This window comes from Wenzhouxiangella sp. YN1 (assembly GCF_056324145.1).
Window position 1 is genome coordinate 1 of record NZ_JBJNIO010000125.1, and the last position, 57,671, is coordinate 57,671.

The 57,671-nt window shown below is 63.1% G+C and carries 40 protein-coding genes (1 of these 40 running past the window's edge); 20 read left to right on the forward strand and 20 right to left on the reverse strand.

From position 1 onward, the window contains the following. Positions 1–187: 187 nt before the first annotated feature. From ACEWQZ_RS04845 to ACEWQZ_RS04865, 5 genes are all read right to left on the reverse strand, one after another. A complete protein-coding gene (locus ACEWQZ_RS04845) occupies positions 188–811 on the reverse strand; it encodes a uracil-DNA glycosylase (protein WP_343279960.1) in 624 nt (207 codons plus the stop codon). A gap of 85 nt (positions 812–896) precedes the next feature. Continuing rightward, positions 897–1,217, reverse strand: coding sequence for a hypothetical protein (locus ACEWQZ_RS04850; RefSeq protein ID WP_164834383.1), 321 nt, complete (start codon positions 1,215–1,217; stop codon positions 897–899). An 86-nt stretch (positions 1,218–1,303) separates the two neighbouring features. Beyond that, complete coding sequence (locus tag ACEWQZ_RS04855; RefSeq protein WP_476481941.1) at positions 1,304–2,119, reverse strand: DUF7946 domain-containing protein; 816 nt, start codon at positions 2,117–2,119, stop codon at positions 1,304–1,306. 129 nt (positions 2,120–2,248) lie between these two features. Beyond that, a complete protein-coding gene (locus ACEWQZ_RS04860; protein WP_476481942.1) occupies positions 2,249–3,349 on the reverse strand; it encodes a hypothetical protein in 1,101 nt (366 codons plus the stop codon). A 501-nt stretch (positions 3,350–3,850) separates the two neighbouring features. After that, the gene (locus tag ACEWQZ_RS04865; protein WP_476481943.1) at positions 3,851–4,282 is read right to left on the reverse strand and encodes a hypothetical protein; all 432 of its coding nucleotides are present in this window, start codon (positions 4,280–4,282) and stop codon (positions 3,851–3,853) included. Between the two features lie 273 nt (positions 4,283–4,555). Here ACEWQZ_RS04865 and ACEWQZ_RS04870 point away from each other — a divergent pair, with 273 nt between their 5' ends. Continuing rightward, positions 4,556–5,515 carry an integron integrase gene (locus ACEWQZ_RS04870; protein ID WP_476481944.1) on the forward strand — a complete coding sequence of 320 codons (960 nt, stop codon included), beginning with the start codon at positions 4,556–4,558 and terminating at the stop codon, positions 5,513–5,515. Between the two features lie 297 nt (positions 5,516–5,812). Here the strand turns inward: ACEWQZ_RS04870 and ACEWQZ_RS04875 are convergent, their stop codons facing one another. The 3 genes from ACEWQZ_RS04875 to hemL all read right to left on the reverse strand — a co-directional run bounded on the left by ACEWQZ_RS04875 (position 5,813) and on the right by hemL (position 10,214). Continuing rightward, on the reverse strand, positions 5,813–7,249 hold the full coding sequence (locus ACEWQZ_RS04875; protein ID WP_476481945.1) for an NAD(P)(+) transhydrogenase (Re/Si-specific) subunit beta: 1,437 nt from the start codon (positions 7,247–7,249) through the stop codon (positions 5,813–5,815). Between the two features lie 12 nt (positions 7,250–7,261). Further along, the gene (locus ACEWQZ_RS04880) at positions 7,262–8,836 is read right to left on the reverse strand and encodes a Re/Si-specific NAD(P)(+) transhydrogenase subunit alpha (RefSeq protein ID WP_476481946.1); all 1,575 of its coding nucleotides are present in this window, start codon (positions 8,834–8,836) and stop codon (positions 7,262–7,264) included. Positions 8,837–8,927: 91 nt separating this feature from the next. Beyond that, positions 8,928–10,214: a glutamate-1-semialdehyde 2,1-aminomutase gene (gene hemL, locus ACEWQZ_RS04885; RefSeq protein WP_476481947.1), complete on the reverse strand. Its 1,287-nt coding sequence runs from the start codon at positions 10,212–10,214 to the stop codon at positions 8,928–8,930. A 306-nt stretch (positions 10,215–10,520) separates the two neighbouring features. Between hemL and ACEWQZ_RS04890 the strand changes: the two genes are divergently transcribed. Continuing rightward, positions 10,521–10,673 carry a rubredoxin gene (locus ACEWQZ_RS04890; RefSeq protein WP_476482101.1) on the forward strand — a complete coding sequence of 51 codons (153 nt, stop codon included), beginning with the start codon at positions 10,521–10,523 and terminating at the stop codon, positions 10,671–10,673. 3 nt (positions 10,674–10,676) lie between these two features. Here the strand turns inward: ACEWQZ_RS04890 and ACEWQZ_RS04895 are convergent, their stop codons facing one another. The 5 genes from ACEWQZ_RS04895 to ACEWQZ_RS04915 form a co-directional block, all read right to left on the reverse strand. Continuing rightward, complete coding sequence (locus ACEWQZ_RS04895) at positions 10,677–11,387, reverse strand: metallophosphoesterase (protein WP_476481948.1); 711 nt, start codon at positions 11,385–11,387, stop codon at positions 10,677–10,679. Positions 11,388–11,486: 99 nt separating this feature from the next. Beyond that, a complete protein-coding gene (locus ACEWQZ_RS04900) occupies positions 11,487–11,702 on the reverse strand; it encodes a DUF6116 family protein (protein WP_476481949.1) in 216 nt (71 codons plus the stop codon). A 50-nt stretch (positions 11,703–11,752) separates the two neighbouring features. After that, entirely contained in the window at positions 11,753–12,208 is a 456-nt protein-coding gene (locus ACEWQZ_RS04905; RefSeq protein WP_476481950.1) for a DUF192 domain-containing protein, read from the reverse strand. 97 nt (positions 12,209–12,305) lie between these two features. Then, positions 12,306–14,300 (reverse strand): ATP-dependent helicase, encoded by a 1,995-nt coding sequence (locus tag ACEWQZ_RS04910; protein WP_476481951.1) that lies wholly within the window; start codon positions 14,298–14,300, stop codon positions 12,306–12,308. A gap of 1,007 nt (positions 14,301–15,307) precedes the next feature. Further along, positions 15,308–15,799 carry a macro domain-containing protein gene (locus tag ACEWQZ_RS04915; RefSeq protein WP_476481952.1) on the reverse strand — a complete coding sequence of 164 codons (492 nt, stop codon included), beginning with the start codon at positions 15,797–15,799 and terminating at the stop codon, positions 15,308–15,310. 151 nt (positions 15,800–15,950) lie between these two features. On the opposite strand from ACEWQZ_RS04915, the gene mutM reads away from it, so the two are divergent. The 4 genes from mutM to ACEWQZ_RS04935 all read left to right on the forward strand — a co-directional run bounded on the left by mutM (position 15,951) and on the right by ACEWQZ_RS04935 (position 19,863). After that, complete coding sequence (gene mutM, locus ACEWQZ_RS04920) at positions 15,951–16,763, forward strand: bifunctional DNA-formamidopyrimidine glycosylase/DNA-(apurinic or apyrimidinic site) lyase (RefSeq protein ID WP_476481953.1); 813 nt, start codon at positions 15,951–15,953, stop codon at positions 16,761–16,763. A gap of 59 nt (positions 16,764–16,822) precedes the next feature. Next, positions 16,823–18,901 carry a protein-disulfide reductase DsbD family protein gene (locus tag ACEWQZ_RS04925; protein WP_476481954.1) on the forward strand — a complete coding sequence of 693 codons (2,079 nt, stop codon included), beginning with the start codon at positions 16,823–16,825 and terminating at the stop codon, positions 18,899–18,901. A gap of 63 nt (positions 18,902–18,964) precedes the next feature. Continuing rightward, positions 18,965–19,573 carry a thioredoxin family protein gene (locus ACEWQZ_RS04930; protein ID WP_476481955.1) on the forward strand — a complete coding sequence of 203 codons (609 nt, stop codon included), beginning with the start codon at positions 18,965–18,967 and terminating at the stop codon, positions 19,571–19,573. 86 nt (positions 19,574–19,659) lie between these two features. Next, a complete protein-coding gene (locus tag ACEWQZ_RS04935) occupies positions 19,660–19,863 on the forward strand; it encodes a DUF3185 family protein (protein WP_476481956.1) in 204 nt (67 codons plus the stop codon). A 30-nt stretch (positions 19,864–19,893) separates the two neighbouring features. Here the strand turns inward: ACEWQZ_RS04935 and ACEWQZ_RS04940 are convergent, their stop codons facing one another. Together ACEWQZ_RS04940 and ACEWQZ_RS04945 are read right to left on the reverse strand one after the other, a co-directional pair. Beyond that, a complete protein-coding gene (locus ACEWQZ_RS04940; RefSeq protein WP_476481957.1) occupies positions 19,894–21,420 on the reverse strand; it encodes an amidase in 1,527 nt (508 codons plus the stop codon). Positions 21,421–21,655: 235 nt separating this feature from the next. Continuing rightward, positions 21,656–23,695, reverse strand: a complete 2,040-nt coding sequence (locus ACEWQZ_RS04945) for a prolyl oligopeptidase family serine peptidase (RefSeq protein WP_476481958.1) — start codon at positions 23,693–23,695, stop codon at positions 21,656–21,658. 220 nt (positions 23,696–23,915) lie between these two features. Between ACEWQZ_RS04945 and ACEWQZ_RS04950 the strand changes: the two genes are divergently transcribed. Further along, positions 23,916–25,277 (forward strand): sodium-dependent transporter, encoded by a 1,362-nt coding sequence (locus ACEWQZ_RS04950; RefSeq protein WP_476481959.1) that lies wholly within the window; start codon positions 23,916–23,918, stop codon positions 25,275–25,277. A 125-nt stretch (positions 25,278–25,402) separates the two neighbouring features. Here the strand turns inward: ACEWQZ_RS04950 and ACEWQZ_RS04955 are convergent, their stop codons facing one another. Then, positions 25,403–26,155 (reverse strand): glutamine amidotransferase, encoded by a 753-nt coding sequence (locus ACEWQZ_RS04955; RefSeq protein ID WP_476481960.1) that lies wholly within the window; start codon positions 26,153–26,155, stop codon positions 25,403–25,405. 131 nt (positions 26,156–26,286) lie between these two features. On the opposite strand from ACEWQZ_RS04955, the gene glyQ reads away from it, so the two are divergent. Genes glyQ through ACEWQZ_RS04970 form a run of 3 tightly spaced genes read left to right on the forward strand, consistent with a single transcriptional unit; the run spans position 26,287 to position 29,743 of the window. Continuing rightward, positions 26,287–27,189, forward strand: coding sequence for a glycine--tRNA ligase subunit alpha (glyQ, locus tag ACEWQZ_RS04960; RefSeq protein WP_476481961.1), 903 nt, complete (start codon positions 26,287–26,289; stop codon positions 27,187–27,189). Further along, positions 27,186–29,267, forward strand: a complete 2,082-nt coding sequence (gene glyS / locus ACEWQZ_RS04965; protein WP_476481962.1) for a glycine--tRNA ligase subunit beta — start codon at positions 27,186–27,188, stop codon at positions 29,265–29,267. Before glyQ ends, glyS begins: the two co-directional genes overlap by 4 nt. Continuing rightward, positions 29,267–29,743 (forward strand): hypothetical protein, encoded by a 477-nt coding sequence (locus ACEWQZ_RS04970; protein ID WP_476481963.1) that lies wholly within the window; start codon positions 29,267–29,269, stop codon positions 29,741–29,743. Before glyS ends, ACEWQZ_RS04970 begins: the two co-directional genes overlap by 1 nt. A gap of 171 nt (positions 29,744–29,914) precedes the next feature. Here ACEWQZ_RS04970 and gyrB read toward each other — a convergent pair whose 3' ends face one another. The 4 genes from gyrB to dnaA all read right to left on the reverse strand — a co-directional run bounded on the left by gyrB (position 29,915) and on the right by dnaA (position 36,150). Further along, positions 29,915–32,299, reverse strand: coding sequence for a DNA topoisomerase (ATP-hydrolyzing) subunit B (gyrB, locus tag ACEWQZ_RS04975; RefSeq protein ID WP_476481964.1), 2,385 nt, complete (start codon positions 32,297–32,299; stop codon positions 29,915–29,917). A 77-nt stretch (positions 32,300–32,376) separates the two neighbouring features. Next, positions 32,377–33,429, reverse strand: a complete 1,053-nt coding sequence (gene recF / locus ACEWQZ_RS04980; protein ID WP_476481965.1) for a DNA replication/repair protein RecF — start codon at positions 33,427–33,429, stop codon at positions 32,377–32,379. A gap of 32 nt (positions 33,430–33,461) precedes the next feature. Beyond that, on the reverse strand, positions 33,462–34,559 hold the full coding sequence (dnaN, locus tag ACEWQZ_RS04985) for a DNA polymerase III subunit beta (RefSeq protein ID WP_476481966.1): 1,098 nt from the start codon (positions 34,557–34,559) through the stop codon (positions 33,462–33,464). 265 nt (positions 34,560–34,824) lie between these two features. After that, on the reverse strand, positions 34,825–36,150 hold the full coding sequence (gene dnaA, locus ACEWQZ_RS04990; RefSeq protein WP_476481967.1) for a chromosomal replication initiator protein DnaA: 1,326 nt from the start codon (positions 36,148–36,150) through the stop codon (positions 34,825–34,827). 250 nt (positions 36,151–36,400) lie between these two features. Here dnaA and rpmH point away from each other — a divergent pair, with 250 nt between their 5' ends. The 10 genes from rpmH to ACEWQZ_RS05040 form a co-directional block, all read left to right on the forward strand. Next, positions 36,401–36,547, forward strand: coding sequence for a 50S ribosomal protein L34 (gene rpmH, locus ACEWQZ_RS04995; protein WP_476481968.1), 147 nt, complete (start codon positions 36,401–36,403; stop codon positions 36,545–36,547). 11 nt (positions 36,548–36,558) lie between these two features. Beyond that, a complete protein-coding gene (gene rnpA, locus ACEWQZ_RS05000) occupies positions 36,559–36,906 on the forward strand; it encodes a ribonuclease P protein component (RefSeq protein ID WP_476481969.1) in 348 nt (115 codons plus the stop codon). After that, complete coding sequence (gene yidC, locus ACEWQZ_RS05005; protein ID WP_476481970.1) at positions 36,903–38,660, forward strand: membrane protein insertase YidC; 1,758 nt, start codon at positions 36,903–36,905, stop codon at positions 38,658–38,660. The genes rnpA and yidC overlap by 4 nt, the downstream gene beginning before the upstream one ends. Positions 38,661–38,921: 261 nt before the next feature. Then, positions 38,922–48,800 (forward strand): DUF7507 domain-containing protein, encoded by a 9,879-nt coding sequence (locus ACEWQZ_RS05010; protein WP_476481971.1) that lies wholly within the window; start codon positions 38,922–38,924, stop codon positions 48,798–48,800. Between the two features lie 207 nt (positions 48,801–49,007). Further along, positions 49,008–50,561, forward strand: coding sequence for a leucyl aminopeptidase family protein (locus ACEWQZ_RS05015; protein WP_476481972.1), 1,554 nt, complete (start codon positions 49,008–49,010; stop codon positions 50,559–50,561). Between the two features lie 138 nt (positions 50,562–50,699). Further along, positions 50,700–54,008: a M16 family metallopeptidase gene (locus ACEWQZ_RS05020; protein WP_476481973.1), complete on the forward strand. Its 3,309-nt coding sequence runs from the start codon at positions 50,700–50,702 to the stop codon at positions 54,006–54,008. 172 nt (positions 54,009–54,180) lie between these two features. Beyond that, positions 54,181–55,509 carry a tRNA uridine-5-carboxymethylaminomethyl(34) synthesis GTPase MnmE gene (mnmE, locus tag ACEWQZ_RS05025; RefSeq protein ID WP_476481974.1) on the forward strand — a complete coding sequence of 443 codons (1,329 nt, stop codon included), beginning with the start codon at positions 54,181–54,183 and terminating at the stop codon, positions 55,507–55,509. Between the two features lie 75 nt (positions 55,510–55,584). Beyond that, positions 55,585–56,013, forward strand: coding sequence for a CBS domain-containing protein (locus ACEWQZ_RS05030; RefSeq protein ID WP_476481975.1), 429 nt, complete (start codon positions 55,585–55,587; stop codon positions 56,011–56,013). Between the two features lie 26 nt (positions 56,014–56,039). Then, positions 56,040–56,942 carry a fructosamine kinase family protein gene (locus tag ACEWQZ_RS05035; protein ID WP_476481976.1) on the forward strand — a complete coding sequence of 301 codons (903 nt, stop codon included), beginning with the start codon at positions 56,040–56,042 and terminating at the stop codon, positions 56,940–56,942. A 35-nt stretch (positions 56,943–56,977) separates the two neighbouring features. Continuing rightward, a protein-coding gene (locus ACEWQZ_RS05040) for a glutathione S-transferase family protein (RefSeq protein ID WP_476481977.1) crosses the window boundary here: on the forward strand, positions 56,978–57,671 show its 5' portion. Its footprint extends 293 nt past the window's final position; the window shows 694 of its 987 coding nt (coding positions 1–694); its start codon is at positions 56,978–56,980; its stop codon lies beyond the right edge, outside the window.

Genomic DNA, 57,671 nt, shown 5'->3' on the forward strand with positions numbered 1-57,671 from the left:
CCAAGCTGCGAAACGAAAAGCCCGAGGCTACACGCGACTGAGTACCGCCCGGACGGTGATCTTCCTGCTGGCGGGGAAGCTCGACTTCGGACGCATCAATCCGCATGTGTATGCTTAACCCACTTGGAATTCAACAGACCCCTAGAATTAAGCCGTGCCGCGAAGCGGCATCGGCTTGAATGATTTGTTAGCGCCCAGCGCGTGGGACGACAGCGTCACGCACTTGACGAAAAGCTGAGAGAAGCCTTTCACGATTGCCGGGAGCATTGTTGACAAAGAGCGGGCTAGGATGCGGTGACGTGAATACACGATATCTGACTTCATTGATATGAGGCTGAGCTCGCTCGGCTTTGCGGCCGACCAAGACCACGGTTCTTACCCTCGGCAGAAGTTCGAGTAAGCGCGGCAGCGGTTTCAGACCGGCCTCAAGATCGGCTGGTGTGGCAGCGCGAATCTTGCTGCCAGTTCCAATATACCAAGGGACCACGTTCCAAAGAGCCATGGACTTTCTATGAAGTCCAGCCTCGTGGCACAACTCGAAAATATTCTTCGCTGTTTCATCTGGATTGTTACGTGATACGAAGCCAGATCTGACGGCTTTTGCTCCAGGGGCTTCCAACAGAAAAAGAACCTCAGCCTCAATACCTCCGTCCCAAGGGTCGAAGTAGGGAATCACGGCGCCGGGTCCGGCCTCTAGACGCAGCCGCTCAACGTAGTCGGTCAAGGGCGCGATATGAGGATCACGAAGCAGCTGCATGCGCTCGGATATGGCACGAGCGTCACCAAGCAGCTTTGGAGTGTCAGTGAGCATGGTTTGTCATGGGCGCTAACACTGAGCGCACCGGTGACTTTGACGTAGCGAAGCGGAGACAAAGGCATCCGAGTGCCGCGCCTGGTTATGTTTGATATTCGATTTCTACGGCCGACTCGTCTCCACAATGAATGAAGAGTTCCCCTTTCGCTGAATTTGAAGATGAAAACTGGAACCAACCACGGCCAGATTTTTCACGACCATCATCATTTCCAGACCAAGAAAACTCGACTCGCCCTCCATCATCTGGAATGCGGTAGTCGATTTGGCCCTCAACTGCTCCGAATACAAAAAAGCCGAGGCCATCTTCATCGAACTGGAAGTATCCGGGCTCAATAAGGTCAACAAAGTCTTGATCCCACATTTCCATCCACTTAATTCGCCAGCGTCCAACGACTTTGCTCAAACTACCTCCTTAAAACATAACGCCGCGCTCTGCGGCAATTTTGGAGCGCAGCGTAAAAATTGTCCGGCAGCAGCGCTTTGTTAGATTTATAGATGGCTGATATTCGTGACTAAGTAGCGCTTTATCACACCTCGTGCAGTTTCAATCTTCTTCGCGTCGAATAGTATTTTCCCTTCCCCTTCTTCTTCCTGCGCATGATGTAGAGACCAGGTCAGAAGCTGCTTTTGTACCGCACTTACTTCATCTGTTACTTTGAATGATACAGTTCGTTCAAGATCATCATCGTAGAAACGGCCATAGCCGGACAGTATGTTATAGCGAGTCACGTTTCCTTTTATATTCTCTGTTACAACGTCATCTGAGCGTAGGGAAACACTTTTCAACGACTCGGAGTCGAACCGAACAATATCACCAACCCGCTGCCGCTTCAGGGATCTGATGACAGATTCGTCTTTGGCGATGGGCCGGTGAGCTTGCTCAAGAGGAATTTCAAGAGCCTCTTCCATTTCACCTATGAACGGCTCAATGCGATCCTCCTCAACCAGGTTTTTCACGAAAGGGGTTTCCGGATCGAAAACCTTGTCAATTGTTTTCGACCAAGTCCACTTGATCATGTCATAAAATGCGGCGGCCGCAATACTTGCACCGATGGCTTCTTGGTTGGTTATGACTAACGTGACAAATTGCTCAAAGCTGCCTTTGCGCGAAGGATTTATATATAGCTCTGCTCCCTCAATTCGGTTTCCTTTGCGCCGAATCTCGCCCTTATTGAGCAGCGCGTGCGCAGTTATCGAAATAGCTTTAGCAAACCCTTGAAAAGAAACTGCGGCGTCGTACATATCCAGATGCCCCTGTCGGGCATCACCATCGTGGTATTTTATGGAAAAAGTTATTTTTGTCACCGTACCTTCCTACTTCCGTAAATCTAACGGTGAAGCTCAGGTGCGTTTGAGGCGGCGCCCGTTTTTGCGGTAGCAAAAATGGGCGACGGGTCAAACGTCACCTGCAGCGATTTGTTAGCTGTCATGCCGCTACCAGTCCATGTTCGCGGCAGAATCAAACTGATACATCAAATGCTCCACAAATTCGCTCATTTTGTCGCACGACGTCATGGCCTTTGCGTAGGTGCCATCATGGACGTATGAAAGAATCACGGGCAGCCCACTTTCAACATACTCTCGAGCTGGTGCCCTTGGTCCGGACCACAGGTGCTCCACAAAGCTATCGATGTCAGCGATCGCTTTTTCATCAACAAATGCAGGGGCGCCCGTGAATGAGTACTTATGCTTCTGTTTTCCCGTCAATAGAAGTGGCACGGCACCTGCGCCCGAATGAAATTCAAAGGCTTCGCCCCTCTTTCCGAACGCACCGTGAGCCATAAAATTGCGGATTTGCTGGCGAAGCTCCAGCAATACATCGTAGTGTTTCTTAGAATCTGCGGCACCAAGGTCCAGTGCGGCTTTGAACTTCGACTTCCAGTCAGAATCCGCCAATTCAGCAACGTCAGCGCCTGTTTGTGCACGCCCTTGTAGAATGGCGAGATGGATGAACACGTGCTCAGTCCAACTGAAGAAGGCATCAACTGCTGCTTGTGCGTTCCATTGTGCCTCTTGCGATAAATGGGCGGCGGGAAATCGAACAACGGTGCTCGTACCGTGCTTATGCTCAGTTTTCTTCACTTCCTTCTCGTCCTTTCGCCGCTGATACTCGTCATTCAGCTCAAGGAAGCGGTCTCGAAAGAACTCATATCGGCTAAACAAGCCTGGGCTGCGGTTGAGCACATTCAATTGCGTCCCTGACGCAGCCTGCTCCGCACGCCACTCGAAATAGAGTTCGGCAGCGATTACGGCTCGGTGAATAAATGCGACGATCTCCCGTGCGTCGTCTTCTTGTTGCTCGGTCGGTGTTCCACTACGCGTTGCGGTGGGATCAGATGCCGGAGCGAATACACCAAGCCCCATCTTGCGATGTTCAATGCCGTAAAGTCTGCCGTTTAACCGAACTGGCACGTTCCACGCGGTTTTCTCCCATTGTCCCAAGTGTGGGAACTCCAGAAGATCAACCAGTAAGAAGTAAACCAAATAATAGGACGGCAACTCACGGCCCGCGTTCGTCCGTGACGAGAGCATCAAGCATCGGGACTCATCAGGGCTTCTCGGGTCCCCGGCAGGTGCCAATGGGCCAAGAGCCTTCCGAGCAGCGTCGCGGGCTGCAATGACTTTTGGCGGTAGAGGGCGATTTGAAACGGTGACCATGACAGCTAACGCCGCGCACACCGGCGCGAGCTTGCGAGCGTCCGACAGCCGAAGGCTGTGTAGTGCTGCGCTTGGTTATGAGCGCTCACTTCCTGCCACGAAAATTATGGTGCTGAAACTCAGGCACGATCGGATTTTCGCTACTTCCGAGTTTTTGGCCGCAAAATGGGCAGAAAGCCACGGTGATTCTCACAGTCTCGATTGTCTGTCCCTCGTATTCAAGATAATGGTCCATTTCAAGATCTTTCTCTGTCGCAACCCTGTTCAGGTTGAGATAGACATCGGACCCCTCTTCTTCAAACCATGTCTCAGCGAGTGAGCAAGAAGAACAATTATGAATCAATTTCTGAACCTCGTTTTGCCGTCATAACGTTTGGGTTAACCGGCCCCGCCACCAAACTCGCCCGGCTTTGCCGGCCCGGAGCTTTCCGGGGTCCGGTTGAACCCTTTGTTATGCCGTGGGAACCTGACCATTTGGAACACAAGCCCGGAGATGCCTCCAAGCAAAATAGTTACGCCTGCTGCAGCCAATGCGACGCCCTCGGACGGCAACAGATAGAAAAGTATCAGCGCTCCGGGCAAGGCTACGAATAAGCCCATTAGTACAAAGGCCGGCCGATTTGTTGGTGCGGCATTCAAGGTTCCTAAACGCGCTATCGGCCCCAGAATCCCAATATAACCAAGTGAGGACAATGCCACCAACATTAGAGAATTTGGCATATGGGCATAGCCGAACAGCCATCCAGCTGCGGCGTGCCCAACAACCACCAGCACCCAAACGCTTAACCATGCTACGAATTCTCTTCTCATCGAACTCTCATAAGCAAGGCATAACTAATAAGTCTTGAGCAATATGTTGGTGTAGTGAATACATGAACAATTTGCTGAATAGTTTGTGGGCGCGGCGTGTGAAGTGGCGGTAACGTACTGAATCTGCCGTTTTGTGCGGAAATATTTTCTGGCGCTATCTTGCATTCTTGCTGGATAGCCTGCGGATTTCCCACATGTTTCGGGGTTCAATTCCGATTTCGCCTGTCCGTCGCCCTGTTTGATACTGGCGCAAATTGTGCCGGGATGCAAAGCATGGGCGAGAAGTTGCTGGATCGGATGAGCCGGTTGATTCTGGCAAAGCACTATAGCCATCGAACCGAGAAGGCCTATGTTCAGTGGGCGCGGCGGTTCATTCTGTTTCATGATCGACGGCATCCGCGCGAGATGGGCAAGGCGGAGGTCGAGGCGTTTCTCACGTATCTGGCCGTTGATCGGCACGTGGCGGCTGCGACCCAGAATCAGGCCCTGAACGGGATTCTATTTTTGTACAGGGAGGTTCTGGAAATGGAGCTGCCCTGGCTCGAGGATGTGGTGCGCGCGAAGCGCTCCACGCGTGTGCCGGTGGTGTTGAGCACCGACGAGGTGCGGGCGGTTCTGGCCAACCTGAGGCCGCCGCACGATCTGGTGGTTTCGGTGCTGTACGGGTCCGGGCTCAGGGTTGGCGAGGCGGTTCGGCTGCGCATCAAGGACGTGGATTTCAGTCGACGCTCGATTACCGTGCGCGACAGCAAGGGCAACAAGGACCGGATCACCGTTCTGGCCGACCGGACGATTCCCGCGTTGCAGGTTCAGGTGGATCGGGCGCTGACCGTAGCAGCCGATGATGCAGCCCGCCGCCGAGGCGGCGTTGTGCTGCCCCATGCGCTGGCGCGCAAATACCCCAACGCCCGGTTCGAGCCGGGCTGGCAGTGGGTGTTTCCGGCGCGGCGGATTTCTGCGGATCCGCGGACGGGCCAGGTTCGTCGCTACCACTTGTTCAACAGTTCGGTGCAGCGTGCGGTCAAGCAGGCGGCGCGTCGGGCCGGCATTCACAAGCCGGTGACCTGCCACGCCTTTCGACACAGTTTCGCGACACACTTGCTTGAGTTCGGGGCAGATATTCGCACGGTGCAGCAGTTGCTGGGGCATTCGGATGTGCGCACCACGATGATCTACACGCACGTGATCAATCGCGGCGCAATGGGGGCGCGGAGCCCGATGGACGGAATGTGAGCTTCGGGCACGCTACCGCCATGGCCCGTGCCGAAGTCGCGTCCCCGGTCGCAGTCTAGCCTGCCGGGTGTGGGGGTTCAAATTCGGGGTGGCTGAGTGGCTGAGGTCCCGGATAATCGCTTCGCGATTTCCGGGAATACGGGAGGCCGGGCTGTGTTTCGGGAATACGGGAGGCCCGGTTGTGTTCCGGGAATACGGGAGGCCCGGCTGTGTTCCGGGAAGAGGGGGGCTTGGGCTATCTTCCGGGAAGATTGGTTTCCAGGCGATTTTTCAGGATTGGGGTGAAACTGGGCCCAGTCAGCCCAGCTCCTTGAGCAAGGCTTCCATCGAGGCCTTGGCGTCGCCGTAGAACATGCGCGTGTTGTCCTTGAAGAACAGCGGGTTTTCGATGCCCGAGTAGCCGGTACCCTGGCCGCGCTTGCAAACGAACACCTGGCGCGATTTCCACACTTCGAGCACGGGCATGCCGGCGATGGGGCTGCCGGGGTCGTCCTGGGCGGCCGGGTTGACGATGTCGTTGGCGCCGATGATGATGACCACGTCGGTGTCCGGAAAGTCCTCGTTGATCTCTTCCATTTCCAGCACGATGTCGTAGGGCACTCTGGCTTCGGCCAGCAGCACGTTCATGTGCCCGGGCAGGCGCCCGGCGACCGGGTGGATGGCAAAGCGCACGCTCTTGCCGCCATCGCGCAGCTTTCTCGTCAGTTCGGACACGGCGGTTTGCGCCTGGGCGACGGCCATGCCGTAGCCGGGCACGATGATGACGCTGTCGGCGTCGTTGACCGCCGAGGCAACCGCATCGGCATCGGCGGCGATCATCTCGCCGTCGACGGCTGCGGCGCTGCTGGACTCACCGCCCCAGCCGCCGAGGATGACCGAGACGAAGCTGCGGTTCATGCCCTTGCACATGATGTAGGACAGGATCGCGCCCGATGAGCCGACCAGCGCCCCGGTGACAATGAGCAGGTCGTTGCCCAGGGTGAAGCCGATGGCGGCGGCGGCCCAGCCCGAATACGAGTTGAGCATGGAAACAACCACGGGCATGTCCGCGCCGCCAATGGCCATGATCAGGTGCGTGCCGATGGCACCGGCGATGAGCGCCACCAGCAGCATCGTCCACAGACCGGCACCCCCCAGGTAGAGCCAGCCCAGCGCCAGGCAGGCGATGATGGCGGCGAGGTTTAGCAGGTGGCGGCCCGGCAGGGTCAGCGCGGCGGAGCTGAGCTTTCCGGCCAGCTTGCCGTAGGCGACGATCGAACCGGTAAAGGTGATCGCGCCGATGAAGATGCCCAGAAACAGCTCGACCTTGAGGATCTTCAGCTCGACGATCGACTTGCCGGCGATGGTGGCGGCAAACCCGGCCAGCTCGGCCGCGGTGCCGGCGTCTTTTGCTGCCAGCGCCAGGCCCATTTCGAGGTGGGCGTTGATGCCGATGAACACGGCCGCCAGCCCGACCAGGCTGTGAAAGCCGGCAACCAGCTCGGGCATCTGCGTCATCTGCACGCGCTTGGCGATGATCCAGCCAATGACTCCGCCGATGATCACCATCAGGGCAATGGCGATGTACTGGCCGACGCCGGGCGTGCCCATGGTGGCGAGCACCGCCAGCACCATGCCGATGATGCCGTACCAGATGGCACGCTTGGCTTTCTCCTGGTTGGACAACCCGCCCAGCGCAAGGATGAAGAGGACGGCCGCGACAACGTAGGCGGCGGTGATCAGTCCGATGCTCATTGACTACTCCCTTCAGCTGCGCTTGAACATGGCGAGCATGCGGCGGGTCACCAGAAACCCGCCGAAGATGTTGACCGAGGCGATCAGGATCGAGATCGCGGCCAGAATGAAGACGACGACGCTCCCGGAGGCAATCTGCAGCAGGGCGCCGACGATGATGATCGACGAGATGGCGTTGGTGATGGCCATCAGCGGCGTGTGCAGCGAGTGGGCCACGCCCCAGATCACGTGGTAGCCGACGAACACCGCCAGCACGAAAACGATGAAGTGCTGCATGAAGCTCGCCGGGGCCACCGCGCCGATACCCAGCAGCGCAAGGCCGCCGACCGCGAGCATGGCGCCGGTGCGGTTGAGCGAGGCCTTGAGCGCCTTTTCCTCGCGCGCGGCCTTTTCTTCGGCCGTCTCTGCGGGCTCTTTCTTCTTCGGCTTGGCCGCAGCGATGGCTTTGGTCTTCGGCGGAGGCGGCGGCCAGGTGATTTCGCCTTGGTGGCAGACCAGGGCGCCGCGGATGACGTCGTCTTCCATGTCGATGACCGGCTGGCCGTCTTTATCGGGCGTGAGGTCGTCGAGCATGTGGCGCACGTTGGTGGCATACAAGCTCGACGACTGCGTGGCCATGCGGCTGGGGAAGTCGGTGTAGCCGATGATGGTCACGTTGTTGTCGGTGACGATTCGCTCGTCGGCTTTTGTCAGCGTGCAGTTGCCGCCGCGCTCGGCGGCCAGGTCGACGATCACCGAGCCGGGCTTCATCGCCTGGACCATGTCTTCGGTCCACAGCTCGGGCGCCGGGCGGTTGGGAATGAGCGCGGTGGTGATGACGATATCGACATCCGGCGCCAGCTCGCGGAATTTCTCGAGCTGCTTCTCACGGAATTCCGGGCTGGAAGGCGCGGCGTAGCCACCGGTCTCGGCGCCGTCGGATTGTTCTTCTTCGAAGTCCAGATAGACGAACTCGGCGCCCATCGATTCGATCTGCTCGGCCACCTCGGGGCGCACGTCAAACGCCAGGGTGATCGCGCCCAGCGACACCGAAGTGCCGATCGCCGCCAGCCCGGCCACGCCGGCGCCGACAACCAGTACCTTCGCCGGCGGTACCTTGCCGGCGGCGGTCATCTGGCCCATGAAGAAGCGACCGAACTGGTTGCCGGCCTCGACCACGGCGCGGTAGCCGGCGATGTTGGCCATCGACGAGAGCGCATCCATCTTCTGCGCCCGGCTGATGCGCGGCACCATGTCCATGGCCAGCACGGACATGCTCTTTGCCTTCATCTTCTCGAGCAGGTCTTCGTGCTGGGCGGGCCACACGAAGCTGATCAGGACTTTACCTTCGGGCGCGCTGTCGATTTCTTCCATCGAGGGCTCGCGCACCTTCACGATCACGTCGGCCTGCTGCCAGAGCGCATCGGCCGAGTCAACGACCTCGACGCCGGCGGCCTGATAGGCTTCGTCGGTAAACGAAGCGGCCAGGCCGGCGCCCGTCTCGACCAGACAGTCGTAGCCCAGCTTCTTGAGCCGGCCCGCGCTCTCGGGCGTGAGCGCCACCCGCGCCTCGCCCGCTGCGGTTTCTTTCGGTGCACCTACCTTCATTCCATGCGCTCCTGGGTGTTCTGTTGCTTTATTCGGCGCTCACGGGCCGCGCGGACGCTGTCAGGCGGTCAGTGTAACCGGCCCGGGATGCTCAGTCGGCCATCTTCTTGAGCACTTCGCCTGCGGCCGCCACGGTTTCGGTGATGTCGGCTTCCGTATGCGCGCTCGACACGAAGCCGGCCTCGAAAGCCGAGGGCGCCAGGTAGACACCAGCCTCGAGCATCGCGGTAAAGAACGTCTTGAACCGCTCGATGTCGCAGGCGGCAGCCTGCTCGAAATTGGTGACTTCTTTGACGTCGGTAAAGAAGTAGCCGAACATGCCGCCCACCGCCACGGTGGCCATGGGAATGCCGGCCTGGCTTGCGGCTTCTTCGAAGCCTTCGGCCAGCTGCTTGGTTCGCGCTTCCAGACGCTCGTAGAAGCCGTCTTCGGTGAGCAGCTCGAGGTTGGCGATGCCGGCGGCCATGGCGACGGGGTTGCCCGAAAGCGTGCCGGCCTGGTAGACCGGACCTTCCGGGGCAATGAGCTTCATGATTTCATGTTTGCCGCCGAAGGCGCCCACGGGCATGCCCGCGCCGATGACCTTGCCGAAGGTGGTCAGATCAGGGGTGACGCCATAGCGGCCCTGGGCCCCGGTTGGGCCAACGCGAAAGCCGGTCATGACCTCGTCGAAGATCAGGATGGCACCCTTCTCGTCGCAGATCTGGCGCAGGCCTTCCAGAAAGCCGGGCAGCGGCGGGATGCAGTTCATGTTGCCGGCCACCGGCTCGACGAACACACAGCTGATCTCGTCGGGATACTGATCGAACAGGGCGCGCACGCTATCGAGGTCGTTGTAGCGGGCGTTGAGCGTCAGCTCGGCCAGGCCCGCCGGCACGCCCGGCGAGGTCGGTACGCCCAGGGTCTGGGCGCCGGAACCGGCCTTGACCAGAAAGCTGTCGCCGTGGCCATGATAATTGCCCTCGAACTTGATGAAACGATCGCGCCCGGTGGCCGCGCGCGCCAGCCTGAGCGCTGACATGGTGGCCTCGGTGCCGGAGTTGACCATGCGCACCCGCTCAAGCGACGGAACCATCTCGCACAGCATTTCGGCCATGGTGACCTCGCCCGGCGCCGGCGCGCCAAAGCTCAGTCCCCTGGCAGCGGCCTTCTGAACCGCCTCGATGACGGCCGGGTGTGCGTGGCCGCAGATCATCGGTCCCCAGGAGCCGACGTAGTCGATGTAGCGCTTGCCGTCGACGTCGAACATGTAAGCGCCTTCGGCGCGCTCGAAGAAGACCGGCTCGCCGCCCACCGACGAGAAAGCGCGGACGGGCGAATTGACCCCGCCGGGAATGCGGGCGCGGGCGCGGTCGAACAGATCGTGGCTGGCGGTCATGGCGTTGTGGACAACTCCTGTCAATATTTGCGGTGAGTGCTTGCGGCGATACAGCTGGTGCGGCCGCTGGCGACCGGAAAACCCGGCCGGCCATCGGCAACGGCCCCGGGGGCTGGCGCCAGCTTCAACCGACAGTGTAAGACATCCGGCGGGCAGGGCGAGAGCGGGCACGCCGGTTGCCCGGCGGCGGCACCGGGCCGCAGCCCGCGAGCGCCACCCCGAGACCCGGCCAATCATTTAGAATGCGGGCCTGTTCATATACGGAACCTTGAACGCGTGAGCGAAGAGCAACCCTTCAAAACCTGGATGTGTATCGTCTGCGGCTTCATCTACGATGAGGAGGACGGCTGGCCGGATGACGGCATCCCGCCGGGCACACGCTGGGAAGACGTACCCGAAGACTGGGTTTGCCCCGATTGCGGCGCGGGCAAGGAAGACTTCGAAATGGTGGAAGTCTAGGCTTTAAAGCAACCCCGTTTGCCATCGGCCGTCCGGCCACAGCCGGAACCAGCGCGCCGACGGAGGTTGCTCGCCGGGGGTGAATTTTTCCACCTGACGCTGGCTGTTGGCCGCCGTTGACGGCGCCGACAGGCAGGCAACGCCCTGGTGCTCACCTTCGAACACCTGGTGTACATGGCCAAAGGCCACCGCCTTGACGGGCCGCCCGGCCAGCCGCTGCCACAGCCGTTCGGGCTCGACAAGCGGATATTTGTCGATCCATGGCGAGCCTATCAGCAGCGGCTGATGGTGCAGAAAGACGAGCGCCGGTCGCTGCTCGTCCATCTGCTCGATGGCGGCCAGCCGATCATCGTCCAGCGCGCCTTCGGGCCGGTCCGAGCGGGCCGAATCGAGCAGCACCAGCTGCCAGCCGCCCAGCAGCACGATCGGGCCGGCCTCGAAGCCCAGTTCATCAAACACCTCGGCCATCACCGAGCGCTCATCGTGGTTGCCGGGAACCCAGGCCACCACCGGTGCCAGGTCGCGGACAAAGCCACCCATGCGCCAGTACGACGCCGGCGAGGCGTCTTCGGACACGTCGCCGGAGAGCACGATCGCGTTGGGGGCCAGATCAACGATCGCCGGGCGCAGCTCGGCCAGATTGGCGTCGGCCGGCTGGTCGCGATAGCGCGCCTGCGGGTCTGCCGCCAGGTGGCTATCAGAGAGCTGAAGCACCGTGATCGGCTGTTGGGGAAGTGCGTAAGGCATGTTCATGACAGGCAAGGATAACGCAGGCCCGCTCTCGGGCGTGGCCCGTCGGCTGCGCGCAAGCGATCAGGGCCCGGGCGAATCGTCGTGGTTACCGCGCTTGCCGAAGGAGCCGACGATGACCGTGGCAACCAGCATCAGCAGTTCGTCGATAAAGGGAATGGGGTCGGGGATGAGCATGTTGGCAACGAACAGCCCCGCCAGAATCATGAACAGCGTGCGAAAGCGCCGGCGCTCGAGAAAGCGCTGGACGGGGCCGAAAAGCTTTCTGAAGATCCACATGCCTGCTGCTCCTGAAGCTGGGTCGGTGTGCCCGGCGCGGGCAAAAAGGGCTATTCCAGCGCGGCGATATGGCCCATCTCGACCACATCTCCCGGCTCGATGCCGTACTTTGCCGCCAGACCGGCGTTGATTTCGAGCACGTATCGCGCCGGGCCGTCGCTGGGATAGCCCGGGCAGCGGCGGTTGCGCGAGCGGCACGGCGGGGTGTCGGCGCGGATGCTGACCACCTCGAAGTTGCCGTCGATATAGATGATATCGAGCGGAATGCGAGTATTCTTCATCCAGAACGAGCGCGGACGCTCGTCGGGAAAAACGAACAACATGCCGCGATCTTCATCCATCGTGTCTCGAAACATCAGCCCACGCGCGCGGCTGGCGTCGTCGGCGGCAACCTCGACGACAAAGCGCTGTCCGGCGATCTTGACGTACGGCTGACCGGCATCACAGGCCGACAACACCAGCATGGTGGTGACCACTGCCACGAGCTTGATCAGGTGATTGGCCATCGGCTTGCATCATAGAGCAAAAAGCGCGAAGGAAGGATGAAAAAGAAAACCCGCGGAACCACGGATTTGTCTTGTCTAATTTCCGCTGCCTTGCCGCTCAGCCCTCGAGCATGGCCTTGAGCGCGGCGATGTTGTCCATGGCGTCTTCGGGCGTGGCCTCTTCGCTGCCGTGGCGCGCCGGCCAGGAGATCGCGTCTTCAGGCAGTTCATCCAGAAACCGACTCGGCGTGGTCTGAACCTGTTCGCCGCCGCGACGGCGGCGGCGGGCATAGGAGATCTGCAGCTTCCGCTCCGCGCGGGTAATGCCCACATACATCAGCCGACGTTCTTCCTCGATGGTGTCGTCGTCGACCGAGCGGCTGTGCGGCATCAGGCCTTCCTCGCAGCCGGCCAGCCACACGCGCGAGAACTCCAGGCCCTTGGCCGCGTGCAGGGTCATCAGGCGCACCATGTCGGCACCGTCGTTGCGGTCATCGTCGGGCCCGGCAACCAGGGAGACGCGCGCAATCAGCTCCTCGCCCGACTGCACCTGCGCGCTCAGGCGCTCGACCCAGCCGGTCAGGTCCTTGATCGATCGGCGCCGGCGGTCGGCCTTTTTCGGGTCGTCGTCGGTCTCGATCAGCCACTCCAGGTAGCCGATATGGTCGAGCATTTCGGCGTAGACCTCGCCGATATCGCCGCGCTCGGCCCGATCGTTGAAGTCGATCAGCATGTTGGTGAAAGCGCGAAAACCGCGCTGCGCCGGGCCCGGCAGCTCGGCCTGGAACATCGGCTCGATGGCGGCCTCGAACAGGCTCTTGTGAGTGGCATCCGCGTAGGTGGCCAGGCGCGACATCGCGCCCGACCCCAGGCCGCGCCGGGGCGCGTTGGCCACGCGCATGAAGGCCGGATTGTCGTCGGGATTGACCAGCAGGCGCAGGTAGGCCAGGCAGTCGCGCACCTCGCGGGCGTCAAACCAGCTCGGCCCGCCGGAAACCACGTAGGGCAGGCCATACTCGCGCAGCTGCTGTTCGATCGCGCGGGCCTGAAAGTTGGAGCGGTAGAGCACCGCGCAGCCACCAAAGCGCGCGTGCCCACCGTGAACTTCGGTAACGATCGCGCGGGCAATCGATTCGGCCTCATCGGCCTCGTCGGCGTACTCGACCACCTCGATCCGGTTGCCCGGGCCATGCTCGCTCCAGAGTTTTTTCTCGAACTCGTGCGGATTGCAGGCAATCACCGCGTTGGCGGCGGTCAGGATGTAGCCGGTCGAGCGGTAGTTCTGCTCGAGCTTGATGACCGTCAGATCGGGCCAGTCGGATTTCAGGCTGACCAGGTTTTCCGGTCGCGCGCCGCGCCAGCCGTAGATCGACTGATCGTCGTCGCCTACCGCGGTGAAGGCGCCGGTATCGGCGGCCAGCCTTCCGAGCAGGCGGTACTGGGCCTCGGAAGTGTCCTGGTATTCGTCGACCAGAAGGTATTGCAGCCGGTGGCGCCAGCGCGTGCGCAACACCGGGTCTTCAAGCATTTTCGCCGGCAGGGTGATCAGGTCATCGAAGTCGACGGCGTTGAGCGCTGCCAGACGTTCCTGGTAGCCGGCGTAGATTTCAGCGGCGCGCGCGGCATCTTCACTGCTCGCCGCCGCATGCGCCTGCTCGACATCAAGGCCGGCGTCCTTGTAACGACCGATGGCAGAGAGCACCGCATAGACCATGTCCTTGGGCGCGCCTGCCGGCAGCATTTCACGGACCAGATCGCCGCTGCCGTGCTGGTCGAGAATGCTCAAACCCTTGCGCCGCCCGGCGGCTTCGGGCTCGGAGCGCAGAATCTGCCAGCCCAGCGAGTGGAAGGTCGAGATTGTCAGACCTTTCGTCCTGCTGCGGCCCAGGCGCTTGTTGATGCGCTCCTTCATCTCGCGCGCGGCCTTGTTGGTAAAGGTGATTGCAGCAATCTCGCGCGCGCCGTAGTGACCCTGGTCGATCAGCCAGGCGATCTTTTCGGTAATCACCCGCGTCTTGCCCGAACCGGCACCTGCCAGCACCAGCAAGGGCGTATCGATATGCGTAACCGCGGCCTGCTGGGCCGGGTTGAGTTTGATGGGGGCTTTCGACATGGGGGCGGCATTGTAGCGGAAAGAAGATTCTACCCGCCCGGGTTTGATGGCGCGGCGCTCGTTGGGACCTGGATGCGGCCAGTAAACGTCCAACGCTGTGGGAGCGGGCTCCAGACCGCGATACGCCGTGGGCTGATGCGCTCCGGCCTGGATGAGGTTGGTGCCACCGGGCGCTTTGGTGGCCTCGACACGTCAAGGTCAAAAGCGTTCCGCCCGGCTTGCTTCGCAAGCTCTTTGGGCGGGTACCTTTTTTCCAGCGCGAAAAAAGGCACGAAAAATCGCGCTTTTTAAAATCAACATCAAGATCCTACGTTCCGGGGTTTCAGGACTTGCACCGGGAGGTAGCTGGCCCCTTCGGGGAGCGGGTTTCGCGAGAGCTCGGTCGGTGGATCTGGTGGCCGTAGTCCGGATGGGACGAAACCCGCAAGACGAAGGCTCGGCTTCGATCAGCTCTGTATCGCGATCTGGAGATCGCTCCCACCCCCCATGAGAGTCGCTTTCCTTCCACACGTGCTGGCGTCAACGCCCTGCCGATGGCGCGCAACGCGCGGTGGGGCAATCACGAGCACAAGCCCACGGTCCCTCCCATGGCCAGTTTCGGAAGCCATCCCGGGCACCACGCGACCAGCCGGGCCAGAGCGAAGCCCCCGCACCGAAGGGGTCAGCCCGCACAGCAACCGAATCCTGAGTCAACCAAGCGTGGGATCTTGACCTTGACGTTAAAGAGCGCTTTTTGGTTACTTTTTGGCTCTGGAAAAAAGTCACTCGCCATCAGCCTGCGAAGCAGGCGGGCGAAACGCCTTTGACTTGTCGAAGCCCGCATGAGATTGCTCGACTTCAAAGCTGAAAGATGGGTATCACGCCGTGACAAGGCAGCCGGGCAGCCGGCTTCGGTCAGCTCCGTATCGCGGTCTGGAGACCGCTCCTACAGGTGCTGGCGCCAAGGTTCTGCCGGTGGCGCGCAAGGCGCGGTGTCACAATCACGAGCGCAGCTCACCGTTGACACATCACCCCACCAGACGCGAAAAGACCTCTTTCGTCCTGCCGTCGAACAGAACGAATCGGAACAAGAGTTCCGCGGGCGCGTGCTGTTTGACTGTCTCGACGGCAATGCGCGCCGCTTCCTCGAGCGGGTAACCAAAGGCTCCGGCTGAAAGCGCAGGACAGCCCAGCGATCCGATGTTGTTATCGGCGGCCACCGACAGCACGTTGCGGTAGGCCGCGGCCAGCAGCTCGTCGGAGGGCTGGTCGATACCATAGCGCGGGCCGAGCGCGTGGATGACCCATTGATTGGGCAGCTCGAAGCCGGCCGTGATTACGGCCTGACCCGGCTCGATCGGGGCCAGCGGCTTGCAGGCTTCAGCCAGCTTCGGGCCGGCGGCGCGGTGCAGGGCGCCGGCGACGCCGCCGCCGGGCATGAGCTGCGCGTTGGCGGCGTTGACCACGGCGTCCAGATCAGGCTGGCTCGCGATATCGCCTTCAACGATTTCGATTGACATGCTGTCTCCTCATGAGGTCAGACCCGGTTTCATGATGCCATGAGCAATCGGAAGGCTGCCAAATACGCCGCCAACGGGCACTGTTTTCATCCGGCGACGCGGCTACGCGATAATGTCAGGCTGCAAGCCTTCACTCCCTGGTCATGAACGTATGCCTGAGCTACCTGAGGTCGAAACCACCCGCCGCGGTCTGGCCCCGCTGGTCGAAGGGCGGCGTATCGCGGCCGTAACCATCCGGCAGCGCCAGCTGCGCTGGCCGATTCCGGGCGCGGTCGATGGCATCACCGGACAGAAAATCGCCGCTCTGGAGCGGCGCGCCAAGTGGCTGGTGTGGCAACTGGAGTCAGGCTCGCTGCTCTGGCATCTGGGCATGTCAGGCTCGTTTCGCGCTTGGCAAAAGGCGCCCGAGCCGGGCGCGCACGATCATGTCGATCTGCAGATCGAGAGCGGCCACCTGATCCGCTTTACCGATCCGCGCCGCTTTGGCGCGCTGCTGTGGGGCGGCGACGAGCCCTACGCGCACGCGCGCCTGGCCAGCCTGGGCCCGGAACCGCTGGGCCCCGCGTTCAGCGGCGAATGGCTGTGGCAGCGCAGCCGCGGCCGGCGTGTTGCGGTCAAGGCCTTCATCATGGATGCAAAAACCGTGGTCGGCGTGGGCAATATCTATGCTTCCGAGGCATTGTTCGCCGCCGGCATCCACCCGCGCCGGCCGGCCGGGCGAATCAGCCGGGTACGCTATGACAGGCTGGCTTCGATTATCCGGCGGATCCTTGCCGACGCCATTGAAGTCGGCGGCACGACGCTGCGCGATTTCACCGTGGGCGACGGTACGCCCGGCTACTTCGCCCAGTCGCTGAAAGTCTACGGTCGCGAAGGCGGGGCCTGCCCCGGCTGCGGCCAGCCAGTTCGGCGCGAAGTGATCGGACAACGCAGCACGTTTTACTGTCCCGGCTGTCAACGTTGAAGAGCGGTCATTTCTGGAGTCCGCGCCGGGCCGACCAGCTGAAGGCAATACTTATACCGATGAACAAACACCGCTTCCATATCGCGCTCGCTCTCGGCCTGCTGGCCCTGGCCGCGGCAGCCCTCGCTCAGCCGGGGCCGGTGCAGCGACCGCATATCGAGGTCGAGCTGGTCAGCGAAGTCAGTCACATCCAGCCCGGCGAGTCATTTCGCGTCGGTCTGCGCATGCTGCCCGACGAGCACTGGCATAGCTACTGGAAAAACCCGGGTGATTCGGGCCTGCGCACCGAAATGGAGTGGGCGCTGCCCGCCGGCGCCAGCCAATCAGGCATTCAGTGGCCCTATCCCGAACGCGTGCCGATGGGGCATCTGGTCAACTACGGCTACGGCGGCGAACATCTGCTGCCGGTCACCATCACACCGCCACAGGATCTTGCCCCCGGCGACGACTTTCCGATCGCAGTGGCTGCAGAATGGCTGGTGTGCGAGGAAATCTGCGTTCCCGGCGATGCCGAGCTGTCGATGAGCCTGCCGGTACGGGACCAGCCCGCACATGAAGATGAAGACCTCGCCGACCTGTTCGCCTGGGCTGACGACCGCCGGCCGCGCGTCGTCGACTGGCCGGCGCGCTTCGACACCAGCGGCGGTCAGCTGGCCGTCCAGGTCGAATCCGAAGGCCTGCCTGCCGGCGCCGACTGGACCGTGTTCGTCGGGGCCGAGAACATCGTCGACCATGCACATCCAGCTGAAACCGCTGCTGTCGACGGCGTGCTGCAGGCCGGCCAGCCACTTTCTCCCTATCTCGGCCAGGTTCCTGAATCCATGCCCGTGGTTTTCGTCGATCAGGCCTCGGGCGAAGCCTTCGAGGTCAATGCGCAGGCGGGTTCGCTGCAGAGTACCGGCGCGGGGGTTGTCACTACCGGCGGCCAGCCGCCGATCGGCTGGGGCCTGGCCCTGCTGCTGGCGCTGGCCGGCGGGGTGTTGCTCAACCTGATGCCCTGCGTGTTTCCGGTGCTGTCGATCAAGGCCATGAGCTTTGTAGGCGGCGCGGGTCGTGATCAGCGCGTACACGGCCTGGCTTATACCGCCGGCATCGTGCTGAGTTTTGCGGCTGTCGCCGGCGTTCTGCTGGCGCTGCGCGCCGGTGGTGAGGCCATTGGCTGGGGCTTTCAGCTGCAGTCACCCTGGGTGGTGGGCGTGCTCGCCTACCTGCTGTTCGCGCTGGGGCTTTCGCTGTCGGGCCTGTTTAGTTTCGGCGAACGGCTGATGGGCGCCGGCCAGCATCTGACCGAGCGCGAAGGTGTTTCGGGTTCTTTCTTCACCGGTGTGCTGGCCTGTATCGTAGCCAGCCCCTGCACCGCGCCGTTCATGGGCACCGCCCTGGGTGCGGCCGTGCTGATGCCCTGGCCGCTGGCCATGGCGGTGTTCGTTGCGCTCGGCTGTGGCCTGGCGCTGCCGATGCTGGCACTGAGTTTCTCGCCGGCCCTGGCCCGCCGGCTGCCAAAACCCGGCCCCTGGATGGAAACCTTCCAGCAGCTGATGGCTTTTCCGCTCTATCTGGCCGTCGTCTGGCTTTTGTGGGTATTGGGGCGCCAGATCGGAGCGGATGGTCTGGTGGCCGTGCTGCTCGGCCTGGTTGTGCTGGCTTTCGTGCTCTGGTTGGCGGGCCGGCCAGGGCGTGGCGCCACCCTGGCCAGTATCCGGCACGTGGCTCTGGCGCTGGGTGCGGTAACGGTGATTGCCGCGCTTGGCGCCGGCGTTCGCATGCAGCAGACACCGGGAGAGGTTGAAAATGTCTGGTGGGAAAGCTACTCGGCCGAACGCCTGAATGAATTGAGAAACGATCCCGAGCGCGCCGTGCTCGTCAACATGACCGCAGACTGGTGCATCACCTGCAAGGTCAATGAAGGCGTGGCGCTGAGCACCGAAGCCGTGCGCGCAGCGCTCGAGGCCAATAACGTGGCCTACATGAAGGGCGACTGGACGCGTCGTGATGCGGCCATCACCGCCTATCTTTCAGAATTCGGACGCAACGGCGTGCCGCTTTACGTGCTCTATCCGCACGACGGGGGCAAGCCGCGGGTGCTGCCCCAGGTGCTCAGTCCTGGCCTGGTCATCGGGGCCATCGAGTCACTGTAGTCTTGCCAGGTTGATATGTTGTGACCTGACGAACCACTCTCGAATAGAAGAAGGAACGAACTCATGATCCATCGAATCATCCTGTTGACCGTCATGATCTTGCTGACCGCAACCGCCGCCGTCGCAGCCGCGCCGCAGGTCGGCGAGGCGGCGCCGGAGTTCAGCGTAGTGGATACTCAGGGCAACGTGCACTCACTGTCGGACTACGCCGGACAAAAGGTCGTGCTGGAGTGGACCAACCACGAGTGCCCATTCGTGGCGGCGCACTACGGCGCCGGCAACATGCAACAGCAGCAACGCGCAGCCCGCAACCAACATGGTGCCGTCTGGCTGACGGTGATTTCTTCCAGGCCCGACTCGCAGGGACACGTCAGCCCAGAACAGGCCGATGAACTCACCCGCTCGCGCAATGCCTACCCCAGCGCCGTACTGCTGGATGAATCCGGCGACATGGGCCGCGCTTACGATGCGCGCGTGACCCCGCACATGTACATCATTGATGAAGACGGCATTCTGCGCTACATGGGCGGCATAGATTCCATTCCCAGCGCCAGCCAGGACGACATTCCCGACGCCACGCAGTACGTGACGGCCGCGCTTGATGAAATGGCGGCGGGCAAACAGATTTCACAAGCGACCACGCGGCCCTATGGCTGCACGATCAAGTACTGAAGCACCGCTTCGGCTGGTATCAATGACTGTACAGCACAGCGGGCTGTGGCTATGCTTCAGGCTCTTACCGAAACACGGAGCACGCCATGAGTACCAACAGAATCATCGGCATCGTTCTGCTCATCATCGGTGCAGGGCTGTTGTTTTTCGGCATGCAGGCCACCGGCTCGCTGACCGAGGAAGTCCACGAGACGCTGACCGGGCGCTTCACCGACACCACGACCTGGTATCTGCTTGGCGGAGGCGCCGCCTTGATCGTAGGCATCATCATGCTGGCCCGGGGCCGCTGACAGGCAGCACTGAAAAACCTTCATAACGAATTACAGCGCCGGCGGCACGCGCTTGTTGCTTGCCTGCTCATAGGCATAGGCCAATGCCAGCAGGGTTGGTTCGCTCCAGGCCGAGGCGAAGAAAGACAGCCCGACCGGCAGGTTGTCCATTTGCCCCATCGGCACGCTGATGATGGGGTAGCCGGCATGTGCCGAAGGCGATGAACTCGATACCTGGAAGTTGTCGCCCAGCACCGGGTCAGTGAGCCAGGCCGGCGAACCGCTCGGCGCGATGATGGCGTCGAGTTCATGCTCGGCCAGCACCCGATCGATGCCTTTCTCGCGGCTGTGCTCGAGCATGCGTTCCAGAGCCTTGCGGTATTTTTCGCTTTCGATGTCGTCGCGCTCGGCCGCCTGGAACAGCAGCGAACGATCAAAGCGGGCGGTCTCTTCCGGGTCGTCTCTTATCGCCTCGACCAGGGCCTTGTAGCTGTCGAAGGGCGCGCGCTCGCCCAGCGCGGCGAGATAGGCGTCCATCGCGTGATGAAATTCGGTCAGCAGCACCTCCATGGCGTCGCCGCTGATGCTTTCCTTGCTGATGGCGTCGATCTCGACCACTTCGGCGCCGGCGGCTTCCAGCGCGGCAACGGCCTCACGCACGAGCGCTTCGACGCGATGGTTGCGCTGCGTGGGTCCGGTCCACAGCCCCAGTCGCTTGCCATCGAGTGCTTCGGCATCGAGGAACTGCGTGTAGTCTTCATGTCGCCGGGCACTGTCGATCAGAGTGCGTTCATCATCCGGATCTTCGACTGCCAGCGCACCGAGCAGCACCGCTGCATCACGTACCGTACGCGTCATCGGCCCGGGGCTGTCGCTGGTGGGCGCAATCGGAATGATGCCGCTGCGACTCCAGAGCCCCACCGTGGGCTTGAGCCCGACGATGCCGTTGGCGTTGGCCGGGCACACGATCGAGCCGTTGGTCTCGGTGCCGATGTTCAGTGTGGCCAGGCTGGCGGCGCCGGCAACGCCCGATCCGGAGCTCGAACCACAGGGGTTGCGCCGCGGATCGTAGGCATTCCTGACCTGACCACCCAGACGGCTCCAGCCGCTTGAAGACGTGCTGGAGTGAAAGTTGGCCCACTCGCTCAGATTGGTCTTGCCGAGAATGACGGCGCCGGCAGCGCGCAAACGCTTGACGATGAAAGCGTCTTCCGGTGGGATCACGCCTTCGAGCCAGACGCTGCCGGCGGTGGTGGGCATGTCCTTGGTGCCGATGTTGTCCTTGAGCAGCACGGGAATGCCGTGCAGCGGCCCACGCAGCTTGCCGGCGGCGCGCTCGCGATCGAGCTCGGCGGCCTGTTCCAGCGCGTGTTCGTTGAGGTGACGAACGGCATTGAGCTTTGGGCCGCTGCGATCGATTTTTTCAATGCGCTCGAGATAAGCAGCGGTCACCTGTTCGGCGGTGAAGTCGCCGCGCTCGTAGCCGGCCTGGATGGCGGCCACGTCCAGCTCGGCCACATCGGGCAGCTTGCCGGCCAGCGCCGGCAGCACGGCCAGCATGAACGGGGCAGTCAGCATGAATTTCATCATCGATCTCCGAAGCGTCAATACGGAGACACCATCATGCCATGTGGGCGGCGCATGGGGATCAAAGGCGGAACCCTTGAACCGCGAAGACGCAAAGAGAGCGTGGAACTGAAAACCATGGCCACGGAAAACTCGGAAGGCACGGGAAAAAGTAAAGACAGACAGGCTTGATGAAGCGTGATTATCTTTCCGTGTCTTCCGTGTCTTCCGTGGTTACAGGGTTTCTTTACTTGCCGCCCGGCTCGGCAAAGCCGGCGAACCACTTGCGCACTTCGTCATACCAGTACAGCGAGTTGTTGGGCTTCAGTACCCAGTGGTTCTCGTCGGGGAAGTAGATCAGGCGCGACTCGATGTCCTTGCTCTGCAGCGTGCGGAACAACTCGAAAGCCTGGCCGACGGGCACGCGCAGATCCTGCTGGCCGTGGATGATCAGCGCGGGGGTATCGAAGTTCTCGGCCTGGTAGTGCGGCGAGATTTCCTGATAGATCTCCGGCACTTCCCAGAAGTTTCCAAAGCGCTCGGCGTGCACGGCAAAGTCGGAGGCCATCTGCGAGTACATGTTGTAGACCGGCGCGTGGATCATCAAAGCGTTGAACGGATGCGCCTTGCCCAGCAGGATGGACGACAGGTAACCGCCGTAGCTGCCGCCGCCGGTGACCATGCGCTCGGCATCGATCCAGTCCTTGTCGGCAAACCATTCGGCCGCGGCGATGGTGTCGTTGTAGGGCGCCGTCACCCAGTCGGGGTTGATGTAGTCGACGAAATCCTGGCCGAATCCGGAAGAACCGTGGAAGTTGTGCCAGGCGGTGACGTAGCCCCAGGAGGCAAATGTCTGGGCGTTCCAGCGGAAATGAAACACATCGTTGATCGAGCCGTGCGGGCCGCCGTGAATCAACAGGAACAGCGGGTATTCCTTGCTCTTGTCAAAACCCGGCGGATAGTTGACCCACATCTGGATGTCGGCGCCGTCGTGGCCGGTATAGGTCACGGATTCGTAACTTCCGGTATCAAGCGAGTCGAGCAGTTCCCGGTTGATGGTGCTCAGGCGCGTGGCCTTGCCGCTGTCGGTGTCGATGCGTACCAGGCGTGGCGGATACAGGAAGCTCTGGTTGGTGCCGACCAGGGTGCCGTTGGCGGCAGTCGCCAGGCTGCCATAGCTGGTTTCAGCCGTGATTGCCCGCGGCTGGCCGCCGTCGGTGCCAATGAAGAACACGCGCACGGTGCCGGCATCATCGACCGCGCCATAAAAACCGCTGGCGTCTGCCGCCCAGACCAGACCCGAAGGCGCGCGATCCCAGTCGTCGGTAATGCTGCGCTGATCGCCGGAGTCAAGGTCGTGGAGGATGATATTGCTGGTGTCGGCATAAAAGCCCGGTATGCTCTGCTGCAGAAAAGCCAGGGTCTTGCCATCGGGGCTGAACAGCGGGCTGCTGTCGCCGGCTTCATTGGCGGTGGTCAGGTTGCGGGCCGAGTCCGATCCGATCCCGGCCAGATAGATATCGTAGTCGGGCTGAACTGCATCGTCATGCCGGTCGCTTACAAAAGCGATGTAAGCCTCTTCGGGATGGACGTCGTAGCTGCCCGCACCGGCGCCCGATCGGGAAAGCTGGCAGTCCAGCGGCTGCGTCATCGGCTCGATGTCACCGCCATCAGCGGGAATGCGAAAAACGTGGTTTTGACGCGCCTCATCGATCCAGTGGTCCCAGGACGCATAGGGCAGGGCATTCCACCGATGCGCGGAGACTTTCGACTCTTTTTCCTGCTCCAGTTTTTCTTTCATCTCGTCCCAGTCCATTTCTGGATAAACGCTGGAGATGAAGTAAATGTGCTCGCCAACCCACTTCAGCGCGCTGACGCCGGTGGGGACCTCGCTCAGGCGCTGCGCCTCGCCCGGGCCGTCCATGTGGATCAGGTAGATCTGTCCAGCGTCGTCATCACCGCGCTTGGCAACGAAGGCCAGCCGATCGCCCGTCGGCGAAAATACCGGGCTGGAGGCGGACTCGCCCTTGGCGGTCAATGGTCGCTCCACCGAACCGTCGGCGGCAAACAGCCACAGCCGGGTTTCTCCCTCGTCCTTGTCGATGTCGTAGTCGGTCACTGGTGCAACCACCCAGCGACCGTCGGGTGAAATCACCGGTGAACCGATGCGGTCGAGCTGCCACAGCACCTCGGCCGACATGGGTTGACTATCGCTTTCATCGTTGTTTTGTGCAGCCACTCCCATCATGGGAAGCAAAAGCAGCAACGTAAGCAGAGATCTTTGCATTGGATGCCCTCTTTATCGGGTTCGTTGTCTGTGGCGCTTTCCTGCCGGAGCACCGCAGCGCAGTACTCGAAAAGTGCCGTCAAAACAGCATACTTGAAAGCCAATCGCTTCGGTCATCAGGATTCAATCCGACCGAATCAACCGATCTGCGGCATTTGCACCGCCACGAAGCTTGGCGCACAATCGCACGATTCAGAGAACTATCCGGAATCAGAAAACAATGAAAACCACCTCCATTCACGGCATGTGGTCATCACGCCTGGCCTTCATTCTCGCCGCCACCGGTTCGGCCGTGGGCCTGGGCAACATCTGGCGCTTTCCCTATATCACCTCCGAAAACGGCGGCGGTGCCTTCGTGCTCATTTATCTGCTGTGCATTGCCATTGTTGGCCTGCCGGTAATGATGTCGGAGATCGTCATCGGCCGGCGCGGACGCATGAGCCCGATCAACTCGCTCAGGGAGTTGTCCGACGACGTCGGCGCCAGCCGCGCGTGGAGCGGCATTGGCTGGATGGGCATCATTGCCGGTTTTCTGGTGCTGTCTTTCTATTCGGTGGTGGCAGGCTGGACCCTGCACTACGGTTTTCTCTATCTCAAGCAGCTGCTCGGCGGCGCCGCGATCACCGATCCGGAGGCCACGTTCAACAGCCTGCTGGCCGCACCCGGAGAACTGACCATCTGGCACGCCATCTTCATGACCATGACCCTGAGCGTGGTCGCTTTCGGCGTCGAACGGGGTCTGGAGCGCGCGGTCAGCGTCCTCATGCCTTTGCTGCTGGTGTTGCTGCTGATTCTGCTTGGCTACGGCATGAGCACGGGGCATTTCTCCGAAGCGGTCGGTTTCCTCTTCAGCCCCGACTGGTCGCAGGTTTCTGGCGGCATGATCGTGACCGCGATGGGGCAGGCCTTCTTTACCCTCAGCCTGGGGATGTGCGCAATCATGACCTACGGCGCCTATCTGCCGGCGGATATCAGCATTCCGCGCGTGGCCGTCACCGTGGCCGGGGCGGATACGGCGGTGGCGCTGATCGCCGGATTGGCCATATTCCCGATCGTGATTTCCTACGGTATCGACCCCGCCGGCGGGGGCGCCGGGCTGATCTTCACCTCACTGCCGCTGGCCTTCAATGAAATGCCTTTCGGCATTCTTTACGGGATGATGTTCTTCCTGCTGCTGTCGGTGGCCGCCTGGACCAGCTCGATTTCCTTGCTCGAGCCGGGCACCGCCTACCTGGTCGAGCGCACCAATATGGGCCGCAAGGCCGCCGCCATGACCGTTGGCGCACTGGCCTGGATGGCCGGCATGGCCTCGGTGTTCAGCTTCAACCTCTGGTCGCATATCTCCATCGGCGGGCGCGACATCATGAGCGCCATCGAACACGCCGCCAATGATTTCATGATGCCGGTCGGCGGCATGCTGATTGCCGTGTTCGCCGGCTGGGTGCTGTCAAACAAGGTGACCCGCGAAGAGCTCGATCAGCGCATGCCGGACTGGGCCTTCACGGCCTGGTTGTGGCTGGTGCGCGTGGTCACGCCTGCGCTGATTCTGGTGGTGGTGGCCAGCCTGATCGGCCTGATCTAGTGACTGCGCCCTGCCGCTCAGTCCGTGGTTTGAAAGCGCGTCATGCGGGCATGCGGGCTTGAGGGCGCGGCCGATCTGAGGGTACAAGGCGGCGGCCGTCGCCGCTTGCCCCTGGGGTGGCGAACTCAGTCCACCGGCGCGAATCGATGTTGCGCATGCGCCTCGCAGATACCGGCAAAGCGCTGCAGCACACCTTCGCCGGCCGGGCTCGGCTCGACCGCTTCGATAATCGCCCGGCTGTCCAGGCCTTCGCCGTCAAGCTGTTCGCTGCGGGCTTCGACATAGCAGCGCATGATGTGCTCGTCGAACTCGGGGTGGAACTGCAGGCCCCAACTGCGGCCGCCAAAATGCAGGGCGTGGTGCTCATCGGCCTCGGTTCGGCCGAGCACGCGGGCACCGGCGGGCGGCGTCAGCACCACTTCCACATGGGTGACGTGCACCCGGCTCTCGGGCGCCAGCGGACCTATCAGCGCATCGTCTTCGGCCTGAACCTCGAAGCGCCGCGTACCCATTCGGCGGCCCTGTGGATTGGGCCCCACGCTGCCGCCCAGCGCATGGGCCATCAGCTGGTGTCCGTAGCAGATGCCAAGCACCGGCAGCAGATCAGCCCTGGTCACACGCGCCAGCCAGCCGGCGGTGTTCTCCGACCAGTCAAGCCGGTGCGACACCATGGCCGGAGATCCGGTGACCACCACGCCGGCATACTCGTGCAACGCCTCCGGCGCCGGCAGGCTTTCATTGTCAGAAACGGTAACCGTGTGATAGTCGAAGCGCTGCGGGCCGAAGGCGCGGGCAAACCAGGCTTCAAAATCGCCGAAGCGCTCACGCGCCTGAGCGCAGGCGGAACCGGTCTTGATGATCAGCAGGCGAGGGGTCATGGCGTTGCTATTTCTGTTTTGACTGTGTTGAAAAAGAGGCATCGAACCGGTCATGATAACCGTTTGCAGGCCAACGGACGGCTGCCGGGCCGTTATACTTGCCAACTCGCCCGAAAGAGTCGACCTAAACCGTGTATTTTCAGGATTTCATTCGCGCCCTGGATCGCTACTGGGCCGATCAGGGATGCGTGCTGACCGCACCGCTCGATCTGGAGGTGGGCGCCGGCACGTTCCATCCGGCCACGTTCCTGCGTTCCATCGGCCCCGAGCCGTGGAACGCCGCCTACCTGCAGCCCTGCCGTCGCCCGGGCGACGGCCGCTATGGTGAAAACCCCAACCGCCTGCAGCACTATTACCAGTACCAGGTCGTGATGAAACCCTCGCCGCTGGATTTCCAGGAGCTCTATCTGGGCTCGCTGGACGCCGTCGGCGTCGATCCGAAGGTACACGACATCCGCTTTGTCGAAGACAACTGGGAGTCGCCCACGCTCGGCGCCTGGGGTCTGGGCTGGGAGGTCTGGCTCAACGGCATGGAGGTCACGCAGTTCACCTATTTTCAGCAGGCCGGCGGGCTGGCCTGCAAGCCGGTCATGGGCGAACTCACCTACGGTCTGGAACGCCTGGCGATGTATCTGCAGGGTGTCGACAGCGTCTACGATCTGATCTGGGCCGAGGGTCCGTTCGGCAAAGTGACCTACGGCGACGTATTTCATCAGAACGAGGTCGAGCAGTCGATCTACAATTTCGAGCAGGCCGATGTGGCGAGCCAATTCGACTGGTTCGATACCTGCTACAGCGAGGCAGTGCGCCTGGTCGAGGCCGACCTGCCGCTGCCCGCCTATGATCAGGTGCTCAAGGCCTCGCACGCGTTCAACCTGCTCGATGCGCGCCAGGCAATCTCGGTAACCGAACGCCAGCGCTACATCCTGCGGGTACGCGATATTTCCCGGCGGGTGGCCGAGGCTTATCACGCCCGCCGTGAGGCCTTGGGATTTCCCGGCGCCAAAGGTCGAGACCAGGAGGGTGCGGCATGAGCGAGCGCGCCGACCTGCTGATTGAAATCGGCTGTGAAGAATTGCCGGCCGGGCAGCTGCACGGCCAGCTCGAGCTGCTGGCCCGGGGCCTGGGGTCACGCCTGGCCGACGCCGGACTGATCGATGATGCCGATGCCGTCTCGCGCATGGGAACACCGCGCCGCCTGGCGGTGCGCATTGCCGCCGTCAAGGCCCGGCAGGCCGATCAGGTGCTCGAACGCCGCGGCCCGGCCGAAAAGGTGGCGCTGGACGCCGACGGCCAGCCGACCCGTGCCGCAGAAGGCTTTGCCCGCAGCGTCGGCAAGGCTTTCGACGAGCTCGAATGGCTCGAAAACGAGCAGGGGCGCTGGCTTTTCACTCGCGTCGAGCAGCCCGGCAAGCGCCTGGCCGAGCTGCTGCCGGACATGTTCGACGCCACCGTCCGTTCGATGGTGGGCGCACGTTCGATGCACTGGTCCGATCGCGACGAGCGCTTTCTGCGCCCGGTGCGCTGGCTGCTTGCGCTGCACGGCAACGAGACGCTGAAGCTGGAGCATTTCGGCCTGCAGGCCGGTCGTGATACCCGGGGACATCGCATCCATGCGCCCGGCTGGCACTCGGTTGCGGACGCTGCTGCCTACGAGTCGGTGCTGGAGAAGGCCTGCGTCATGGTCGATCCGGATCGCCGCCGCGAGCAGATTGTCGCTCAGGTCCGCCGGCTCGCCGATGAAGCCGACCTTGAAGCCGTGCTCAACGAACGCCTGGTCGACGAGGTATCCGGGCTGACGGAATGGCCGGTGGCCGTGATCGGGCGATTCCATGCCGACTTTCTGGAGGTTCCCGAGGAAGCATTGATTTCGTCGCTGGAGCAGCATCAAAAATGCTTTGCCCTGCGCGACAGTGGCGGCCGCCTGGCGCCGCGCTTCATTGCCGTAGCCAACATCCGGAGCAGCCATCCTGAACTGATGACGGCGGGTTTCGAGCGCGTTATCCGGCCGCGCCTGGCCGATGCCCGATTTTTCTGGGACCAGGACCGCCGCGAATCGCTCGCTGACAAGCGCGAGCGCCTGGACGCCATCCTGTTTCAGGAAAAGCTCGGCAGCATCGGCGACAAGGTGCGTCGCATCGAACAGCTGGTTGAAACCACGGCGCCCGCGCTGGGTGCCGACCTGGAAGCCACCGCTCGGGCAGCGCAACTGTGCAAGTGCGACCTGGTCACCGAGATGGTGGGCGAGTTCCCCGAACTGCAGGGCATCATGGGCCGCTACTACGCGCTGGCCGACGGTGAGCTGCCGGCGGTGGCCAACGCGATCGAAGGCCACTACCGCCCACGCCACGCCGGCGACGGCCTGGCGGCCGATGAAGCAGGGCGGGCGCTGGCCCTGGCCGACCGGCTCGATACGGTACTGGGGGTATTCGCCGCCGGGCAGAAGCCCAAAGGCGGCAAGGATCCCTTCGCGCTGCGACGAGCGGCGCTGGGCATTGTTCGACTGCTGGGCGAATCGGGCACCGTCCTGACGCTGCAGCAAGCACTGGCGGCGACCGGGCGCGCCCTGCAGGAAACCGTTGCCGTGACGCCCGCGCTGCTCGACGAGGTCGAACACTTCATCTTCGAGCGGCAGCGCTCCTGGGCCAGCGAGCAGGGCATGGAGACCAATACGGTCCACGCCGTGGCCGCCGGCGAGAGCGGATCGATTGCCGACTTTCTCGCCCGCGGCCGCGCCGTGCAGACATTTGCCGATGATCCCGCCATGGCATCGCTGGTGGCCGCCAACAAGCGCGCCAGCAATCTGCTCAAGCAGGCCGGAATGGAATCGGTTCCCGACATCGATCGCGAACGGCTCCAGGACGCCGCCGAATCGCGCCTGGTGGCGGCCATCGATACCGCCACCGACGAGCTGGATCAAGCGCTGGCGGCCGGTGACTACCCGGCCGCGCTGGCGGCGCTGGCCCGGCTGCGCGAACCCGTCGACGCGTTTTTCGATGAGGTCATGGTGATGTGTGACGACGAGACGCTCAGACACAACCGCCTGGCCGTGCTCGCGCAGCTCAGGGCGATGTTCTTGCGCATTGCCGACGTTGCCCGGCTGGGGCGCTGATGGGAGGCCCGCCCGCACCCGTCCTGATCGAGCGCAGCCTGCTGCTGAACCGGGACCGGCGCTTGCCGGATGCCGGTCGGGTCGAGCGCGTGGTGGCGTTTCAGCGCAGCGGACATCGTGTGCTTCTGGTTGCCGCCCGGCCCGCCGGCTGGCGACCCACGCGCCGCAGCGTCGATCGCGATCTGGCCCTGCAGCAGCAGCTTCATCAGATGTTCAGCCGCGCCGGCGCCGAGCTCGACGGCGTTCTCTACCTCGGCGGTGGCCTGTTCAGCCGCAAGCAGCGGCAGAAAAACGAGTTCGAGCGGACTGCGCAGCGATATGGCAGAAACGTCGTCGATATAACCCTCATCGGCACCGATCAAGCACTAATGGAAGCCGCCCGCCAGGCCGGAATCAAGCTGCAGATCGTAGCCGATCCCGGCGCCACGCCAGATCTTGACGACCTGGACACTGCGCTGAAAAGTGTGAAGTGTTAGGTGTGAAGTGTTAGGTGTGAAGTGTGAAGTGTGAAGTGTGAAGAAAAAAGATGAATTCACGCTAACGCTTGACGACCCCAGGAGGCAAAAGCTCCAGGATATAAAACCTCACCAACCGTCTTGAACGCCCGCCTCTTAACACTTAACACTTCACACTCAAAAACTATAGCGTCAGATATCGAGATGAGCGACCTCGAGGGCGTTTGCTTCGATGAATTCACGCCGTGGTTCGACTTCGGTGCCCATCAGGGTCGAAAAGATCTCGTCGGCGGCAACGGCGTCCTCGATAGTGACCTGCAGCAGGCGGCGGGTTTCCGGGTTCATGGTGGTATCCCACAGCTGTTCCGGATTCATCTCACCCAGGCCCTTGAAGCGCTGAAAACTGCGGCCCTTGCGGGATTCTTCCATCAGCCAGTCGAACACTTCGGCAAAGCGGGTGACCGGCCGGCGGTTGTTGCCGCGTTCGATGCGGGCGCCTTCTTCGAACAGATCGTGCACCGCCTCGCCCACCATGGCCAGCTGTCGATACTCCGGCGAATTGAAGAACGAAGTATCGAGCACCGTATCCTGCACCACGCCCTGAGAGTGACGTGAAATCGCGACGCCGCCGCCGGGCAGCGGCTTGATGTGCCAGGTGACGCCCGCCGGCGTCGCCTGCTCCAGCCGGGTGCTGAAGGCCTCGGCCCAGACGTCGAAGTTGGTTTCCTCTGAAAGTGGTTTGAAATCAACAAGTTGCTCAACCACATCGACATCGTAACGCAGCTTGAGCCGTTCGCCGATCATGCGCGCCTGCTGAAAGTTCTTCAGCAGCTCGCCCAGTGCGGCCGCATCGATCGCCGGCGCATCCGTCGAAGGATACAGGGCAGCACCGTCGAGCGCGCGTTCGAGAAGGTACTGATTCATCTCGCCCTCATCCTTGAGATACCACTCCTGCTTGCCCTGCTTGATCTTGTACAGCGGCGGCTGGGCAATGTAGACATGGCCGCGCTCGACCAGCTCGGGCATCTGCCGGTAGAGAAAGGTCAGCAGCAGGGTGCGGATGTGCGAACCGTCAACGTCGGCGTCGGTCATGATGATGATGCGGTGGTAGCGCAGCTTATCGATATCGAACTCTTCCTTGCCGATACCCGTTCCCAGCGCGGTAATCAGGGTGCCGACCTCGACCGAGCTCAGCATCCTGTCGAAGCGCGCCTTCTCGACGTTGAGAATCTTGCCCTTGAGCGGCAGGATCGCCTGGTTTTTGCGGTTTCTGCCCTGTTTGGCAGAGCCGCCGGCGGAATCACCCTCGACCAGAAAGAGTTCTGACAGCGCAGGATCCCTTTCCTGGCAGTCCGCCAGCTTGCCGGGCAGGCCGGCCACGTCGAGCGCGCCCTTGCGGCGCGTCATGTCGCGTGCCTTGCGCGCGGCCTCGCGCGCTCGGGCGGCCTCGATGACCTTGCCGACAATCACCCGGGCATCGTTGGGATTCTCGAGCAGAAAATCGCGCAGATGGCTCGACAGCGCGGACTCCACCGCCGGCTTGACGTCGGAGGAAACCAGCTTGTCCTTGGTCTGCGATGAAAACTTGGGATCCGGCACCTTGACGGACAATACCGCGATCAACCCTTCGCGACAGTCGTCGCCAGTGGTCTGGACCTTGGCCCGCTTGGCCAGGCCTTCCTCGTCGATGTAGTGGTTGATGGTGCGCGTCAACGCAGCACGAAACCCGGACAGGTGGCTGCCACCGTCCTTCTGCGGAATGGTGTTGGTAAAACAGAACACCGACTCCTGAAACGAATCCGTCCACTGCAGGGCGGCTTCCACCGTGTTGCCGTCGACTTCGGCGACAAAGTGCAGGGGCGTGGGATGCAGCGCGCTCTTCTTCTGGCTCAGGTGCTGTACAAAGGAGCGAATGCCGCCTTCATACATGAAACGGTCCCGCTTGCCGCTGCGCTCGTCGATCAGTTCGATCTCGATGCCGGAGTTGAGAAAACTCAGCTCGCGCAGGCGCTTGGCCAGTATCTCATAGTGAAACTCGGTATCCGAAAACGTCTCCCGGCTGGGGGTAAAGCGGATCTCGGTCCCGCTGCGGCTGCTCTCGCCGGTGGCTTGCAGCGGTGCCTCCGGTATGCCGTTGCGATAACTCTGGTACCAGCGCTGACCCTGGCGATGAATGACCAGCTCGAGCTTTTCCGACAGCGCGTTGACGACCGACACACCAACGCCATGCAGGCCGCCCGAAACCTTGTAGGAGTTGTCGTCGAATTTGCCGCCGGCATGCAGTACGGTCATGATGACCTCAGCGGCTGAACGGCCTTCTTCCTCGTGCATATCGACGGGAATGCCACGGCCGTTGTCACAGATGCTGACCGAGCCGTCGCCGTGCAGAATCACCCGCAGGCGGTCGCAATGACCGGCCAGAGCCTCGTCAATCGAGTTGTCGACGGCCTCGAAAACCATGTGATGCAGGCCCGTACCGTCATCGGTGTCACCGATGTACATGCCCGGGCGCTTGCGAACAGCATCCAGGCCCTTGAGAACCTTGATGCTGGTAGAACCGTAATCTTCTTGCGCCATGTGGATGGAGTTTCCAGGAAGGTTTGCGCACACCGGGGCATCAACTTGCCGGCCGGCGACTTATTCGTTTGATTATATCACTGCTGTGAAATTCGGCCATGTTCCACGTGGAACACTCTCGCCGCCGCCGGTGCTTCGCTGGTGGCGGTCACCCAGCTCTGGACGGATTCGCGTTCGAGCCAGCTCAGCAAAGCGTCAAGATGCTGCGCGTCCAGCTCCGAGACCGGATCGTCGATCAGCAGAAGTGGGGCAAGTGATTGGCCGTCGGCCAGCATGCGGTACTGGGCCAGCAACAGCACGATGGCAATCAGCTTCTGCTGACCACGGGAAAGCTCTGAAGCCACCCGGTTCGCGCAAGAAAGCACCAGCTCGGCCCGATGCGGGCCGTAACGGGTGAATCCACGCTCGCGATCTCGATCACGCTGGTCACGGAGCACGGTGGCCAGCTCGGTGCCGGACGGCTGGCCATCACGGTAGCGCAGTGCCAGCGGCCCCGGCAGGCGAAACTCCAGCTCGCCTTCCATGGCGCGCACGTGCCCTGACAGCGCCTCGATCAGACCGTGGCGGGCGTGGCTGATTGCTTCGGCGGCGCGCAGAAAATCCGGCTCCAACGCGTTGAGCACCCCGTCGGCAGCGCGGGTCTTCAGCGCGGCATTGCGCTGACGCAGCAGACGGGCGAAGCGTTGCCAACCGGCCAGATAGGATGGTTCCACGTGGAACAACTGCCAGTCCAGGAATTGACGCCGACCAGCCGGCCCCCCGTTGATCAGCTCGTGACTGCCGGGCTCGATCAGGGTCAGGGGGAGCAGGGCGGCGAACTCGCTGATTCGCTGGCTGTCGCGACCGTCGATACGGCCGCGCCATCCTTCGGAATCACGCTCGACGCCCAGCCTCTGGCCGCTGTCGCCGCGGCGGGTCACCACGGTCAGCGCCTGTTCACCACTGCGAATCACCCGGCCCATTCGCGCCGAGCGAAACGACCGTCCTCGCGCCAGCAGATAGATCGCCTCCAGCACGCTGGTCTTGCCGGCCCCGTTGGGCCCGCAAAACCAGTTCATGCCGGACGCCGGTGCCAGCTCAACCGGTTCGAGGTTGCGCACCCCCCGGATCGACAGCTGGTCCAGGCTCAAGAAGACTCGCGCGGCGTGGTCATCCGCGTCGGCTACAGCTTCAGGGGCATCACCACCTGGCGGACGTCCTCGCTGTCCAGGTCGGTGATCAGGCAGGAGCTATTGGCATCCTTGAGCGATATCGCCACCTTTTCGCCCGCCATCGAGTTGAGCGCGTCCATCAGGTAATTGACATTGAAGCCCACCTTGAGCTTGTCGACGGTGTGTTCGGCTTCGATCTCCTCGGTGGCTTCTTCCTGCTGCGGATTGTGGGCCACGATGCGCAGAGTGTCGGGCAGCATTTCCAGGCGCACGCCGCGGTACTTTTCGTTCGACAGGATCGCCGCGCGCTGCAGCGCGTGAATGAACTCTTCGCGAGCGACCTGCATCGGCTGCTCGGAAAGCAGCGGAATCACCGCCTCGTAATCGGGGAAGCGTCCGTCGATCAGCTTGGTGGTCATCACGATACGCTCACGATCGACCCTGAGAAACCCTTGGCCGAGCATGATCTTGAGCGGTTCGTCGATGTCTTCGAGAATGCGGTTGAGTTCCATGACCCCTTTGCGCGGCACGATCACACTGCGCATCTCGCCGCTGATTTCCGCATCCGTTTCCGCCAGCGCCAGGCGATGGCCGTCGGTGGCCACCGCGCGCAGCTGGCCGTCGCGAAACTCCAGCAGCAGGCCGTTTAGATAATGGCGTACGTCCTGCTGCGCCATGGCAAACGAAGCCTTTTCAAGCAGCCATCTCAACCGCCCCTGATTGATCTGCCAGGTCTGCAGCGTTTCGGCCTGATCGCTGGAGGGGAACTCGCTGGCCGGCAGCGTTGCCAGGCTGAAGCGGCTGCGACCCGCGTGCACCGCCAGTTTGTTTTCGTTGAGCTGAACGTTGACCTGCACTCCCTCCGGCAAGGCCCGGCAGATATCAACCAGCTTTCGCGCCGGTACCGTGATGGCACCGGTTTGAGCGACCTCGGCCTGGGCCCGCGCAACGATCTCGACTTCCATGTCGGTACCGGTGATGCGCAGACCCTCGTCGACCGCTTCGATCAGGAAATTGGCCAGAACCGGCAGCGTTTGCCGGCGCTCGACCACGTTGACGACCTGGGAAATGGGCGCGAGCAGCGTCTCACGTGGAATCGAAAACTTCATGATTGCTCCTTCATGTCGAAGCAGTCGGATGACTGTTTCTGTTTTGTTTATATAAAGAAATAAGCAGTAACAGTAGGGCCTGTTGAAACTGTTGAAGAAACATTTTTCCCCTCATAATCAATTACTTGCCACTCCATAACCGCAAGGATAACCGGCGGCGAAACCTGTTGAGTCTTTGTGGATAACTCGCCCTCGAAAACTTGTCCACAGCTTGTTCAGGCTCTCCCCACAGCTTGTTCCGGCAAGCGATGATTCATGCGGCCCTTCAACTGGTCAATTCCCGGGTCAGACGGGCGTGTTCCTCACGCAGGCGCCCGTCCGACTCGCACAGACTCTCGATTTTACGACAGGCGTGCAGCACTGTCGTGTGATCGCGACCGCCGAAGGCGTTGCCGATTTCCGGCAGCGAGTGTTCGGTCAGCTGCTTGGTCAAATACATCGCCATCTGCCGCGGCCGTGCAATCGAACGGTTGCGCCGGCGTGAGAGCAGGTCGGCAACCCGCAGCTGATAGAAATCCGCCACCACTTTCTGAATGTTTTCAATGGTGATCAGACGATCGTGTACCGCCAGTACGTCGCGCAGAATCTCCTGGGTGTAGTCCACGTCGATGCTGCGGCCCGAGAAGCGGGCGTTGGCGATCAGCGAGTTCAGCGCGCCCTCCAGGTCGCGAACGTTCGAACGCATGCGGCGCGCAATCAGGAAGGTCACGTCGTCGCTGAGCTCGAGCTCGCGCTCGCCGGCCTTCTTCTGCAGAATGGCCACCCGGGTTTCAAAGTCCGGCGGTTCGATCGACACCGTCAGCCCCCAGCCAAAACGCGAGCGTAGCCGTGCCTCGATGCCATCCACCTCCTTGGGGTAGCGATCACAAGTCAGGATGATCTGCTGACGTGATTCGAGCAAGGCGTTGAAAGTGTGGAAGAATTCCTCCTGCGAGCGGTCCTTGCCGGCGAAAAACTGAATGTCGTCGAGCAGCAGGGTGTCGACCGAGCGGTAGCGTCGCTTGAATGCATCGATACTGTCGCGGCGGAGCGCCTGAATCATTTCGCTGACGAATTTCTCTGCGTGCAGGTACATGACCTGTCGATTGGGGTTGGCCTCGGCGATGAAGTGGCCGGCAGCGTGCAGCAGGTGGGTCTTGCCCAGGCCGGTGGAGCCGTAAAGCAGCAGCGGGTTGTAGACGGTGCCGGGGCTGTTGGCCACCTGGTTGGCGGCGGCAAAGGCCAGTTCGTTGGACTTGCCCAGCACAAAGTTGTCGAAATGATAGCGCTCGTCCAGACCCCAGGCGCCGCCGCGCTCGGCCTGCGGCTCCAGGCGCGGCGCCTCGCGGCTGCCCACCTCGATGCTCACGGCCTCGCGCTGGAAGCCGTGATAGGCAAAGAACTCGCGCATCATTTCGAGGTAGTGCTGGCGCACCTGGTCGCGCACCAGATCATTGGGCGCGCTCAGCCGCACGCGGCTGCCGTCGCTGCCATCGAGCTGCAGCGGACGAATCCAGGTGTTGAGTTCCTCCAGCGGAATCTGCCGCTCAAGGCGCTCGAGGCACTGTTGCCAAAGGGCACCTACCGGATGATTGGGCTGCTGCTCGGTCATAAGTGGTTCAGTCTAATCCTCATGTGGGCTAAATTCACCCTGCGCGTCGCGGCCGCCCCCAATATCAGAGCGTTGACACGCAAGCAATCTTGAAGTTATGATTTCCGTCTTTTGTCAGGCCTTCCTGAGCGGCGTGGCGTTGACGGAAGCGTGATGTCGTGGTCGGGGCAAAACCGGCGCCGGAGCGAACCGGCCGGCCATTCTATCGTCAAAGCCATCGCCAAAACACCAACAGCTTACGGACTCAGTCATGAAACGGACATTCCAGCCCAGCAGAATCAAGCGCCTTCGCCGCCACGGCTTCCGTGCGCGCATGGCCACCAGATCAGGCCGCGCGATCATCAACGCGCGCCGCGCCAAGGGTCGTAAACGCCTGGCCGCCAACCCGGGCCGGTAGTCCGCAGGCAAATGCCACGGCGGCAGCGCCTGCCCAGAACTGCACGCCTGCTCAGCGGTGCGCAGTTCAAGGCGGTTTTTGCCGGTCGTCGCTCCTGCGGTAACGAACTCTTCCGGGTGCACTTCGTTCCGTCCGACCAGGCGCGTCTCGGCATGGCCGTGTCGCGCCGAGTGTCGAACAAGGCGATCGATCGCAATCGTATACGCCGCCGCATACGCGAGACCTTTCGCCTGCGGCGCGATCGTCTTGCAGCGATGGACTACGTGGTCGTGGCTCGATCGGCTGCTCGCCATGCCGATCCCCGCGTCCTGAACGCAAAACTCGAACAACTCTGGCAGCGGTTTAGCGACAATCCATGAATACGCGCAGTTTCCTTCTTCTACTCATCGGCCTGCTGGCCTTCATGGCGTACCTCGAGTGGCAGAAGGACTATGCACCGCCACCGCAGCCCGAGGCCCGCACCCCGCAGCAGTCCACCACGGATAACGGCAGCCTGGCCGCAGCGGGCAAGGCGCCCGCCGAGCACGACGGCGAAATTGCCGATCTGCCCGACGTGCCGGATTTTGCCGATGACGCTGAAACTTCCGACGCTTCCGGCCGGCTCGAACCCGCAGCAGAGAACCGTCAGCCGGACGCACAGCCTGCGCTCCGGGCGAGCCGCCGCATCAGCATCGATACCGACGTGCTCAACGTCGATCTGGATGCCAACGGTGGCACCCTGGTGGATCTGCGCCTCAAGGATTATCCGGTCAGCGTCGACCAGCCCGAAACGCCATTCGAATTGCTGGTCGAGGATCTGCCGCGTCTGTTTGTCGCCCAGGCCGGCCTGGTCAGCGCCGAGCGACCGGCGCCCAACCACCGCACGAACTGGGAATTCGAGCGCGACTCCTATACGCTCCAGCCCGGCGAAGACACCCTTGAAGTACCCCTGACCTGGCGCCACGACTCGGGTCTGGAAGTGGTCGCCACCTGGATCTTCCATCGCGGTGACTATGTCATTGACCTCAACGTCGAGGTCATCAACGACAGCGGTGAACCCTGGCAGGGGGCGCGTTATCTCCAGCTGCAGAAGACCCGCCCGGAGTCGAGCAGCGGCTGGGCCTTTACCAACCCTGAGCGAATCAGCTATGACGGCGCGGCGGTCTACTCCCCGGAAGACGCGCTCACCAAGCAGGGCTGGGACGATATGGCCAAAAAGCCGTTCGAGGCCACCTTCAGCGGCGGCTGGGCAGCCATGATCCAGCATTATTTCCTGGCCGCCTGGATTCCGCCCGAAGGCCAGCGCCATCGCTACACCACCCGCCAGGTCAACGGCGGGCAGCTGCCGCGCTATCTGATTGCCGCCACCTCGCCTCAGGTAGTGGTGCCAGCCGGCAGCCGGCATGAATTCAACGCCCGCCTGTTCGCCGGCCCGAAAGTACAGAACCGCCTCGACGAAATCGCCCCGGGCCTGCGCCTGACGGTCGACTACCGCTTCTTCACCATCATTTCGCGCCCGCTGTTCTGGGCGCTCGACCACATCCATACCCTGATCGGCCACTGGGGTTTCTCGATCGTGGTGCTGACGCTGCTCATCAAGCTGCTGTTCTACAAGCTCACCGAAAAGCAGTTCCGCTCGATGGGCAAGCTGCGAAAACTGCAGCCGCGCATTGCCCAGCTCAAGGAGCGCTACGGCGACGACCGGCAGAAGTTCGGTCAGGCGATGATGGAGATCTACAAGAAGGAAAAGGTCAATCCGCTCGGCGGCTGCCTGCCGATCCTGGTCCAGATCCCGATCTTCATTTCACTCTACTGGGTACTGCTCGAGTCGGTCGAGCTGCGCCAGGCGTCATTCCTGTGGGTGCCTGATCTGAGCCAGCCGGACCCGTACTTCATCCTGCCGGTGCTCAACGGCGTGTTCATGATCATCACCCAGCGCCTGATGCCGGCGGCGGGCATGGATCCGATGCAGCGCAAGATCATGCAGGGCCTGCCGGTGGCCTTCGCCTTCCTGTTCGCGCTTTTTCCCGCCGGCCTGGTGCTCTACTGGGCAACCAACGCGGGCGTATCGCTGGCCCAGCAGTGGTACATCCTCAGGCGCCTGGACAAGGAAGAAGAACGCCGCAAGCGTTGATCCGGTCGGTTGGTTAACAGACCGACCTGAATATGGTAATCTGGAGCGGAATTTGACCGACTTCGCATAATCGGTCGACTTCCAAGGGGGGGTCCCACCGTTTTACGGCACTTTTTTGAAGTGCTGGTTCAGTTGTATCCAGCCCCTTCCAGAGTGACGCCTCGATACGGAGGCGCTGTATTGCCTGGGCCATTCCTTTGTGACCGCACAGGCGCATCGTTTAACGACCCTGGCGGCTTGCCGCAAAGGAATTAGAGCTCGATGAACAAGATTGCAGTTTTCGCCACCGGCGTTCTGGCTTTCGTATGCGTACAATTTGCCGTTGCTCAGACTCCGACGGCGAGTCCAACGGTACCGGCCGAGAGCTTTCTCGGCGAGCAGTTCTGCTTCGATATTGATTTCAACAACAGCGGCGCGCCCGGCTACGGGCCCTACCTGCGCCTCGAGCTGGCCGACGGCCTGACGCTCGATTCGGCCGACATCTTCGGTGGCGGCACGCTGAGCTACGTCGGCGATTTTCCGCCTGCGCCCGGCAACCAGCTCACCGATCCGGTAATCGACCAGCCGGTTACCGGCACCCCCGGCGCCGCGCTTTACGTGCTCGAATACCCGGTCGGCTCGGTCGTCGACGGCGGGCCTGATCTGCCCGCCGAGCTGTGCGGGACCATCGATCCCGACGCCATCCTGGGCGATCCGCTCGACATCAACATCACCCCGGTGTACGAATTCGGCGACACGCCGACCGGCGACAACGGCCCGATCATCGGCAGCCCGATCAACGATCCGGTCACGCCCACGGTCATGCGATTTACCAAGACCGACACCGCGCCGGAGAGCGAGCGCACCCCCGGTCCGAGCTGGCCCTACAGCTACAACCTCACCGTTGATATCGCCAATCAGGCGACCATCAACCCGCTGGTGATCAGCGATGAACTGCCGGCCGACTTCCAGTTCAACGGCAACGTCACCATTACCGGCGGTACAAGCTGCAGCGTCACCACCCAGCCATCGACCAGCACGCCGGGTGGCAGCCTCGAGGTGACCTGCAGCGGCAACACGGTCGGTACCGGTGCCGACGATGACGTCGTCGTCAGCTATGAGGGTCATATAGTCGACATTCTCGACGAAACCGTGTGCACCACTGCGCCGGTGATCAACGGCGCCGCAGCCAGCGGCACTTATCAGCCCACTTCCGGCCCCGCCATCGTGCTGCCTCCGGCCAATGACCAGACCACCGTCACCGCCCGCCATCTGGCGGTGCAGAAATCGGTTTCTCCGGCCGCAGCGATGCCCGGACAGAGCCTGAGCTACACGCTGAACTTCCAGGTGACCGACTTCGGCGATGCCGACAGCCTGATCGTGACCGACCTCCTGCCCGACGGCATCGACTTCGTCGCACACGCCAGCCTCGTGGTCGGCGGCTCGCCGGTCACCATCACACCCAGCGTGACCGTCAACCCCGATTCCACCACCACCATCGTCTACGACATCGGCGCGGCCGCCGGCACGCTCTTGGCCGGCACGGCCGTGACCCTGAGCTATGACGCCCAGGTCCGCAATGACTACCAGGGCAGCGGCTCGCCCGTGCTGGCCTCGGATTCGCTGACCAACCAGGTGGATGCCGACTACAGCCTGACCCAGGGCGCCAGCGCCTGCAGCGACGGCAGCGGCGCCACCGTGATCATCGCGCCCATTGCAGTGAACAAGGAAATCGTCAATCCGCAGCCTGCATATCTCCCGGGCGAGAACATCGTCTTCCGGCTGACCCTCGACATTCCCGCCGGCAGCACCAGTGATATCCGCTTCGAGGATTTCCTGCCGCTGCCGGTAATCGACGTGACCGATATCGACACGAGCTTCCCCGGCGCCAACCTCGCCTACGGCCCGGGCGATACTGCCAGCCTGACGCCGGATGCCATCACCGTCAACGCCGCGCAGAACGCGCTGATCATCGACTGGCCGGACGTGTCGAGTCCGACCGCACAGACCATTCAGGTCGACCTGACGGCCCCGATTACCGATGATCCGTTTGCCGACGGCCTTTTTCTGACCAATATCCTGCTGGCCAGCACCAACAACACCCCGGGTGAGGCAGCCACCGGGACCGGCCCGGTGCACTTCCAGGTTGGCGCCCCCGATATGGTCATCACCAAAGGCGTGTCGGCCACCGACGGCAACGGCACGATCAGTCCCGGGCCGGGCAACGAGCCGGAGGACGGTCACATCAGTGGCGTCGATGCCCATGACAACATCACCTTCGTCATCACCGCCGAAAATCAGGGCGGTGCCCCGGCTTATGACGTGACCATTACCGATGCCTTCCCGGCGGATCTGACCGGCTGCAGCGTCACCGGCGTGACCGACGGCTCAGGCAGCGCGCTGGGCTACAGCGGTACGCTGGCCGGCGGCCTGCTGCTCGACGATCCGCTCGCGGCCAACGACGGCTCACCCGGCGCGCCATACGGTGCCGACACTGCGCTGGTAACCGTGGACTGTCAGGTGGCGGCCGACATCGCACCCATGACCAGTATCACCAACACCGCCGAGCTGGATTTTTCCAGCCAGAGCGGGGCTACCACGTTCCCGACCCGGCGCGACTCCACTACGGTCGAGAGCGCCAATATCGCTCAGCAGAAGTACTTTGTCGCCTCCTCCGAGCCGGGCACTTCCGATATCAGCAATCCGCCGCGCGCAACCATCGGCGAGATCGTGCGCTACCGCCTGGCTGTGCGCATTCCGGAAGGCCAGATCGCGCAGATGAGCCTGGAAGACAATCTGCCCTCGGGCCTGACCTTTCTTGATGACGGTACGGCGACAGCCGCATTCATCAGCGCCAGCGGTTCGGACCTGACCTCGAGCACCGTGGCCGTGCCCAACCTGACCGGTACGGCGGCCGATCCAGGCACCGTTGCCAGCAGCGCGATCACCTTCGCGCTGCCCGCAGGCGCCATCTCCGGCGGCTCGTTCGGCAACGGCGATAATCCACGCTTTGCCTTCGGCGATGTCACCAACGCCAACAGCGACAACAACGACGCCTGGCTGGTGGTCGAATTCAATGCCCTGGTCAACAACTCGAGCTCGGGGAACAACACCGCCGGCGCCAACCGCAGCAACAATTTCACCACCTTCAGCGCCGGCAATCCACTCGCCGGCAACTCCAACAACGCCACCGTCCGCATCGCCGAGCCTGCGATTGGCGTGACCAAGTCCGCCTCGCCGGGCACCGGGCAGGCCGGCGACACCATCAGCTTCACCTTGGACGTCACTGCCGCCGCGGGCGCCAATCGCAGCGACGCCTACGATGTCCACATCACCGACAGCCTGCCGGCGGGTCTGACCAATCTGACGATTGCCAGCATCACGCCCTCAGGCGGCTGCAGCGGTGTGACCGACAACACGGTCGGCGACAATCTCGACATCACGGTCGATACCATGCCGCCGGGCTGCCAACTCCAGATCAGCTTCGATGCAACGCTCGAAATCGGCGTCGCCCCGGGCACCAGCATCGTCAACAATGCCCAGGCCAGCTGGACCAGTCTGCCGGCCACCAGCGGCACGGCCCCCAACCCGACCGGCTCGACCACGCCGGGCGCGCCGGGCAGCGACACCGGCGAGCGCGACGGCTCGGGCGGCGGCATGAACAACTACGTTGCCGACGACTCGGCCACCGTCACCATCGATTCGGTCGTTGTCTCCAAGGTCATCAGCGCAACGTCAGAGCCGGCCACCGGCAGCGGCGAGCATCGGCCGGGCATCGACGACCTGGCCATCGGCGAGTCTGCGACCTTCGATATCACCGTCACCATTCCCCACGGCACCACCCCGCAGGTGGGCGTGACCGATACCGTGCCTTGGACCAACGGCCTCATGCGCCTGGATTCGGCCAGCGTCATTGCCACTGGCGCCAACCTGGCGCCCGCCAACCCGAACCCGGCGGCGGTCATCAGCGACGCGCAGCTTGGCGACGGCATTGACGACACCGCGCAGTTTGATTTCGGCCAGGTGGTCAACAGCGGCAGCGGCGCCCTGGGCCCTGACGACCAGGTCGTCATTCAGGTGACCGCCACCCTGATCGACGACGCCGCCGCCAACGTCAACGGCGACGAGCTGAGCAACAACGTGCTGGTGCAGTTCGGCCCCGGCCTGGACGCCTCGGCCAGCGCGCCCATGGACGTGGTCGAGCCGCAGCTGACCATCGGCAAGTCCGGCGACATCACCGGGGGCGAGGCCGGCGATGTGGTGACCTATACCGTTACCCTCCAGCACGCGGCCGGATCGACGGCGGATGCCCACGATGTGGTCTTCGACGATCCCCTGCCGGCCAAGCTGGCGCTCGTTCCCGGCAGCCTGCAGGTCATCAGCGGGACAGGTTTCGATGTCGACAACAGCAGCGGCAACACGATTTCGCTTGGCTGGACTGATTTCGCGCGCGGTGCCGAGGTGGTGCTCGAGTATCAGGCCCGGCTCACCGTCGACGTGCAGCCTCAGGAAGAGCTGATCAATACCGCCACGCTGGCGTGGGATTCCATCGCCGGGCCCAGCGATGACCAGCGCCAATACAGCGCCCAGAACGATCACACCATCACGGTTACTCAGCCGGGTATGGACAAGGTCATTGTCGCCACCAGCGAGCCAAGCACCGGCAGCGGCCAGTTCGGCCCGGAACAAGACCTGACCATCGGTGAGGAAGTCACCTACCACTTTACCGCGACCTTCCCGCAGGGCACCACCGACGGCGTGGTCATTACCGATCAGCTGCCGACCGGCTCGAGCACCCTGGCGGTGGTTTCCTCGCGAGTCATCAGCGTTGGCGCCAACCTTTCCGGTACCTCGCTGCCGGCCGTCGGCGCTGCCGGCGTACACAGCGATACCAACAGCGACGGTCACAACGACCGCGTGCGCTGGCAGCTGGACACCGTCGTTAATGATCCCGCCGGCCCGAGCGTTGGCGATGATGAAATCACCTTCGAGGTGGTCGCCGTCGTGGTCGACGTGCCCGCCAACCAGAGCGGGATCACCAACCAGCTCAACCGCGCCACCTTCGAGACCGCCAGCAGCGATCCCATCAGCGGCAGCGTCGGCGTGGATCTAGTCGCGCCGGATCTGAATCTGACCAAGAGCATTGTCGACCCGGCCGACGGCTACGTCGAAGCCGGCAACACCGTGACCGTGCGCCTGGATATCGAGCATGCATCCGGTTCCACCGCCGATGTCTTCAACCTGGAAATTACCGACAGCCTGCCGGCCGGCCTGATCTGGGGCGGCGACGGCAGCGTGGGCGGAACTTGCGCCAGCCAGGCTGTCGACTCGAGCGGCAACCCGAACATCTTCTTTACCATTCCCGAGCTCGAACTGGCGACCGGCAGCTGCTACATCACCTATCAAGTCAACGTCGATCAGAGTGTCGAGGCCGGTACCGATCTGACCAACTCCGCGGCGCTGGAATACTTCACGCTGCCCGACGAAAACGCCGACCACAATCGCCCCGGCGACAGCGCCGATAACGCGCACGTCACCGTCAAGGGGCCGGGCCTGACCAAGACCGCGCAAGGCTCGGGCATGATGAGCATCATGTCCGGCGGCGGCATCATGGCGCTGCCCGACGTGTCGATTGGCGAGACCGTTACTTACAGTCTGGTGATCGAATTCCCGGAAGGGGTGACCACCGACGCGGTGCTTGTCGACGCCCTGCCGGCCAGCGCGGCTGATGGCTACATGCAGGCCATCGGTGCCTCGGTCGTGAGCATTGGCGGCAATCTGTCGACCACCGGCCCGAGCACCCCGGTCATCACCGACGCCAACAGTGACGGCATCGACGACACCGTCACCTTCGATTTTGGTGATGTGACGAACACCATCGACGGTGTCTCCGACGCCAACGACCGCCTGACCGTACAGATCGTGGCGCTGGTCGTCGACAACCCGGCCAACACTGATGGCGTGACGCTGACCAACCTGGCCGAGCTGACCTATGGCATCGGTGGCTCAATGACTGACGATGCCGAGGTCTACGTGATCGAGCCGGATGTGGGCTTGAGCAAGTCCATGGGCCCGGTCAGCAACGGCGGGGTGCGCATCGAGCTCACCCTGGAAAATACCGGGAATGCCACGGCCTACAACCTGATTGTCGAAGACGTGTTTGACCAGGCCGACTGGAACGTCGCCGCTTTTGCGCCGGCGACCGTGCCTTCGGGCTACACCCTGGTGATTGATAACGACACTCCGGCGGTCGGGCAGCACACCGTCAGCTTTGCCAGCAGCGGCGGCCAGGGCCTTGCGGCCGGCAGCAGCGTAACGGCCAGCTTTGACATGCCGCTGGCCGTGTTGCCGCCTGACCCCAATCCGATCAGCAACACCGCCGACCTGGTCGGCGGCGACAGCCTGCCGCCCAAGAACGGCTCGCCGCGCGATGAAGCGCGCGATCTGCCGCCGGTCAGCGACAGCGACCAGATCGGCCTGCCCGACCTGGCTCTGAGCAAGACCGCGAGCCTGCAGGTTGATGCCGACGGTTCCGGCGATGTGTCACCGGGCGACACGCTGCGCTACACCCTGACGCTGGACAACACCGGCGCGGCGCCGGCCACCAACATCGTCATCGACGACGTGCCCGACGCCAACAGCGCGCTGGTGTCCGGCAGCGTGACCACCAGCACCGGCACGGTGACCATCGGCAATACCGCCGGCGACAGTACTGTTCAGGTCACCATCGCCAGCCTGGCGGCGAACGATACGGCCATCATCGAATACGACACGGTGATCGACTCGCCGCTTCCGGCGGGCGTGACCGAGGTTGAAAACCAGGCCGTTGCCGACAGCGATGAACTGCCACCCGTGCCCAGCGACGATCCCGGCGAGCCCGGCCCGGACGATCCCACCCGCGTGCCGGTCAACGCTGCACCCGACCTGAGCATCGTCAAGGACGACGGGGTCGCCGCTACCGCCCCCGGCGCCACCTTGGCCTACACGCTGAACTACGCCAACAACGGCAACCAGGACGCCACCGGCGTGGAAATCACCGAGACGGTACCGGCCAACACCAGCTTCAATGCCGGAGCAAGCGATCCGGCCTGGAGCTGCGCCGGCACCGCGCCGGGCAGCAGCTGCACCCTGGTGGTGGGCAACCTCGCCGCCGGTGATTCGGCCAGCGTGGTCTTTGCCGTCGATGTCGACTCGCCCCTGCATGCCGGTGTGAGCGAAATTCTCAACGCGGTGCTGATCGAAGACGACGGCAGCAACGGCCCGGATCCGACGCCGAACGACAACCAGGACGACGAGACCACGCCGATCGACGCCGCACCCGATCTGACTCTGAGCAAGAGCGACGGCGGCGCGACGACCGTGCCCGGCGGCAGCGTGACCTACACGCTGGACTATGAAAACATCGGCAGCCAGGACGCCACCGGCGTCGAGATCACCGAGACCGTGCCGGCCAACTCCAGCTTCGATGCCGGCGCCAGCACGGGCGGCTGGAGCTGCGTGCCCGACGCCAGCGCCGGCAGCACCTGCACGCTGGCCATCGGCGCGCTGGCTGCGGGCGATTCCGGCAGCGCGGCCTTTGCCGTGATCGTCGATGACCCGGTCGACGCAAGCGTGACCTCGATCTATAACGTTGCCCGCGTCGACGACGACGGCAACAACGGTTCTGATCCGACCCCGGGCAACAACGCAGACGACGAGACCACGCCGCTGACCGTCACGCCGCAGCTGGCCGTCGACAAGGTCTTGACCGACGCGCCCGACCCGATCGAGCCGGGAAGCGTGCTCACCTATACGGTCACCGCGCTCAACACCGGTAACGTCACGTTGCAAAATGTGATTGTCAGTGACCCGATGATCACGCCGACCGGCGGCACGACGCCGTGCGCCAGCGTGGCACCGGGCGGCACCTGCACGCTGATCGGCACCTATACGGCCACCCAGGCCGACGTCGACACCGGCGAAATCGTCAATACCGCCACGGCCGGCAGCGATCAGACGCCCGACGAAGACGACACGGTGACCACGCCGATCGCGCAGAACCCGGGCATCGGCCTGGTCAAGCAGATCACCTCGGCCGGTGCGCCGTATGGCGAAGGTGACACCATCAGCTACGAGTTGATTGCCACCAATACCGGCAACGTCACGCTCGCCAACGTGCAGATTGTCGACAACGACGTCGCCATCACTTCGTGCACGCCAGCGCAGCCGACCAGCCTGGCCCCCGGCGATGACCTGATCTGCCTGGCCGAGCATACGATCAGCCAGGCCGATCTGGACGCCGGCACGCCGTTCACCAATACGGCCACGGTTTCGGGCGACGACCCGGACGGCAACCCGGTTTCCGATGACGATTCGGCCGATGCGCCGCTGGACACTCAGGCCGGCATCGTGCTCGACAAGGCGGTTACCTCGGCCGGTGCGCCCTATGGCGAAGGTGACACCATCAGCTACGAGCTGATGGCCACCAACACCGGCACGGTGACCCTGGCCAACGTCGAGATCTCCGATCCTGATGCGGTCATCACCGGCTGCACGCCGGCCCAGCCGGCCACGCTGGCGCCGAGCGACACACTCACCTGTCAGGCCGAGCATGTGGTGACTCAGGCGGATCTGGATGCCGGCACGCCGTTTACCAACACGGCCACGGCTTCGGGTGACGACCCGAGCGGCAACCCCGTATCCGATGATGATTCGGCCGACGTGCCACTCGACACCGACGTTGGCATCGTGCTCGACAAGACCGTCACCTCGACCGGCGCGCCCTATGGCGAGGGCGACACCATCGCCTACGAGCTGGTGGCTACCAACACCGGCACGCTGACCCTGGCCGATGTCGAGATCAGCGATCCCGCCGCCACCATCACCGGCTGCATGCCATCGCAGCCGGCCACGCTGGCGCCGCAGGAAACGCTGACCTGTCAGGCCGAGTACCTGGTCACGCAGGCCGATCTTGACGCCGGTACGCCGTTTACCAATACGGCCACCGCAAGCGGCGACGATCCGGACGGCAACCCGGTGGAAGACGATGATTCCGTCGATGCACCGCTGGAAGACGATTCCGCCCTGACGCTGGTCAAATCGGTGACCTCCAGCGGCGCGCCCTACGGCGAGGGTGACACCATCACCTGGGAGCTGGTAGCCACCAACAGCGGCAGCCGTACCCTGGCCAACGTCGAGATCAGCGATCCCGACGCCAGCATCACCGGCTGCATGCCATCGCAGCCGGCCACGCTGGCGCCGGCCGAGACGCTGACCTGTCAGGCCGAGCATGTGGTGACCCAGGCGGATCTGGACGCCGGCACGCCGTTTACCAACACGGCCACGGCCACGGGCAGTGATCCCGACGACAACCCGGTGGAAGATGACGATTCTGCCGATGCGCCGCTGGATACCGACAGCGGCCTCCGGCTGGAGAAAACCATCACCTCCAGCGGTGAGCCGTACGCCCAGGATGACACCATCAGCTACCAGCTGACGGCCACAAACACCGGCGTAGTGACGCTGGCCAATGTCGAGATCAGCGACCCCGATGCGGTCATTACCGCCTGCACGCCGGCCCAGCCGACCACGCTGGCACCGGGTGCCACGCTGGTTTGCGAGGCCGAGCATGTGATCACCAAGGCCGATCTCGACGCCGGCAGCCCGTTTACCAACACGGCCACGGCGACCGGTGATGATCCCGACGGCAACCCGCTGGAAGACGAGGACTCGGCCGACGCGCCGCTCAACGACGAATCCAGCATTGTGCTGGTCAAGTCGGTGAGCACCACCGGGCCCTACGATCCGGGCGATACGGTGACCTACACGTTTGAAGTCACCAACACCGGCGGCTATCCGCTGGAAAATGTCGTCGTCGACGACCCCATGCTCGGCGGCGCCATCAGCTGTACGCCGGATGCGCTGGCGCCGGGTGAATCGGCTGCCTGTGGGCCGGTTGACTACATCCTCACCGCCAGCGATCAGGCGAGTGGCCAGGTGGAAAACGTTGCCACGGTCTCCGGCGAAGACGACGACGGCAATGTGGTCGGCGACGATGACAGCGTGATCGTGACCACCACACCGCCGATCCCGGTGCCGGCAAGCTCGCTGTGGATGCTGCTGCTGCTGATTGCCTCGATGGCAGGTCTGGGCCTGTGGGCCGGCCCGTTCCAGCGCAGTTGATGCCTCGGCAGACGCACTGAAAGACGCCGCCCGCGCCCGGACTCCGGGCGCGGGTTTTTTTAGCGCGGCAACAACGCCTGAGGCCACAACCAGCGACGAACCCAAAGGCAGCCAAAGCCGCCCGCTGATCGCAGCAGCCGGCCGCAGCGGACACAAGCTCTTCTATACTGTTCGGGATTTCAGATTCAGAAACCGGAGATATATTCAATGCATATGTCGCGCGTGATCCTGGGCTGCCTTTTGTTCGTGGCCACCGTATTGCTGTTCACTGCAGCGAACGCAGAGTTTTTGCAGACTCGTACCGAATTCTCGGAAACGGCTGACCGCGAAGCTGACACTCTGGTGCTGCTCGTGCCCGAAGGGCAGGAGGCAGTGCGACGGCCCGACTGGGATGAGCGCACAGCAAGCCAGGTCGCGCGCGCGCTTGCCGCAGCCGATTTTGAAGGCGAAAAAGAGCAACGAGTGGAAATCCTGGCGCCGGCCGAGCTGAATGCAAACCGGATCATCCTGGTTGGCGTTGGCAATCCGGCGGAGCTCGAGCGTCATGCCGCCGAATTGATCGGCGCGAACCTGGCAGGCCATATCAATACCGGCTCGGCGCAGCGTATCGAGGTGAATGCCTCACTGATCACGGATGATGCGCTCAATGTCGAGATCTCGACCGCCATCGCCCACGGCATGGATCTGCGCAACTATCGTTTTGATCGTCATTTCAGTGACCCCGAGCCGCGTCCATCGCAGCACTATCACTTCACGGTGCGCGCGCAGTCGCAGGCCGAGCAGCAATACGCGCAGCTGCGCGCCCTGGCCGAGGGGGTCTTCCATGCCCGCGAGCTGACCAACCTGCCCGGCAGTGATGGCCACCCGGCCGCCTTCGCCGAGTACGCGCGCGAGGTGCTCGAGCCGCTGGGGGTAAAAGTGACCATTCTGCGTCCGGAGCAGGTTCTTAAAGCGGGTATGGGCTCGCTCTACGGCGTCAGCCAGGGCAGCCAGCACAAGGCCCACCTGGTGGTTGCCCACTGGGAAGGCAGTGACGACCAGCCCGTCGCCCTGGTCGGCAAGGGCAACACCTTTGACACCGGGGGCTACAACCTGAAAACCAATTCCGCGTCGATTCTGCGCATGCAGACGGATAAAGCGGGTGCGGCGGCGGTGATGGGTGCCATTGCTGCCCTGGCGGCCCAGCAGGCGGCAGTCAACGTGGTCGGCGTGATGCCCCTGTCGCAGAACTCGATTTCGTCAGAAGCACAGCTGCCCGGTGATGTCGTGACTGCCGGCGATGGCACCACCATCGAGGTTGCCAATACGGACGCCGAAGGCCGCCTGATCCTCGCCGACGGTATCTGGTATGCGCGCGAGCACTTCAACCCGCGTGCCATCGTTGATATCGCCACGCTGACCGGCTCCAAGGTGCGTGCCCTCGGCACCGACTATGCCGCCGTGTTCAGCGAACACGAGGATCTGCTCGAGAGCGTGCGCAAATCCGGGGAGTTGACCGGCGAGCGCGTGTGGCAACTGCCGCTCGGCCCCTATGAGGGCATTATCGACAGTCGTATAGCAGATATCCGCAATACCGGTTCGCCCGGCGCTCAGGCCGGCGCCATTTTCCTGCAGCACTTCGCGGCTGACACACCCTGGCTGCATATCGACATGGCCGGCGACGCCCTCGTTGACAGCCCCAGCGGCATCCACCCCAAAGGCGCCACCGGTTACGGAACCAGACTGCTGACTGAATGGGTCAAGCTGTTTGCTGGCCAGTGAGGTTGGTCAGTAACAGGCAGGCTGTATTTTATTGACCTGGCACGAATGTCATCTACATTCGTGCCAGGTTGATACTGAATTCTCGAAGGGCGCTTATACTTCCTCTACGCCTCTACCTCCTCTCGGGATATGAAACTCATGCCTGAAATTTTTCGTCCACGCCTGCCTGCCTTCTTCTTTCTGCCGTACATCCTGCTTGCCAGCTTGACCGTGAATGCCGCTGAGCTGGAGGTCGACGTGCAGCAGAAAGTTCTGGCCAACGGCGTCACCGTGTTGGTCTGGGAGCGGGAATCTGCCGGACGCGTGGGTGCGCGTAGCTTCTACCGGGTGGACATTGCCGCGGAGCGGCCGGGAACAGTCGGCCTGGTGCATATGCTGGAGCACCACTTGTTCAAGGGTGACCACATCGCGGGAACCAAGGACTGGGATGCAGAGCGCGATATCGCCGCGCGGGTGGAACACCTGGCGCGGCAGGTTACCGATGAGGAGAATCGCCAGCGCGACTGTCTCCTGCAGCGCAGCGTGTTTGCGGAGCTGGAGAACGATTGCGACTCGCAGGCATTGGAGAGTCTGCGCGGTGAACTGGCCGCTGCCGCGGCGGCGCAGAATGAGCTCGCCGTGGTCGAATGGTACTTTGGCGCGGTACAGGCCGCCGGCGGCACGGGCACCACGGCCTCCACCGGGCGCGACTGGATGAAGTTCGACGTCGACTTGCCGGCCAACAAGCTCGAATTCTTCCTGTGGGCCGAGCGCTCGCGCGTGGAGAACCCGGTGTTTCGTCACTTCGAGCCCGAGAAGGAAGTGGTGGTCGACCAGATCCGGCGCTACGACAACAGCCCGGACGGCAAATTCAACCGGGTGCTGCGTTCCATGACCTACGACGCCCACCCCTACGGCTGGGCGCACTGGTTCAGCGACCTCACCCAGGCGACGCGCGAGGATCACTGGGAGATCTTCTACAAATACTTCATCCCGCAGAACTTGGTTCTGGTCGTGGTCGGTGAGGTCGAGGCACAGGAGGTTTTCGACCTGGCCGAGGCCTACTTCGGCAGCTGGCAGCCCGCACGCCCTTCGCCTCGCCTGCGCACGGTGGAACCCGAAAGCATCGGCCAGAAGCGTCTAACCGTAACCGCGGCCGCGGGACCGGCGGTTGCCATCAACGTGCCGATGCCGGCGGTCGGCCATGCGGACGCGGCGGCGTTCGATCTGTTGGCCGAGCTGCTCGGAGGGCCGCGCGGACGCCTGAGCGCCGCCCTGGTGGACGAAGCACGCCTGGCGACCAGCGCCTCCGCGTCGGCGTGGACATCCAAGTACCCCTCGCATTTCTCGATGCAGGTCAAGGCGCGCGACAATGCCCAGCTCGACGCGGTGGAATCCGGTATCAATGCCGTGCTCGGCGACATTGCGGAAGGCAAGGTCGAGGCTGCAGAGCTCGCGGCAGCGGCGCAGCGGCTCACCCTGTCGTTGACGCAAAGCCTCGAGGAGATCGGAAGCAGTGCGGTCACCATCGGTGCCATGGAAACCATCTATCACTGGGAGCACCTGAACGCCATGCCCGACCTCTGGGCCGCCGTCAGCGTCAAAGACCTGCAGGCGGTAGCAAAGCGCTACTTTTCGCCCGAGCGCCAGATCGTCGGCCACCTCAGACGGGAAATCGCGGAGACACTCGCCGCAAACGACACCGACGCGGGCATGACCCTCGCAAGTCTCGACCGCGTCAGACCCGGGCAGTGGCCGGTTGGCGGCCCCGTGGGCGAATTCTTCCTGGCCGAAGTCGACGGGGAGGGCACGCCGCCTGTGCAGCGCGGCCAGGCCGCACGGGAACGCGAAACCTACCGCCAGCAGGGCCTGGTCGGTCTTGACGATGCCCAGCCAGCACAGGCATCGGGCTCGGGCGTGCGCCGGGCCTCGACCGGCGCCGCCAGTGCCACCGCCGCCACCGCCACAGCGGCGGGATCCGCCCCGCGCGAGATCGCCAAGCCCATCGCGATTGCCGAGCAGCCCTGGTATGTCCCGCCCTTCATGGCCGAACGGCGTGCGGCGCGTTTCACCGAGAGTGCCCCCACGCGCGACTATCGCGACCTCGACTACCCCGATGCCCCCTTCCACTTCCCCGAGGCCGCGGACTACCGCCTGGATCTGGAGAACGGACTGTCTGCCTTCATCGTGCCGGAGCCCCTGCTGCCCCAGGTCCGGGTTACAGCGCTGATCGATGCACCGAGCGTGGCCGACCCTGCAGGCAAGGAAGGGCTCGGCGCGCTGCTGGCCCAACTGCTGCGCCAGGGTGGCGGTGATGACAAGTCCATTGAGCAGGCGCTCGAGGCGATGGGTGCCGACCTGACGATCGAACACGACCGGCGCGGCACGCGCCTGGACGCCGTCGCACCTGCGGAACGGGCGGAGGAGCTGGTCGACCTGGTGGCGCGTATGGTGGCCGCGCCGGCGCTAGAGGCCGCCTTCGAGGACGAGCGTGAGCGCCTGGCACTTGCCGCGGAGCAGGCCGCCGATGACGCCTTGTATGCAACACGCGCCCTGTTCGACGCCACTCTTTACGGCGAAAACCACCCCCTTGGGGCGCGCCAGACCGGCGAGTCCCTGCGCGCAATCCGTCTGGAAGATGTGGTCGCCCACCACGCCCGACACTACACCGCCGACACCCTTGCGCTGGTTATCTCGGGCGCCGTGACCCGTGACCACATGCGTCGCGCGCTTGCATCACAGACTGCGCTGCAGGCGCTGTCGGAGAAACCTTCCGCCGCCTCACTCGCATTCGCCACGCCGACGGCACCGAAAGGCCTGCAGGTAGAGACTCTCGATCTGCCGACGCGTCAGGCCCAGGTGATGCTGGGGCATCTCGGTATCGAGGGGTTGCCCGAGGATCACGCGGCGCTGGAAGTCATGCACCACATCCTGGCAGGCGGTGGCTTCGCCTCGCGCATGATGGGGCTGCTGCGCGCCGAACGCGGCATTACCTCCGCGCTGTACGGCGAGATCGAGCCGGGTCGCGGTGCGCCGAATCCCTACCTCTGGCGCTTTGGTGGCCGTCCGGAGACACTCGGCGAAGGAATCGGGCTGGCCCTGGAGCAGATTCGCCGGCTGCGCGATGACGGCGTTACCGTGCAAGAGTTCGAGGCTGCGCGCACGACCTTCATCGACGGACTCATTCCCGCCTCCTACGACACGGCGCACAAGGTCGGCCTGCGTCTTGCCCACCGGGAGCTGTTCGGGCACTACGCCTACCAGTCACCCCACTATCTGAACTACTACGCCGGGGATGCCGACCAGGTCGCTGCGCTGCGGGCACTGACGCTCGAGGACGTTAACGCCGCGGCGCGCAAGTATCTGCATCCGGAAAACCTGATCATCACGGTGTCGGGACAGGTGGACGTGGTGCGCGAGCATACGCCCGAATCCGTGCGTGAACGCCTCGGCTGGTCCTCTCCCTGAGATTGGTGGCGCGCCGGAACAAAGTGGAAAGGGTCCGTCCCGTCCATGTCTGTCGCGGCGCGTCCCGTGACCGACAAGCGCATGGGTTCCTCAGTCCTGTGCAATGCAGAGATGAGCCTGAAGAGGCGTCATCACCGAGCGTTGCCGGGCGTCTGGATGGCAGAATGCTGCCATGACTACCGTCAACGACACGATTTGCGCCATCGCCACGCCGCCCGGGCGCGGTGGCGTTGGCGTGGTTCGCCTGTCCGGGCCGGATAGCCGCGCGATTGCCCGGAAATTGTGCGGCGAGCTGCCGCCCGCCCGGCAGGCCGCGCTTCGGACCTTCCGCGACAATCAGGGCGAAACCCTGGATTCCGGGCTCGTGCTGGTCTTTCCCGGACCCGGCTCGTTTACCGGAGAGGACGTCGTCGAGCTGCAGGGCCACGGCTCACCCGTGGTGCTGGAAATGATGGTTGCGGCCTGTGTTGACTTCGGCGCCCGCCGCGCAGCGCCCGGCGAGTTCAGCCAGCGCGCTTTTCTCAATGATCGCATGGACCTCGCCCAGGCCGAGGCCGTGGCCGATCTGATCGCGGCTGCCACTGATACTGCCGCGCGCGCCGCTCATCGCAGCCTGGAAGGCGCGTTCTCCGAAGAGGTCGACGAACTCGCCGAAGCCCTGGTCGAGCTGCGGGTCTGGGTCGAGGCGGCGCTGGACTTTCCTGACGAGGAAATCGACTTTCTCGCCGAAGGCCAGGTGGCCGAGCGAGTGGCCGGGCTACGCTCCCGCCAGGAAACGCTGCTTCAGCGCGCCGGCACCGGGCGGCTGCTGACCAGCGGCGTTCGCATTGCCATTGTCGGTCGGCCCAACGCCGGCAAGTCGAGCCTGCTCAATGCGCTCAGCCGCCATGATGCTGCCATCGTGACCGAAGTGCCGGGCACCACCCGCGACGTGTTGCGCGAAACCATTACCATCGCCGGTCTGGCGGTGACCCTGGCCGACACCGCCGGCATCCGCGAGACCGTCGACCGGGTGGAGTCCGAAGGCGTGCGCCGCGCCGAGCGCGAGATGCAAGCTGCCGACCTGGTGTTCTGGGTGGTCGACGCCACCGAAGGCGAAGCACATCCGCTGCCGGGCCTGCCTGAAGGCGTGCCGCTGATCCGCATCGACAACAAGATCGACCTGGTGGGGGCCAGACCATCGCGGGACGGTCGTCACGTGCGCGTGTCGGCCGTCACCGGCGAGGGGCTGGAACTGCTGGAGCAGGTGGTCATCGAAGAGCTCGGCCTCGACGACGCCGGCGGCGGAGAATACTCTGCCCGCCAGCGCCATGTCGACGCCATCAGCCGGGCCGGAGAACACCTTCGCCGCGGCCAGGCCGAGCTGGCGGCCAGCCAGTCGGGCGAGCTGTTGGCCGAAGAGCTGCGCCTGGCGGCCGACTCTCTGGGCGAGGTCACCGGTCGCATGAGCTCCGACGAACTGCTCGGCCGCATCTTCTCGAGTTTCTGCATCGGCAAGTAAATGCGGCGTTTGCTGATTGCGGCAATCGCAGCCTATACTCGAAAACGTCAACCGAACTGCAGGAGGATGGCGTCAATGCAAACGATTCGACAGATTATCTCGACAAAGGGCGATCAGATTTGGTCGGTTGCCGTGGAAGACACCGTCTATGACGCCATTCGCCTGATGGCCTCGCGCAGCATCGGCGCCATGCTGGTGATGAACGGTGAGGAATTGCACGGCATCATCTCCGAGCGTGACTACGCTCGCAAGGTCATCCTCGAAGGGCGCTCGTCGCGCGAGACGCGGGTGGGCGAGATCTGCTCGAGCCCCGCGATCACCATTTCTCCTCGGGCTACCGCTGAAGAGGGTCTGGCCCTGATGACGCGCAAGCGCATCCGCCATCTGCCCGTCGTCGAAAAGGGGCAGTTGCTGGGCGTGATCTCCATCGGTGACCTGGTCAACGCCGTGCTCGGCGACCAGCAGCAGCTGATCGAGCAGCTCGAGCGCTACGTCACCGGCTGACGCCTGTCAGGCACCCGGCCAGCTGCATGCTGCTCGATATCCAACAAGCCGCAGCTGTTGCCAGCGCCCTCGGGCTTGACGAACACGGCCTGCGCGTCGCGTCGGCGCCCGGCGGCGACATTGCCGAATCCGCTGTGCTGCAGGCGGCCGATGCGACGGTCTTTGTAAAGACCCTGCCGCTGGAGCGGGCCGGCCTGCTCTCGGCCGAGGCCGACGGCCTGGAGGCGCTGGCTGAAGCCGGCGAGGTTCGGGTACCGAAATTCATCCGCCGCGGCACGCTGGGTAACCATGCCTGGCTGGCGCTGGAATATCTTGCAATGGAGCAGCCAGGCGATCGTGCCGACCAGCGACTGGGGCGCCAGCTCGCGGCCCTGCACCGTCACGGCGCCGAGGCCTTCGGCTGGCACCGCAGCAACTACATCGGACTGACTCCGCAGAGCAACACGCGGGTCGATGACTGGACGGCGTTTTTCGCAGATCGCCGCCTGGCCCCGCAGTTCGACCGGCTGCACCGCCATCTGCCCGGTCAGGGCTGGAGCCGTCGCCAAAAAGACATCACTGCCGCCTGGCGCGAAGTTTCCGACGGACACAGGCCGCAGCCGTCGCTGATCCACGGCGACCTGTGGCGCGGCAATGTCGCGGCCCTGCCGGAGGGCACGCCGGTCATCTTCGACCCCTCGATTCATTACGCTGACCGCGAATGCGATCTGGCCATGGCGCATCTGTTTGGTGGCTTCGGCGAGGCCTTCTACCGGGCCTACGAACAAGCCTGGCCGCTGCCGCCGGGCTTCGAGACCCGCCGGCTGTTCTATCAGCTCTACCACATGCTCAACCACGCCAATCTGTTCGGCGGGCATTACGTCGAGGCCTCGGTGCAGCTCTGCCGACGAATCCGACAGCCGCCGGACGAGCCCGCCGCCGCTTGTTAAACTGGTTACATCAGAAACCAATTCCGGAGTGCGTAATGGGACTTCTCGTTGATGGGCAGTGGCACGACCAGTGGTACGACACCAAGTCGACCGGCGGGCGCTTCGAGCGCGACCAGGCTGTTTTTCGTAACTGGATTACCGCCGACGGCGCACCCGGACCGCAGGGCAAGGGCGGCTTCAAGGCCGAGCCTGATCGCTATCATCTCTACGTCGCCTACGCCTGCCCGTGGGCCAATCGAGCGCTTATTTTCCGCAAGCTCAAGGGCCTCGAGCAGATGATTTCCGTCTCGGCGGTCAATCCGCTGATGCGCGACAAGGGCTGGACCTTCGAGGATGGCTACAAGGTGCACCCCGATCCGATCCACGGCGCCCAATACCTGCACCAGGTCTATACCGCAGCCAAAAGCGACTACACCGGCCGCGTGACGGTGCCGCTGCTGTGGGACAAACAGCAAAACACCATCGTCAGCAACGAATCGGCAGATATCATCCGCATGTTCAACCAGGCCTTCGACCAGGTCGGTGCGAAACCGGGCGACTACTATCCTGAAGCGCTGCGCGAAGATATCGACGCGATCAATGCAATCGTCTACGACAACGTCAACAACGGCGTCTACAAGGCCGGTTTTGCCACCAGCCAGCAGGCCTACGAAGAGGCCGTAATCCCATTGTTCGAAACCCTGGACGAACTCGAGGCCCGGCTCGACGAGAATCGCTACCTGTGCGGCT

Bases quoted from the DNA above. Each gene is read 5' to 3' on its own strand.
- ACEWQZ_RS04845 (WP_343279960.1), bottom strand. From the start codon at position 811: ATGCTCACTGACACTCCAAAGCTGCTTGGTGACGCTCGTGCCATATCC.
- ACEWQZ_RS04865 (WP_476481943.1), bottom strand. From the start codon at position 4,282: ATGAGAAGAGAATTCGTAGCATGGTTAAGCGTTTGGGTGCTGGTGGTT.
- ACEWQZ_RS04870 (WP_476481944.1), top strand. From the start codon at position 4,556: ATGGGCGAGAAGTTGCTGGATCGGATGAGCCGGTTGATTCTGGCAAAG.
- ACEWQZ_RS04875 (WP_476481945.1), bottom strand. From the start codon at position 7,249: ATGAGCATCGGACTGATCACCGCCGCCTACGTTGTCGCGGCCGTCCTC.
- ACEWQZ_RS04880 (WP_476481946.1), bottom strand. From the start codon at position 8,836: ATGAAGGTAGGTGCACCGAAAGAAACCGCAGCGGGCGAGGCGCGGGTG.
- hemL (WP_476481947.1), bottom strand. From the start codon at position 10,214: ATGACCGCCAGCCACGATCTGTTCGACCGCGCCCGCGCCCGCATTCCC.
- ACEWQZ_RS04890 (WP_476482101.1), top strand. From the start codon at position 10,521: ATGTGTATCGTCTGCGGCTTCATCTACGATGAGGAGGACGGCTGGCCG.
- ACEWQZ_RS04900 (WP_476481949.1), bottom strand. From the start codon at position 11,702: ATGTGGATCTTCAGAAAGCTTTTCGGCCCCGTCCAGCGCTTTCTCGAG.
- ACEWQZ_RS04905 (WP_476481950.1), bottom strand. From the start codon at position 12,208: ATGGCCAATCACCTGATCAAGCTCGTGGCAGTGGTCACCACCATGCTG.
- ACEWQZ_RS04910 (WP_476481951.1), bottom strand. From the start codon at position 14,300: ATGTCGAAAGCCCCCATCAAACTCAACCCGGCCCAGCAGGCCGCGGTT.
- ACEWQZ_RS04915 (WP_476481952.1), bottom strand. From the start codon at position 15,799: ATGTCAATCGAAATCGTTGAAGGCGATATCGCGAGCCAGCCTGATCTG.
- mutM (WP_476481953.1), top strand. From the start codon at position 15,951: ATGCCTGAGCTACCTGAGGTCGAAACCACCCGCCGCGGTCTGGCCCCG.
- ACEWQZ_RS04925 (WP_476481954.1), top strand. From the start codon at position 16,823: ATGAACAAACACCGCTTCCATATCGCGCTCGCTCTCGGCCTGCTGGCC.
- ACEWQZ_RS04930 (WP_476481955.1), top strand. From the start codon at position 18,965: ATGATCCATCGAATCATCCTGTTGACCGTCATGATCTTGCTGACCGCA.
- ACEWQZ_RS04935 (WP_476481956.1), top strand. From the start codon at position 19,660: ATGAGTACCAACAGAATCATCGGCATCGTTCTGCTCATCATCGGTGCA.
- ACEWQZ_RS04940 (WP_476481957.1), bottom strand. From the start codon at position 21,420: ATGCTGACTGCCCCGTTCATGCTGGCCGTGCTGCCGGCGCTGGCCGGC.
- ACEWQZ_RS04945 (WP_476481958.1), bottom strand. From the start codon at position 23,695: ATGCAAAGATCTCTGCTTACGTTGCTGCTTTTGCTTCCCATGATGGGA.
- ACEWQZ_RS04950 (WP_476481959.1), top strand. From the start codon at position 23,916: ATGAAAACCACCTCCATTCACGGCATGTGGTCATCACGCCTGGCCTTC.
- ACEWQZ_RS04955 (WP_476481960.1), bottom strand. From the start codon at position 26,155: ATGACCCCTCGCCTGCTGATCATCAAGACCGGTTCCGCCTGCGCTCAG.
- glyS (WP_476481962.1), top strand. From the start codon at position 27,186: ATGAGCGAGCGCGCCGACCTGCTGATTGAAATCGGCTGTGAAGAATTG.
- ACEWQZ_RS04970 (WP_476481963.1), top strand. From the start codon at position 29,267: ATGGGAGGCCCGCCCGCACCCGTCCTGATCGAGCGCAGCCTGCTGCTG.
- gyrB (WP_476481964.1), bottom strand. From the start codon at position 32,299: ATGGCGCAAGAAGATTACGGTTCTACCAGCATCAAGGTTCTCAAGGGC.
- dnaN (WP_476481966.1), bottom strand. From the start codon at position 34,559: ATGAAGTTTTCGATTCCACGTGAGACGCTGCTCGCGCCCATTTCCCAG.
- dnaA (WP_476481967.1), bottom strand. From the start codon at position 36,150: ATGACCGAGCAGCAGCCCAATCATCCGGTAGGTGCCCTTTGGCAACAG.
- rpmH (WP_476481968.1), top strand. From the start codon at position 36,401: ATGAAACGGACATTCCAGCCCAGCAGAATCAAGCGCCTTCGCCGCCAC.
- rnpA (WP_476481969.1), top strand. From the start codon at position 36,559: ATGCCACGGCGGCAGCGCCTGCCCAGAACTGCACGCCTGCTCAGCGGT.
- yidC (WP_476481970.1), top strand. From the start codon at position 36,903: ATGAATACGCGCAGTTTCCTTCTTCTACTCATCGGCCTGCTGGCCTTC.
- ACEWQZ_RS05010 (WP_476481971.1), top strand. From the start codon at position 38,922: ATGAACAAGATTGCAGTTTTCGCCACCGGCGTTCTGGCTTTCGTATGC.
- ACEWQZ_RS05015 (WP_476481972.1), top strand. From the start codon at position 49,008: ATGCATATGTCGCGCGTGATCCTGGGCTGCCTTTTGTTCGTGGCCACC.
- ACEWQZ_RS05020 (WP_476481973.1), top strand. From the start codon at position 50,700: ATGCCTGAAATTTTTCGTCCACGCCTGCCTGCCTTCTTCTTTCTGCCG.
- mnmE (WP_476481974.1), top strand. From the start codon at position 54,181: ATGACTACCGTCAACGACACGATTTGCGCCATCGCCACGCCGCCCGGG.
- ACEWQZ_RS05030 (WP_476481975.1), top strand. From the start codon at position 55,585: ATGCAAACGATTCGACAGATTATCTCGACAAAGGGCGATCAGATTTGG.
- ACEWQZ_RS05035 (WP_476481976.1), top strand. From the start codon at position 56,040: ATGCTGCTCGATATCCAACAAGCCGCAGCTGTTGCCAGCGCCCTCGGG.